The sequence below is a fragment of the Cohnella sp. AR92 genome, assembly GCF_003990975.1.
GTDB lineage: Bacteria > Bacillota > Bacilli > Paenibacillales > Paenibacillaceae > Cohnella.
Genome location: NZ_RZJR01000010.1, coordinates 173015 through 230685 on the forward strand (window position 1 = coordinate 173015; position 57671 = coordinate 230685).

Here is a 57671-nt window from a genome sequence, read left to right on the forward strand (position 1 = left end):
ATCACTGGGGAGCCATTATCGCCGCTCCCGGGTTTACCGATCAATCGGTCTACACGGCGGGAGGCAACCCGTACGGGACAAGCGTCACCCAGAAGCAGGACGGAACGATGGCGGAGGACGTCCAAGCCGCGGTCAAGCATCAAGCGAAGCGCACCGTCACGGTGGCGGGCTGGGTCAAAGCCGGCCTAGGCGGCTGACCGCATCGTTCCCGCAGCCAGAGCATCATCCTCAATGGGCCTGCGCCTTTACCGGCGCGGGCTTTTCTATTTTCTCCCAGAATAGAACGATTTGATGTTTCGCCCCCGTCGGAGCCCTACATTTTTATGCAAATGGAGTCATTCGGCTTCGAGGCAGGACCGGGATGCTATAATGGTAGCATCCTAGAGCAGAGGAGGCGCGCGCGATGCGGAGCCTGCTGTCCCGCCTGGTCCCCCACTCGCTGAAGTACAGGATCTTCGCCGTGTTCGCCCTGATCATCCTGTTGCCCTTCAGCTTGTTGAACCTGTATAACTACCAGAAGATCGAATCGCTCGTGCAGAAGAAGATCAGCGAGCAGAGCCACGAACAGCTGGACAACCTGCATCGTTCCCTGGACGACCAGTTAAGCATCGCGTTCAAAACGCTGATCTTCCTCGAGCAGGACTCGGATGTCCGGACCATCCTGCAGTTCCCGGCCCGCGACAACGTTCTTGCCAACAAGGAGCTCATCGAAGACAAGTTCAAAGGGCTGAACAACAGCTTTTTCCTCTATAATCCGTCCGTCTACTATACGCTTCTGGACCTGAACGGGAATGTCTACTCTTCCTACCCGCCCAGGTATCCGCTCGATTACGATCAGATCCTGGCCAACCCTCATTTCTCCGAGATGAAGGAGACGAACTCTCCTTATCTATGGGTGACGGACGACGAGAACTACGTATCCCGGGATATCACGAGGAGCCCGACCCTGCTCTCTCTCTATTCGGAGCTGCGCGACAACCGCAACCGGACCTACGGCTACGCCAGAGTCAGCATCGACTTCTCGTTCTGGTTCCAATCGACCCAGCAGAATTCCGCCAGCGACCAGGCTTATTTCATTCTGACCCATAAGGGAGAGCTGATCGCCCGGTCGGAGCCGGCATCCGAGCTGACCGCCGGGGCCATCGAGAAAGTGTCGCTTGCGCCGGAGAATGGCTATTGGATCGACAAGGAACAGGATTCCCTGGTGAACTACAGCTATGTGTCGTCGCTAGACTGGTATCTGGTGAACCGCATTCCTCTCAACATTCTTTTTAACGAGATCGAGACGCTTAAGAAGCAATACTTCGTCACCTTCTACGGCATAACGGCCGCCTTCATCGCGGTTGCGTTCATGATCGCCCATGCGTTCACCCGCCCGCTCGCCCATCTGATGAAGAAGATGAGAGACGCCGTTCGCAAGGATCTCCGGACCCGCCTGCCCGAGAAGAATTACAAGGGAGAGATCCTGGAGCTGACGCGAACGTTCAACGCGATGATGGTGGACATGAACGGGTTGATCGGGCGTCTCAAGGCGGAGGAGAGGCAGAAGGACGCGGTTCACTTCCAGATGCTTCTCGCCCAGATGAATCCCCATTTTCTGCTCAATACGCTGAACACGATGAAGTGGATCGGGATGAGGAACAAGAACGAAGAGATCGTGGAGATCTGCCTGTCCCTGGGCAAGCTGCTCGAGACCAGCCTCAATTCGGAAGTCGACCTGATCCACCTGCAAGACGAGATCGACCTGACGAAGGCGTTCATCTATATCCAGCAGATCCGCTACAGCAACCGGTTCGAGGTGGAATTCAGCTGCGAGGAGGGCATTCTGTACGCGCTCGTCCCGAAGCTCAGCCTTCAGCCGCTCGTCGACAACGCGATCCGCCACGGCATCGGCAACATGGCCGAAGGGGGCCGAATTCGCATCCGGGTCGGACTCGGAGGAGAGAACGGCGATCTCTTGGTGCTGGAGGTCGAGGACAACGGCGTCGGCATCGAGAAGTCGAAGCTGGCCCAAGAGGGCCGCAAGCGTCCGGGGATCGGCCTGTCGAACGTGCGGGAGAGGCTTCGCCTGCTGTTCAAGGACAAGGGAGAGCTCGAGACGATTCCGCTTGAGCAAGGAACGCTGTTCCGCATGAATCTGCCGCTGCTGCTGTCCGAGCCGTACGGGGGCAACCGTCAGATTATCTCGTAAGGATTGTTGGATTCTTGGAAAAAGGGGAGAGAGCGATGTGGAAAGTCCTGCTGGTGGAGGATGAGACGTTCGTTCGGGAATCGGTGCGGGAGAGCATTCGTTGGGAGGACATGGGCTTCACCCTGGCGGGAGAGGCGAGCAACGGGGAAGAAGCGCTGCGGATGATCAAGAACGAGCCGCCCGATCTCGTGCTCTGCGACATCGTCATGCCGCAGATGGACGGCCTGGCCCTCCTGAAGGAGACGAGAAAAGCCGGCATCTCCTCGAAGTTCGTCATGCTTACATGCATCGGCGATTTCGAATCGATGCGGCAGGCGATGGAATACGGAGCTTCTAACTATATCCTGAAGCTGTCGATGAGCGTGAAGGACCTGAGAGAGACGCTCGGCAAGATCGATGCGGAGCTGAAGAGCGCCTCGGCCGCCGCTTCCTCTCCTTCGACTGGAGCAGGCGGCTCGCTGCAAGACAAAATTACGCATCCCGAAGTGAACAAAATCATTCGATATATAGAACAAAACTACGACCAGGACATCACGCTGAAGTCGTTATCCCAATACGTCATGATGGGAGAGAACTACGTCAGCGCCCTGTTCAAGAAGAAAACAGGAGAGACGCTCATCCACTACCTGCATCGGGTGCGGGTCGGGAAGGCAATCGAGCAGTTAAAGAACACGGAGCTCCCCGTGAACCGGATCGGACAGAACGTGGGGTTCATGAACGACAACTATTTTATCAAGATTTTTAAGCGGATGACGGGCACGACTCCGAGCCAATATCGCCTGACCCGATAGAACGATTATGCAGGCCGCGAAGCCGGAAGAGGCTGCGGAATTGCATGGTTCTGTTCCATGGACATCATGATTCTGTTCCTTCCGGCGCTCCCTCCCGTCTTGCTATCCTTAGTTTGCAGCAATCAAATCGAGATCGCACAGGGAGGTCAACGCTTGTGAGAAAGAAAAGCTGGTTAGCGGGAACGGCATCGCTCGTACTCGTATCGGGCTTGTTAGCCGGATGCGGCGGCAATAACGGCAACGCGAAAGTGGAAGCGCCTTCATCCGCGGGGGCATCGGCTCCGGCATCGGCATCGGCTTCGGGCAAACCGGGAGACGTCGTCAAGCTGAAGATGTGGGGAGGCGTTCCTCCGGAATCCGGACCTCAGGCGGTCGTGGACAATTGGAACAAAGAGCATCCGGAGATTCAGGTGGAGTACGTGCGTTACGTCAACGACGACGAAGGCAACTTGAAGCTGGATACGGCTCTGATGACGGGGCAAGACGTCGACATCTACGTCAACTACACGATGAGCCAGGCGCAGAAGCGCGTGGAATCCGGCTTCTCGATGGATCTGGGCACGTTCACGGACTATAACATCGATGAGAAAATGGGTGCGGACGCGGCCAACTGGAAGATCGACGGCAAGTACTACGGCATGCCGACGACGATGAGCTCGTACTTCGTCGCGCTGAACAAGGACGCCTTGGACGCAGCCGGCCTGGCGGTTCCGACGGAGTGGACGTGGGATGATCTTCGCGAATACGCGAAGAAGCTGAAGAAGGGCGACGGGTACGGCTTCATCCAGAACACCGAGCCTTATGCGGATCCGCTCGATTCGGCGCTCTCAAAGGACGGCTATACGAAGGCCGACGGCACGTCGAACCTGGACGACCCGCTCGTCAAGAAATGGCTGGAGACGCTGAACGGCATGATGTACGACGACAAGACGACGCCTCCGCTCGGCGAGCAGCTGACGAGCAAGATGCCGGTCGAGCAGATGTTCCTCAGCGGCGAAGTTCCGATGCTCAACATCGGCGCCTGGCTGCTCCGCAGCTCCAACAACTTCACGGACTATCCGCGCGACTTCAAGATCGCTTTCGCTCCGGTGCCGAGGCTGATGGACAACCAAGCGGATTACATCACGCGCGGCGGCCAGGGCGACTTTATCTCCATCAACTCGAAAGGCAAGAACACGGCTGCCGCATGGGAATTCCTGAAGTGGTACGCGGACGGAGGCATGGCTCCGATGGCGGCCGGCGGACGCGTTCCGGCTTCGAAGGACGCCGACCGCGACGCCGCTCTGAAGAGCATGCTCGGCGACAAGCCGGAGACATATGACGAGGCTTCCCTGATGTACGTGACCTTCGAGGACGCAACGCCGAAGTTCGTTCGCTCCGTGCCGCAAGAGGTCGTGGACCTGCGCTCGCAGGAGTACGAGAAGTACTTCCTCGGCTCGCAGTCGCTGGAAGATACGCTTAAGGCCATGGTTTCCCGTCATAACGACTATTTGAAGCAGAACGCGAAGTAAGGAAATTAGAGGGAATGGAGAGGGATTGCCGCCAGCGCGGCGATCCCTTTTTTTGTTGCTATGGCTCCTCTCCCATTCGCTCAGTAATGAGCTTCGCTATGGCTCCTCTCCCATTCGCTCAGTATCGCGGTCCACTATACCGCCTCTCCCGTTCGCTCAGTAGTCACTTCGCTAAAATCGACTAACGGAGGCACAAAGCGCCGGGTAGCAGAGAGATAGTCGAAAAAATCGACTAACGGAGGCATAAAGCGCTGGGATGCGAGAGAGATAGTCGAAAAAATCGACTAACGGAGTCACGGAGCGCCGGGTTGCGAGGGAGATAGTCGAGAAAATCGACTAACGGAGGCACGAAGCGCCCGATTGCGAGGGAGATAGTCGAGAAAATCGACTAACGGAGGCATAATGGATGTAGTCTAGAAAGTAGACACGCTGTAACAGCGACCTGCTACAATAAAATCACTAAAAAGGTCGAGGTGTGTCATGGGCGATATCCGTCAGCATTTTGATGATGAGTTTAAGCGTCAAACGATTAAACACATGCAAGAGAACGGTAAAACACCAGCTGAAGTTTCTAAAGAGCTGGACATTCCCGTAAGCAGCATTCGTGCATGGAGAAAAAAGTTTKCTAATGCCGGAGAAAAATCGCAGGTGTTTGTTGATTATGAAAAGCTGAAAAAGCTTGAAGAACAAAACCGCGAGTTGCAGGAGGAACTCGAGATCTTAAAAAAGGCGATGCACTTCTTCACCAAAAGCCGAAACTGATTTACGCGTTCATTCGCAAATACCGCTTCCAGTTTCGTGTCGAGAAGATGTGCGCTGTCATGGGTGTTTCCCGAAGCGGCTACTATAAGTGGGYAAATCGTAAACCAAGCGATCAAGAGAAGCTTCGCAAGAAGCGTATGAAGCGAATTCAGCATCACTTCTACGCCTTTAAAAGACGATATGGCAGCGATAAAATCGCGGCTAAATTGCGTGAAGAGGGCGATGTTGTTGCGCCAAAGACCGTCGCCAACCTGATGAAGGAAATGGGACTACGTTCCTGCACGGTSAAGAAATACAAAGCAACCACGAACTCCAACCATAAYCAACCGGTTTATGAGAACGTGCTGAACCGTGGCTTTAAGGTKCAGGCGCCGAACAAAGTATGGGTAACGGATATTACCTACATTGCCACTCTTCAAGGTTGGGTCTATCTTGCCAGCGTAATGGATCTTTACTCTCGAAAGATCGTGGGCTGGGCGCTTGGAGAGCGGATGACCAAGGAACTTGTACTTGARGCTTTCGATAAGGCCTGTGAGCGTCAAAAGCCAGCTGCAGGCCTTATCCACCATTCGGATCGCGGCTCTCAGTATGCCTCAGCAGAGTACCGGGAACGGTTAACGAAAAACAACATGATAGGCAGCATGAGCCGAAAAGGGAATTGCTATGACAATGCCTGTATTGAGGCATTTCATAGTGTGATAAAGAAAGAGCTCATTTACCAAACCAAATTTAGAACTCGTAAACAGGCCTATGATGCCATTTACGAGTACATCGAGTTGGAGTACAACCGCATTCGCATCCACTCGACCATTAGCTACTTAACTCCTCATGCTTGCGAGAAAAAGTACTACGAGCAACTCCAGGGAGCGTAAAGTTGTGTCCACTTTCTTGACAGAGGTACACGATTGAGCTTCCGTCGGGACGATAGTCGACTACTTCGACTATCGGTGCTCTCGATCGAGCTACCGGCGGGAAGTTAGTCGATTTTCTCGACTATCGGCGCTCCCGATCGAGCTTCCGGCGGGACGTTAGTCGACTATTTCGACTATCGGCGCTCTCGATCAGGTTTTCGGCAGGGCATTCGGTAAGCAGAATCGCCTTCGGCGGGTCAAGGTAAGCAGCAGCGGCCAGCTAGGGAGGAATTTATCCTTTCTGTTACTCAAACCAAAAAACCACCCCAAGCCTTCGCTTGGGGTGGTTCCGTTCTAAAAGCATCGCTATTAGTAAGTGGTCATGTACTGATCGCGTTCCCATTGGTGGATCTGGGTGCGGTAAATGTCCCACTCGATCTCCTTCATCTCGTAGAAGTGGCTGAGCGCGTGATCTCCCAGCGCCTCGCACACGACTTCGTCGCGGAGCAGGTCGCCCAGCGCTTCGTGAAGGTCGCCCGGCAGGCTCGGGATGCCGGCTTCTTCGCGTTCCTCTTCCGTCATCACGTAGATGTTGCGATCGACGGGAGCCGGAAGCGGAGTCTTCTTCTGAATGCCGTCCAGGCCGGCTTTCAGCATGACCGCCAACGCGAGGTAAGGGTTCGCGGCCGGGTCCGGGTTGCGGACTTCGACGCGCGTGCTGAGCCCGCGGGACGCCGGGATTCGGATCATCGGGCTGCGGTTGCTCGCCGACCAAGCCACGTATACCGGAGCTTCGTAGCCCGGAACGAGTCGCTTGTACGAGTTGATCGTCGGGTTCGTGATCGCCGCCATGCCGCGAGCGTGCTTGAGGATGCCGGCCATGAACTGGCGGGCGGTCGTGCTCAAGCCGATCTTGTCGTTCTGCTCGAAGAACGCGTTCTCGTTGCCGCGGAACAGCGACAAGTGGCAGTGCATGCCGGAACCGTTCACGCCGAACAGCGGCTTCGGCATGAACGTCGCATGCAGGCCGTGCTGTCTGGCGATCGTCTTGACGACGATCTTGAACGTCTGGATCTGGTCGGCCGCGCGAATCGCATCCGCGTACTTGAAGTCGATCTCGTGCTGCCCCGGAGCGACTTCATGGTGGGAAGCTTCCACTTCGAAGCCCATCTCTTCGAGCATAAGCACGATATCGCGGCGGCAGTTCTCGCCCAAGTCCGTCGGCGCAAGGTCGAAGTAACCGCCTTGGTCGTTCAGCTCGTTCGTCGGGTTGCCCTTCTCGTCCGTCTGGAACAGGAAGAATTCCGGCTCCGGTCCGACGTTCATCGTGCTGAAGCCCATCTCTTCCGCTTCCTGAAGCGCGCGCTTCAGAATGCCGCGAGGGTCGCCCGCGAACGGAGTTCCGTCCGGCATGTAGACGTCGCAGATCAAGCGGGCGACGCGATCTTCCGTCACCCAAGGGAAAACGACCCACGTATCCAAGTCCGGATACAGGTACATGTCGGATTCCTCGATGCGCACGTAGCCTTCGATCGAAGAGCCGTCGAACATCATCTTGTTGTCCAGCGCCTTAGGCAGCTGGCTGACCGGAATCTCCACGTTCTTGATGATGCCCATCAAGTCCGTGAACTGCAGGCGAACGAAGCGAACGTTCTGTTCCTTAGCTATTCTCATAATATCTTCGCGAGTGTAATTGCTCATGACATCCTCCTTGGATTAGGCGGAACCCGGATTATTTGTTCTTGAAGAAGCGCGAGAGCTCGCCCTGAATAAGCGATACCTGACCCGGGCGCTTGTTGCCTGCCATCAGCTGCTGCTTCAGCAGACGATGGAGCTGAGAATCCGTCATCTCGCGGCGCTTGACCTCGGATTGCTCGCTGATGATCGTTCCGTCGTCGGCGCCTTCGCCGACCGGGTTCATCACCTGCTTGATCCCCGCGATATTGACGCCCTTCTCGATGAGCGCCTTGATCTCCAACAGCCGTTCTACATCATTGAAAGAGAACATCCGTTGGTTCCCTGCCGTCCGGGCGGGCTGGATTAACTCGTGCTGTTCATAATAACGAATTTGCCGGGCTGTCAGGTCCGTCAGCTTCATGACGATACCAATTGGGAATAACGCCATATTCCTTCTTATCTCATCGCCAGCCATACGTATCAACCTTCCATTAAGACACTTTGTTTTGTAACCTCTTCCATTGTAACTTCATTCCACAAACGTGTCAATGAATGTAAGGTTTAATTACGGAATTCAATGCCGATTTTCGTCGATCCGACGCCCATTTTCATCAAAGCAGATTTTTGCCCTGCATGTCCTCTATCACCTGACGTACCGCTAATTTAACATGAGCGTACGTTAGCCCGCCTTGCATGAAGGCTATGTAAGGTTCGCGAATCGGAGCGTCGGCGGACAGCTCCAAGCTCCCTCCTTGAATGAAGGTTCCGGCAGCCATGATGACAGGGTTCTCGTACCCCGGCATGTCCCACGGCTCGGGAACGACGTGAGAATCCACGGCAGCGGCGCGTTGGACGGCTTGGACGAATGTTATCAAATGTTCCGCCGAACGGAAGCGGATCGCCTGAATCAGGTCGGTGCGCGGATCGTTCCAACGCGGATGGGTCTCGAACCCGAGCCGTTCGAACGCGCTTGCGGCGAACACGCTGCCCTTGACCGCCTGCGAGACGAGCAGCGGAGCGAGGAACAAGCCCTGGAAAATCGATCGGGTCGTGCCGAGCATCGCGCCAACCTCGGCACCGATCCCCGGAGCTGTCAGGCGGTAAGCGGCCAATTCGACGAGATCCCTGCGCCCGGCAATATAGCCGCCGCTGGATGCGATCCCGCCTCCCGGGTTCTTGATCAGAGAGCCGGCGATCAGGTCGACTCCGACCTCCGTCGGCTCCCGCTCCTCGGTGAACTCTCCATAACAGTTGTCGGCGAAAATAATCGCATCGTTCTTGAGCATCCGGAGCTTCTTAACCATCTCGTCAATCTTCTCGATCGTAAACGATGGTCTCCAATCGTAGCCCCGGGAGCGCTGTATCGCGAATACCTTCGTGCGCGGAGTGGCCGCCGCCGCGACGGCATCCCAATCGACTTCCCCGTCCGGCATCAGCGGCACGAAGGTAAAGCCGACTCCCCAGTCGGCAAGCGAGCCTGTCCCGTCGCCCGGAGACCCAAGCACTTTGTGCAGCGTATCGTAAGGCTTGCCCGTCACGAACACGATCTCGTCCCCCGGACGGAGAACGCCGAACAGCGCGATGCCGATCGTATGCGTCCCCGAGACGAGATGCGGACGGACGATGGCCGCTTCCGCGCCGAACACGTCCGCATACACTTCGTCCAGCACCTCGCGGCCGCGGTCATTGTATCCGTAGCCGGTCGATGGATTAAAGTGGAAGTCGCTTACCTTGTGTTTCTGGAAAGCCTTGATGACCTTCCATTGATTGCGCTCGGCAATCTCGTCGACCTCGTTCAATCTAGCTCTCGCCGCATTCTCCGCATCTCTCGCGAAGCTTTCCCAATTTCCATTCCAGTTACTCATCTAGGCCAATCCCCGTTTCTCCCTATTCAGCGCCGGAGCTATCGCCCTCAATAAAATAAGGCTCCAGCGGTCTCCCCCACTTCGCCATGTCGCTTTCGTTCAAGCGAACCGTCAACAGCAGCCAATCGTCTTCGGTCTCTTGGGCTTCTACGTCTCCTACCCGATAAGCAAGCGAAGCCAGGTCCCCGCGCGATGCGGGGATTCTCAGCGTCGTGACGCGGCCGAGAAGCTTGTCCTCGATGCGCCCGAGAAGCATGTCCATATCGGCTTCGTTAAAAGCGCTCACCCGAAGAGCATCCGAGCCGCCCGAGAGCAGCTCCGATTCCGACGGCGGGCAAATATCGATCTTGTTATAGACGAGAAGCGTCGGCTTGCCCGACGCACCCAGCTCGCCAAGTACCTCCTCCACGACTTCGCGTTGACGATCGCGCATCGGGGAGGAGGCATCCATGACATGCAGAAGCAGATCGGCTTCATTCGCTTCCTCGAGCGTTGCCCGGAAAGCGGCAACCAGATCGTGAGGAAGGTTCTGAATGAACCCGACCGTGTCGGTAAGCAGCACTTCCTTGCCGCTCGGCAGCTTCAATTGGCGGGAGGTCGGATCCAGCGTGGCGAAGAGCTTGTTCTCCGCCAATACGTCCGCTTTGGTCAGCTGGCGAAGCAGCGTGGACTTCCCCGCGTTCGTGTAGCCGACAAGCGCGACTTGAACCGCCCCCGTCTTGCGCCTGCGCTCCCGGTGCAGGCTGCGGTGCGCCAGGACGCCTTCGAGCTGCCTCTTCAATTCGGAGATCCGGTTGCGAATATGCCGGCGATCGGTCTCGAGCTTCGTCTCCCCGGGTCCTCTCGTACCGATCCCGCCGCCGAGCCTCGAGAGATTCTTCCCTTGGCCGGAGAGGCGAGGCAGCAGATAGGTGAGCTGCGCGAGCTCGACCTGCAGAATCCCTTCGCGCGTCTTCGCCCTGCCGGCGAAAATATCGAGAATAAGCTGCGTACGGTCGATGATCTTCGCATCGAGCGATTCTTCCAGGTTGCGCACTTGCGCGCCGGACAGCTCCTGGTCGAAGATCACGGTCGAGATGCCGTCCCGCTCGACAAGCTCCTTGAGCTCCAATGCCTTGCCCTTCCCGACGAACCATTTCGAATCGGGAACGTCGCGGTTCTGCATGACGGTTCCCGCCACTTCGACGCCTGCCGTCTCGGCGAGCTGAACGAGCTCTTCCAGGGAATGTTGCGGATCGACGCCCGAACGGCGGCTCTCGTCCGTCACCAGACTGACGAGCAGCGCCCTTTCCTGTTGTTCCGCGCCGGTATCATATGTGTAGCCTCTCATCGCTCGCGTGTATTCCTCCATTATCGTCTATGAACTTATTTTCCCCTCATGCTAAACGCGCTTCTCTTCCGTCAGGTCTTCCGGCTTCAGCGTCATGAGCTCCTGCCTGCCGGGAGACGCTTCCGGGTATTGCATCAGGAGCCGCACCGCCTGATTGCGGATCGCCCTCTCCAGCATGTTGCGCACGAATCTCGCGTTACTGAAGTGAAAGGGGGAATCCTCGCGCTCCTGCAGGATCAACTGCCGAATGCGCTGCAGCGATTGCGGAAGCCAGATATATTCCCGATCCTTCGCCATGCCCTCCGCGATCTGGATCAGCTGGTCGGGCGTGTAATCCGGGAACTCCATCTGAATCGGGAACCGGGAAGGCAGCCCGGGGTTCGTCATGAGGAAAAAATCGATCTCCATCGTATACCCGGCCAGGATCAAAACAAATTGATTCTTGTAATCCTCCATCGCCTTCACGAGCGTATCGATCGCTTCCTTGCCGAAGTCCTTCTCCCCGCCGCGGGCAAGGCTGTACGCCTCATCCACGAAGAGCACCCCTCCGAGAGCTTTCTTGACGAGATCCCGGGTCTTCTGGGCGGTGTGTCCGATGTATTCCCCGACGAGGTCCGCCCTCTCTACCTCGACAAGATGCCCCTTGGTTAGCAGTCCCATCCCTTGGAACAGTCTCGCGAGCAGCCTCGCCACCGTCGTTTTGCCCGTGCCCGGATTCCCTTTGAAGATCATATGGTAGACATGAGCCTGGCTGGACAGCCCGGCATCGCTGCGGAAATGAGCGATCTGCAGCAAGGCGTAAATCTCGTACACAAGGGCCTTTACATTGTCCAGCCCCGTCATCTTATCGAGCTCTCTCTGCCACTCCAGCCAAGGGCCGGAGGCCGGGATCGATCGGGCCATGGCGTCAGAAGAAGCCGCCGCCGAAGCGCCGACTCCATCATTGGATCTAAGAACGACGTTAATCTGCCTGGAGGGACGGGACTGAGCCCGATTCCCGCTATCGGAATATCTCGCGCCGATGTTCAACGCCATCACCCCGCAAGAGCTGAAGTCGGCCGATGCTTGCTTCATGCCGCTACCTCAATCTATTCCGGGACTTCAGCCTCCATGCAATAACCACTTCTCGCCCAGCCATTTGGTATAGGCCAATACTTCTCTTGTCCGATGATACGCCATGTTCAGCACCTTGCTGTCCGTAACGCTCACCTGTACGTCTTGGTAACCCAGATACTCCGCGATATCCTGCGACCTTGAGCCATGATATTGATGCGTCACGATGACCGCCCGGCTCCAGCCCTCTTCCTTCATGATCCGCTGGCTGAAGAGCAGGTTGTCGTAGGTGCTGTGGGAGTTCGATTCGAGCACGATCGCCTCCGCCGGGACGCCTTGGCCCAACAGATAATCGCGCATGCCCTCCGCCTCCGTCAGTTTCCCGCCTTCCGCATCCATTCCCCCGGACAGCAGAAAATGCTCGAACGTGCCGGAACGATACAGCGACAGAGCCTGATCGAGACGTTCTTCGAGCGCGGGACTCGGCTTGTCCTGCCACAATCTCGCTCCCAGCACGATGCCGACATCCGCCTTCTTCGGCGTTCCTTGCGCCGGCAAGCCTTCGTAACGATTAATGATCCACCATAAAGAGCCGCACCAGATGACGAGAGCGGCGGCGCCCAGCGCGACAAGGCGGATCGCCCACTTCAGGTAACTCCTTGACCGGGAACGCACCGCCGCTTGATCCGTGCCGACGGTCGCCATCATCGCGCGCCCTGCTCCCAGCCAAGCTGTTCAAGCAGAACCTTGCGGTGATGAAGGCTCATATCGAAGTAAGGGAAACGCTTCTGCCGGATCAAGGAGAGCAGCCTTCCGGCCGTCTTCTGCGCCATCGCGGAATCCCGGGCCGTAATATGCCCTTCGTCCAGCGCTTCCTCCAGCTCGTCCTCGTCGAGCAGCAAGGTCTCTCCCGTCGGAAGCACGACGATATCCAGGTACAGGTCGTCGAACCACGGCACCTGCTGATCGGTCAAGCCTTGCGTTTTGCAGATGTCAATGTACCATTGCACGACCCTTCCTTTGTCATCGAACATGGTCGTGACCACGAAGTGCTCGCCTCGGGGAAAATGCTGCATCCACAAGTATCCTTTGTCCGCGAGACACATTCTACGCCCGTTGTATTCTTTCCATAAGGGGTCGCGCAGCTCATGGATTCTGTACAGCGTCACGAATCCCCGAAAGCTCGGGTCGTCGTACGGAATACAGGCATAGCTCTTCTTGAGAATTCGGCGCCAATTCGCCCTATCTGAAAATTTACGTTTCATGACTGATTTCGTCTCCGGAAAATGATTTACACAAAGCTTACCACAAGTTCACTATTCTCACCAGTGAACGACAGGCTAATCTGTCAGAAGCCAGTGAAAACGGACGTTACTCCTCCCATTTCTTGCCCATTCGGACATGCGGGATACCCGCATCCATAAAGATGTCGGGCGACAAGGTCTTGTAGCCAAGCTTATGATAGAACGCTTCCGCCGAGCATTGGGCATCCAGGATCGCGCCCTTGAAGCCCTCCTGCCGCGCTCCTTCCTCCATCGTCTCCACGAGCAGCCTTCCGATCGAGCGGCCGCGATGAGGCTTCAGCACGGCGATCCGCTGCAGCTTGGCGATCCCCGGTTCATACTCCTTCCATCGGGATGCCCCGATCGGCGTCCCGTCGTCATCGATGGCCAGATAGTGTCGGCATGCTTCCGGCGAGACGTCGTATTCGTCCCATTCCAGCTCCGGAGAGACGTTCTGCTCCTTGACGAACACCTCGCCCCGTACGTACTGCGCTTGCTTCAGCTGCTCTTCTGTCGTGATTCGCTTGCAGATCATGGGTGGTTCCTCCTTGTGTTATCCGTGAAAAGTTATGTAGAGAGGGGGAGAGGGACAAGCCGTATCTCGCTTGTCCCTCTCCTTTGTTACGGAGTCGCCGCGCTTATGGCGACCCCTTTGGCGGAATTATCGCCCGTGCTTGCCGTAGTGCCGTTTCCATTCCCGTTACCGCCGCCATTCCCGTTCCCATTGCCGGTGCCGGGATTTTCTCCCCCGTTGGCCGGTACGGACGGAGTCGAGCTAGGCGACGGAGGCGGCGATTCGCTCGGCGGATTGGAGCCGCCAGGGGTTCCGGAATTGCCGCCTCCTCCTTCGCCGGGCGGTAGGCTCGGGGATTCGGACGGCTGCTCGGAAGGACCCTCGGAAGGAACGTCGATCGGAGGAGACTCTTCGCCCGGGCTTGGAGTCGGCTCCAGATCGGTCGTGATCGTCACGGATACGGACTGCGACGGTTCTCCTTCCTGCTTCGTCTCGGCATCGTATGCCGTTACGTAGTAGGTGTAGGTCACCTCCGGCAGAATGGAATTATCGATCCAAGACGTCTCCGCCGTCTCGCCGATGTTGACGAAGCCAGCGCCGGAATTATCTTTCCGGTAGACCTTATAGGTATAGCCGTCTCCCGCGCTCGTCCAGTTCAGCTCGACCGCCACGTCTTCGGTGTTGTAGGTGCCGACCAGGCCCGTGATCGCGCCGGGAGCCGTCGGCTTCTCTTCCTCAAGCGAGGACGGCGTCGGGAACGACTGCTTCTTCACGTTCTTGAGGCCGGCGGACATCACCTTCGAGAACAGCGCGGCGGCTTGGCCGCTGCTCTTCTTCACGTAGTGATCCTTATCGGTCTTGTCGTAGCCCATCCAGACGGCGGCGGTCCATTCCGGCGTATACCCGACGAACCAGACGTCGCGGTTGCCGCTCGACTTCACTCCGCTCAGGCCAAGCTGGGTCGTGCCGGTCTTGCCGGCGACCGTGCGGCCGCTGACCTTCGCCTTGGTGCCGGTTCCTCCCGCGACGACGCCCTTCATGATATCGGTGACGTAATACGCCGTCGTCTCCTTCATGACCTGCTTCGCCTTGGACTTGAATTCATATACCGTATCGCCGGCGGAGTCCGTAATCTTCGAGATGCTGTGCGCCGTCTCCAGCGTTCCGCCGTTCGCGAAAGCGCCGTAGGCGGTCACCATCTGCAGCGGCGATACGCCGTTCGTCAAGCCGCCGAGCGCGATCGCGAGGTTGCGGTCATCCGATCCGAGCTCGATGCCGAGCTTGCCCGCGAAGTTCACGCCCGTCTTCACGCCGATCTCGTTGAGCAGCCAGACGGCCGGCTGGTTGCGCGATTCCCGGATCGCATCCGCCATCGAGACCGCTCCGATGTACTTCTTGGAGTTCGAATCGGTCGGGCAGTACTTGCCGTTGTTATAGCAGATCTTATCGTCCCGCAGAATCGACCAAGGGAAGTAGTCTCCCGACTCGATCGCCGGTCCGTAGGAGACGATCGGCTTGAACGAAGACCCCGGCTGGCGCGCTTTCGTGACGCGGTTCCAGCCCTTCTGCTCGTAATCCCGTCCGCCGACCATGGCGACGAGAGAGCCGTCGTGCTGGTCCATGATGACCATGGCGCCCTGGATCTGCGTCTCGTCTTCGCTTTTCTCGAAGTTCGCGTCGTTCGCGAATTCCTTCTCCATCGCTTTCTGGGCGTCCGTGTTGATCGTCGTGACGATCGTGTAGCCGCCGGTCAACAGTTTCTCCTCATCCCAACCGGTTACGTCTTGGGCTTCCTGCACGACGTAATCGATATAAGTGGTGAACTCGGAGTTGCTCTTGGCCGATGCCGGCTTCTTGTATTCCACCGCCATCGCCTCTTGCTTCTCGGCCTCGGTGATCAGTCCTTGATCCTCCATCAGGGAGAGAATGACGCCGCGGCGATCCATCGACTTCTCCGGATTATTGATCGGATTGTAGATGTTCGGTCCCTTAGGGATACCGGCTAGAGTCGCAATCTGCCATAGCTTGAGGTCCTCGAGATTATCGACGTCGAAGTAGTACTTCGCGGCCGTCTTGATGCCCCACTGCCCCTTGCCGAAGTAGATCCGGTTCAGGTAAAGCTCCAGAATCTCGTCCTTCGACTTGTGATTCTCCAGCGCAAGGGCGATGGAAGCTTCCGTGCCCTTCCGGAAAATCGTCTTGTCCGCGTTAAGGAAAATGTTCCTCGCGACCTGCTGCGTGATCGTGCTCGCGCCTTCGACCGCGCTGCGGGCGATCACGTCCTTCACGAGCGCCCGTCCGATGCCCCAGAGGTCGACGCCGCTGTGCTCGTAGAAGCGCTTGTCTTCGGTTGCCACGAACGCCTGCTGGACTTCCTTCGGAATATCCTTGATCATGACGTACTCTCTATTGCCTCCGCTGACGTACAGCTTCGAGAGCTCGTTCCCGGAGGCATCCACGATTCTGGAGGCTTGCTCCATATCGTTCAGCTTATCGATATTCTTGCTGAGGATTCTCTCCCCGTTCAGAATGATGAGCAAATACCCGACGACGGCGCATACGACCGCAAGGAGCGCGACGAAGAACATCCACAGCCAAACCTTGCCTCGCTTTTTCTTCTTTTTGCCGCTGCCTTTCTTAGGCGAGTTCGACGGTTGTCCAGTCTTGGGTGTCTGTTCTGAAGATCTCATGGAATCTCCCCTTTGTTACAGGATGTCTCTCTTGTCCTTTTTTCTCTCTACCCCGCCACAAAGAAGAACAACCCACCAACGGGTTGTTCGAGTGGCCGGTCTATTCTGTTAGACGCTGACTAGGGGTGAAAAGTTTCAAAAATCGGTTGCGAGCAGAAGCGTGCTTAGGCGTCCGAACCGGAATCCTGCTGCTGCAGAGAGATGCTGCGCTGAGGCATAAACGTGCTGATCGCATGCTTATAGATCATCTGCTGACGGCCTTCGCTATCGACTACGATAGTAAAATTATCGAAGGCGCGCAGGATTCCGCGAATTTGAAACCCGTTCGTAAGATACACGGTGACAGGGACACTGTCTTTGCGCAGCTGATTCAGGAACGTATCCTGGATGTTTATGGACTTATTCATTACCCGTAACCCCCATCGCCATATGGTTTATGAACAAATATATTCAATATCGAAAGGAAACTTTCCTGCTATTATACCACAGATCTCTTTGAAAAGATCGCTGTTTTTTGGAAGAGAGTCGAGGTCGACCCACTCCAGCTCCCTCATATGCCGGAACCAGGACAATTGTCGTTTCGCAAAGTGCCTGGTGTCCCTCTTTAGCAGTGCGACCGCCGAATCGTAATCGAGCTCGCCGGTCAGGTACGGGACGATCTCCTTGTAGCCCAGCGCTTGAAGAGCGGCGGAGGATAGCGGGACTCCCTTATCCATCAGCCCTTTTACCTCATCCACCAAGCCTTGCTCCAACATGAGATCGACGCGCTCGTTGATTCGTTCGTACAGCCGGTCGCGATCCATCGTCAAGCCGATCAGGCAGAGCTTGTACGGAGACCGCTTGGCGTCTCCCCGGCTCTGGCTCTGAAGCTCGGACAAAGGCTTGCCCGTCGTCTCGTAGACCTCCAGCGCGCGAATGACTCTCCGTTCGTCGTTCGGGTGAAGCCTGCCTGCGGTCTCCGGATCGACCGCGGCCAATCGCGCATGGAGCGCTTCGGCCCCGAATTCTCTCGCGTAATCGCTCATCCGCTTGCGGAACGTCTCGTCGCTTCCGTAATCCTGGAACTGATAGCCGTAACACACTGCTTCCACGTATAAGCCCGTGCCGCCGACGATCATGGGAAGCTTGCCCCGCGAATGGATGTCGCGGATCGCATCCGTGCATCTTGCTTGAAAATCCGCCGCGGAGAACGTCTCCGACGGCTCGCATATGTCAATCAGGTGATGGGGAATGCCCTCGCGCTCTTCCAGAGGAAGCTTCGCGGTGCCGATATCCATCCCGCGGTACACCTGCATCGAATCCCCGCTTATGATCTCGGCTCCAAGCGCTTTCGCCAACTGGAGGCTCAGCGCGGTCTTGCCGACGGCAGTCGGGCCGACGAGAACGAGGAGCGGCGGCCGAGAATCCGCTTCTTCCATGGATGCATCCAGCTGAATGCTTGTTGATCTTGCGTTATTTAACGTCATTAACTTCTATCACTCCATAAGCGACCGAGGATGCCGTCCGCCGGCTCCTCGCGAAGCCCAATCTGCCGAATTCCTTGCTGTCTCTATGCTCTTTGAGTACCACTCTCTTACGCGCGACTCTTCTTGCCTCCGCCACGGCTTCTTCCGTTAACCGTTCATCGTGCGCGACCGAACGCAGCGGCAAGAGCGAAGCCGATTCCATCACGGGCTTCGAGAACATCGGATCGAAGAAGACGATGTCGACGCTGCGGTCCGGCAGCGATCTTAAATAGGACAGATGCTCGCCGTGCACGGGTTCGATCCGGCGCATCGCTTCATTGACCTCCGGAATGCCGGAGTCATATTGCCGCAAGCCTTCCCGCACGACCGTGTGAAGCACGCGGGACGCCTCCAGCGCCAGAACCCGGCCGCTCGCTCCGACAGCGTAAGAGAGCACGAGAGCATCGGACGCGAGCCCGGCCGTGCAATCGAGAACGACGTCGCCCGGAACCGCCTGAGCCGCCCGAAGGAGAGAATCCGTATCCCCTTCCAGCAGCCTCTTCAACCGGACAAGCGCCATGCTGGGATGGAAGAAGAGCGGCGGCGACTCTCCGCTCACGAATCTCAGCTCGTTCGGTCCGACGACGAGCACGCCGTCGGCCGCTTCCGGCTTCGCCCGCTCCAATCCGCGAATCGTCTCACGCCTTCGGCCGACGTACCGGCTGCCCAGCTCTTCGGCCAGCCGCTTGGCCCGGACGATCGTCTCCGCGGATGGCTTCTCTATCGTCGTTACGATCATTACATCACCCGCTTAAACATCTTCTCCAGCTCGTAGGTGCTGAAGCTGATGACGATCGGACGCCCGTGAGGGCAAGTATAAGGCTGTCTGCAGGCGGCAAGCCGCTTCAACAGAACCTCCCCGGATTCCCGGGTCAGCGCTTGATTCGCTTTGATGGACGCTTTGCAGGAGCACAGAATGGACGCTTTCTCGCGAATCTTGAACAGATCCACTCCCCGTTCCTTGAGCACCCAGTCCGCCATCTCGCGCACGATGTCCGATTCGTCCCCGTCCGGAAGCCAATGCGGCACCGCGCGAATAATAAAGGTATTGCCTCCGAACTCTTCAAGATATACCCCGACCTGTTCGAACAGCGCCAGACGCGCGCGAATCGCCTCGGCTTCGTCCGGAGCGAAGCTTAGCGTTACCGGAAGAAGCAGCTCCTGGCTCGCTTCCTGAGGGCGTCCGAACTTATCGTAATAAAATTCGTAATGAATGCGCTCGTGGGCCGCGTGCTGATCGATCAGATAGAGCCCGGTCTCGTTCTGGGCGACGATATAGGTTCCGTGCGCTTGTCCGACCCAATACAGCTCGGGGAACTCCGCCGGCTTCGCTTCCTTCTCGGGAGCGGCGAAGGCGGCCTGCCAGACGTTCTCTGGGATCCTCGCGTCCGCATTCATCCGTTCGGAAGATGTCCGATAGGTGGAGAAGGACGACGAAGGTTTAGAGCCGGCAGCCGTCGAACGAGACGCGTACGACGGGGCGGGAACCGACGGCCGAGCCCCTTCGCCGCTCCCTCCCGGCTTCCGCTCGGAAGGAGCGGCGGCCGGAAGCTCCCTTAATACGAGCTCCTCCAGCGAGTTCGTACTTTGATTGTACGAGTTCGGACTTTGATTGTACGAGTTCCCGCTTTGGCGGTACGGCTCCGGCGATTGCGCGGAAGACGCCTGCGGATTGGCCGCTTCAGCGGACTGGGCCGCGGCGTCGCTCGCCGGATTCACCTGGAAGCGGATCTGCTCCTGCACCCAGGTCTGGGTCTTGGGCGTCCGCACGGCCGCGCCGGACGGAATATAAGTCTGCTCGCCGAGCGCCTTGCGCACCGCTTCTTCAATGAAGGCGCGGAGCTCGTTCTCCTTGCTGAAGCGAACCTCCAGCTTGGCCGGGTGAACGTTGACGTCGACGAGCGTCGGGTGCATGCGAAGATTCAGCACGGACAAAGGGAAACGGTTGATCGGCAGCAGCGTATGATACGCCTGCAAGAGCGGCTGCACGACCGCCGGGCTGCGGACATATCTCCCGTTCACCAGCACCGTGATGGCATTGCGATTGGAACGCGTCTCCAGCGGCATCGCCGTAAGCCCGGTCAAGCTGTAATCCAGATGCTCCGCCTTCACTTCGACCATCGCCTTGGCCGCTGCCGTTCCATAGATGGCGGCGATGACCTGGCGCAGGTCCCCGTTGCCCGTCGTCCGCAGCAGGGTCGACCCGTTATGGGCGAACGTGAACGCGATATCCGGACGAGACAGCGCTTGCCGGTACATGACGTCGGATAGATGGCTCAATTCCGTCTGCACCGTCCGCATGTACTTCAACCGCGCGGGCGTATTGAAGAACAGCTCGCGCACCGACATGTCGGTGCCTCGCGTGGCGGCGGCGTCCCCCTCGTGCTTGACGGTCCCTCCTTCGATCTCGAGCGCCCTTCCCAAGCCGCTGTCGTCGGAGGCGCTCACGACTCTGACCTTCGCGACGGCCGCAATACTCGGCAAGGCTTCTCCGCGGAAGCCGAGCGTGACGATCTGGAACAGGTCCTTGCCCGTCGAGATCTTGCTCGTGGCATGGCGCTGGAAGGCGGTGCGAAGATCGTCCGGCTCGATCCCGCGGCCGTTGTCGACGATGCGAAGAAGCGACAGTCCGCCTTCCTCCGCCGTGACGTCGATCGTTGTCGCTCCGGCATCGACCGCGTTCTCGATCAATTCCTTCAGAACGGAAGCCGGTCTCTCGACGACCTCGCCCGCCGCGATCTGATTCGCCAGATGTTCGTCAAGCAGCTTGATGATCCCCATCCCGATCTCCTCCTCTCCTCGTTATCTATTTTTCAGCTGATTATAAACCTACTTTAAGCAATCCGTTCGAGTCCGAATATTGGACCGAAGGAACCCATGTCTTGAGAAGCGATGGGCTTACGTAGCTGACGCCATTGATAAGATAAAGTCCGGCTTTATTCGATTTGACCTTGATGGATTGTTGATTGCGAGTAAAGACGATCGATTGCGTCACCTTATCGTAGCCGACCGTCGCTCCCGTGAGCGCGGCGGCCAGCTTCAGATCCAGATAAGCCGTTCCGTTCTTGCGAACGACCGAATCCGCGTAAGACATGCGAACGCCGTTCAGCACGATCGAGCCCTTGCCGGCCGTCAGCGCCAACTTCGTGCCGCCGGCTTGCCGGAAGGCCGCGAGCAGCTGCTGCAGCTCTCCGTCCACCGCGAAGTCCGGAGAGAGGCCCTTCTTGTTGACTTGGACTCCCTTCGGCGTGTAATACTGCTCGCTCGTCACCTTGAGATAGCCGCCGGACGGAACCTCCATCAGCTGTTGAACGACGCCTTTGCCGTACGTTTTGGAGCCGATCAGCTTCGCCACGCCGTAATCCCGCAGCGCGCCGGACAGCAGCTCGGAGGCGCTGGCCGAATGGCCGTTGGTCAGAATGTAGACCGAATAGTTTTTCTCCGTTCCCCCTGTAATGTTGACCGGCATGTCCTCGCCCTTGCTGTTGATCAGGTGGGCAAGAACTCCTTCCTTAATGAAGTTCGCGGCAATGCCTTGCGCTTCGTTCAGATAACCTCCGCCGTTGTTGCGCAAATCGATGATAAGAGACTTCATTCCTGCCTTCTCCAGCTTGGACAGCTCCTCCTTGAACTTGTCCGCCGCTCCGGTGGAGAACTGGGTGAGCTGCAGGTATTGCACGCTCTCCCCCATCGACTGCGAAGTCGCGATCGGATATTGGAAGCCGCTTCTTGTGAGGTTGGCGGTGACGGTAGCGCCGTTGCGGTTCACGACCAGCTTCACGGCGCTGCCCTCTTGGCCGGCCAGGATATCCCCTAAGTCGCCCGCTTTCTTGCCGGTCATGGCGACGCCGTTAACGGAGACGATCGCGTCGCCCGGCTGAAGGCCCGCCTTCGAGGCCGGACTGTCCGGGATCACGTCTTCGATATAGACTTGATTCTGATCGTCCTGAAGGACGACTCCGATCCCGACGTACTGCAATTCCAGGCTGCTCGTGAAGTCGTTCCACTGTTCTTCCGTGAAATATTGCGTATAAGGGTCCTGCAGCGATTGCACCATTCCTTGAATGGCGGCGTCGTTCAGGGCTTCCTCCGAAGGCGCCGTCAAATGATACTGCTCGAGCAGCTGCTTGACGTCTTCGACTTGCTGGGTTGTCGCGGCGAGCGCGGATGGCGCGGTTCCGGCGAGCATGGCGGTAAGAGTCAAGAGCAGGATAGCGGGGCGAAGCTTCTTCGTCTTCTTCATCCTTGGGAGTCTCCGATCTCGATAAGTTGATTGCGGGCATCGTTCAACCATTCCAGCGCTTGCAGCGGCGACAGTCGCATGATGTCCAGCTTGCGCAGCTTGTCCGCCAGCTTGTCCGCCGCGGGCGACGCTTTCTTCGTTCTCTCGTGCTTCGGGGGTTCTTCGAAAATCGACAGCTGTACGATCCCGGAATCCGGAGCCGTTGGCGCGCCGGCAGCCGTCCCATCGAGCTCAGGCGAAGCTCCCGCTTCGGATTCGGACGCCGATTCGGGGCTAGCCTCCTCCGTGACGATTGCCGGTCCGGATTCCCGCACGATGGCCGGAGCCGGCGCCCGCATCCGCGGCTCGTCCGTAATCTCCGAAGCAGCCGCGCTCTCCAGCAGATTGTACGCTCTGGAGACGATCGACTGCGGCAATCCCGCCAGTTGGGCGCAATAGATGCCGTAGCTCGAATCCGCCGCGCCCGCCACCAGCTTGCGCAGGAAGGTCACGCCGTCGGCGTTCTCCTTCACCGCCATGCAGCCGTTGCGCAGCGACCGAAGCGACTCCTCCAGCCGAGCCAGCTCGTGGAAGTGGGTAGACACGAGAGCCTTGCACCCGATGACGTCGTGAACGTATTCGATGACGGCTTGCGCGATCGCCATTCCTTCGTCGGTCGAGGTGCCCCGCCCAAGTTCGTCGATGATGATGAGGCTTCGGTCCGTCGCCTGCTCGGTCATGACCTGGATGTCCTTCATCTCGACCATGAACGTGCTCTGTCCGCCGACCAGATCGTCCGCGGCGCCGATCCGCGTGAAGATCCGGTCGATCAGCGGCAACTGAGCGAGCTTCGCCGGAACGAAGCAGCCGATCTGGGCCATGATCGAGATCATCGCGACCTGGCGCATATAGGTGCTCTTCCCGGCCATGTTCGGCCCGGTAATCAGCAGAATCGATCCGTCGTCCTTCGTGAGGGACGTATCGTTATGAATGAAGGTCACGCCTTCCGAGACCGCTTCGACGACCGGATGGCGCCCTTCCTTCACCGTGAGGTCATAGCCGGATTCGAACCGGGGACGCGTGTACCGCTTCTCGGAACCGACTTCCGCGAACGATTGCAGCACGTCCAGCGAGGCGATCTGCTCCGCCAGCTTCTGCAAGCGCGGAATCTGAGCGGCAATCCGGTCGCGAAGCTCGGCGAACAGGGAATATTCGAGGTCGACCATCCGGTCCTCGGCTTCCAGGATCAGCGTCTCCTTCTCCTTCAGCTCCGGAGTGACGAACCGCTCCGCGTTGGCCAGCGTCTGCTTGCGTTCATAGCGGCCTTCCGGCAGCATCGACAGATTCGCCTTCGTCACTTCCAGATAGTAGCCGAACACTTTGTTGAAGCCGATCTTCAGCGACTTGATGCCGGTCGCTTCCCGCTCCTGCCGCTCCAGCTCGGCGATCCACGTCTTTCCGTTCTTGCTTGCGACGTGAAGCTCGTCCAGCTTCGCGTCGTAGCCCGTCCGGATCAACCCGCCTTCGCGGACCGACACGGGCGGCTCGTCGGCGATGGCTGCGCCGATCGCTTCCGCCAAGTCCGCGCAGTCGTCCAATCCGCCTGCAAGCTTCGCGAGCGGGGCGGAATCGAGCCTCTCGCAGACGGCCCGAATGGCGGGAACGCGCTGCAGCGACGCTTTAAGCGCGTTCAGATCGCGAGCGTTCGCCGTACCGTAAGCGATTCGGCCGACGAGGCGCTCAAGGTCGTACACTTCCTTGAGCTCCTCGCGCAGCTCTTCCCGTTCCATCCAGCTGCCATGAAGCGCTTCGACGGCATCGAGGCGCTCTTCGATGGAGGCCTGATCCAGCAGCGGCTGGTCGATCCAGCGCTTCAGCAGCCGGGTGCCCATCGCCGTTCTTGTCTTGTCCAGCAGCCAGAGCAGGGAGCCTTTGCGCGAGCGGTCCCGCACGGTCTCCGTCAGCTCAAGGTTGCGGCGCGTGAAGGCGTCAAGCGCCATGTATTGCTTCGGATCGTAGAACTTCACCGACTGGAGATGCCCGAGCGACCGCTTCTGCGTCTCGCCCAGGTAAGCGACGAGCCGGGCGATCGCCAGCTTGCGGATCCCCTCCGGCCTGGTCCAGTCCACCCCGGGGAACTGCGTCCTCAGCAGCGTGTCCGAGTCGCCGGGCTGGTCCCTTTCGGTTCCGAGCAGCTCTTGTCCGCTCCGGGCCGCTTCTTCCTTCAACCTTCGCAGGGCGGACGCATCGCCTACCGCTTCGGAAGGACGATAGACGTTCAGCTCGTTCAGAATCGTCTCCTTCGAGACCGGGAACGAGGTCGCGTACAGCTCGCCCGTCGTCAGGTCGCACGCAGCCAAGCCGAATCGGCCGTCATGCTCGGCGGCCGCGACGATAAAGTTGTTCGAGCCTTCGCTTAGGCTCTTCGTCTCCATGACGGTGCCGGGAGTCACGATCCGGACGATCTCGCGCCGGACGACTCCCTTGGCTGTCGCGGGATCCTCCACCTGCTCGCAGATCGCGACCTTGTAGCCTTTGTCTACCAGTCTCGCTATGTATCCTTCCGCGGAATGATAGGGAACTCCGCACATCGGAATGCGTTCCTCTTGGCCCGCTTCCCGCCCCGTTAACGTAATTTCCAGCTCTCTGGCCGCCGTAACGGCGTCCTCGAAGAACATCTCATAGAAGTCGCCTAAACGAAAAAAAAGCAGCGCATCCTGCGCATCCGCCTTGACGGAGAGATACTGCTGCATCATCGGCGTATAACCGGCCATCGTAATCCTCCTACGGTTGAACCCGTTCGCCTTCCGCTCCGATTCGGACGGTTTGGCGAAGATGATCGTTTTGGTATCCTTTGATTATAGCAAAAAAGCTCAGATTGCGCTTCGTCCAATTCCTTGAGGAGCTCCTTAGAGCGAGGAAGGAAGAAACGGTCTGAGCTTACCCGATTCGGGCGATTCTCCCCGTCGCGCGAATCGCGTCCAGGTTCGCCGCCCCGATGCCGAACATCGCCGCCTTCAGCTCGTATTCGATGACGGCGAGACGCTGATCGAGGCTCTCCGCGGAGACGACGGCCGCCGCGAGCAGGGAGCGGCCGAAGCCGACGAGATCGGCGCCGAGCGCCAAGGCCTTCGCCGCGTCGACTCCGTTCTTGATGCCTCCGCTGCCGATGAGCACGCCCGAAGGAACGGACTGCCTGGCTTCGATAAGGCATTCGGCCGTCGGGATGCCCCAATCCGCGAACGAGTCGGCCGCCTGGCGCCGGACCTCGTCGCGAAGCCGCGCCTTCTCCACCTGGCTCCAGGAAGTGCCGCCCGCGCCGGCGACGTCGATAAAGCGGACTCCGGCTTCCTGAAGCCTTCTGGCGGTATCGCCGTCGATGCCCCAGCCGACTTCCTTGACGCCGACGGGCACCTCCAGCTCGCGGCACACGCTCTCGATCCGGCCGAGCAAGCCGCGGAAGTCGGTGTCTCCTTCCGGCTGGAACACTTCCTGAAGGCCGTTCAAGTGCAGCACCAGACCGTCCGCTTCCATCAGCTCCACCAGCCTGCGGCAATGCTCCGGTCCATAGCCGAGATTCAGCTGCACCGCTCCCAGATTGGCGAGTATCGGGATGGACGGCGCCCACCGGCGCATCCGGAACGACTCGGCCGCGTCTTCCCTCTCCAGGGCGGCTCTGCCGGAACCAAGGGCAAGTCCCCACCCCCGCTTCTGCGCGACCTCCGCCAGGTGACGGTTGATCCTAGCCGCCTCCTCCGTCCCGCCCGTCATCGAGCTGATCAGCAAAGGTACGCTGAGCGGACGCCCCAGGAAGGAAGCGGCGGTGCCGATCTCCTCGAAGCGAAGCTCCGGCAGCGCCAGATGGCGGAAGCGGTATCGTTCGAAGCCCCCCGTCAAGCGGTTCTCCACATCCTCCGTCAGGCATAGCTCGATGTGCTCGTTCTTGCGTCTTTCCGTCTCCGTGGAGTCTCTCTGCAACCGCTCCGTCATGCTGTTCGTCCCGTCCGTTCCGCCTGCGATTGCCTCATTGGAAGCCTTGCTTCGCAGACCTGTTGTAAATGTCGATCCAAGCGTACCATAATCCCCGGCTTGGCACCAGAAGAAGGCTTTAGCGGTCAGGGACGGGAACGTGAGGAATGCGCCACTTGCTTCGCAGATCGGTAGCCTCGTCCCAATGCCGGCCTTCCCGGATCGCGCGGAACAGAGGGTCGACGTCCTCCCGGTATCGGGCATAAGCGGGCGTAGATTGGATAGATCGATAGATTCGCTCCGCTCCTTCCAGCAGTTTCTCGCGGTCGCCTTCATAGAAGGCGTCGCGCATGCCGTCTTCGTCCAGCGGCCGATTGCCTGCCAGCTGCCGGGAATGCTCCGCCGCCAGCTTCGCCAGCGCCAGCGTGCCGCGCGCGAGCAGAGGCGAGACCAGCCAGCTGGGCGGCGTGCGATATTCGAAGCCGCCGTGGCTCTTCGGGCGGAAATCGCCGAGCGAGCCGTAACGCGGCCGGCGGCGGTTCGCCTCCGCCGGCTCCAGAAGCCGGAGCGGCAGGGCGACCGCATTGTCGAGCGCGCGCAGGCGCTCGCCGGTCAACGCCGCGCCGCTGACGTGCAGATGGCCGCCCAGCGGCATGCCGCGCACCGGGGCGGCTCCGGCGCGAAACCTCACCGCCGCGCCGGACGTCCTCTCCGCGGCAAGCGAGAGCAGCCGCCGGATCGAGGCGGCCAGCTCGCGCGGCTCCTCCGCCGGCTGGGGGCGCAGCTCGCCGAGCGGCCAGCGGATCGTGCCGCCGACCCTCATCGAATCGCAGCCCGCCGATCCTCGCTTCGGCAGATACCTCGAAGCCGGAACGATCTTCCCTTCGGGAGACAGCAGCACGAATTCGGGATCGGCGCCAAGGCGAACCCGAACCGGCTCAAGCGCTTCTTTTCTCCATTGAAGCGCGAACGCTTCCAGCCCTTCCGCCAGCAAGAGATTCCATTCTTCCCCTTCTTCAACCAGCCAGGGGGAGAGATCCGTTATCGCGCCGAGCCTGCCGTCGCGTCCGACCCTCCACCACACCGTCCCGCTGTCCAAGCCAAGCACGTAGAGAGCCCGAGCGGAAGCCCTTGCCAGCCTACGCTCCAATTCCAGCGGACGGCGGAACTCGATGGGAGAAGGCACGACGAGGGCGGTGCCGAGACCGAAGACGGATACCCGGAAGCCGCTCTCCATGGCGTTCCGATCGGCCCCGATGCCGGCTCCCCAGACTCCGGGCAGAAGACTCCGTTCCGGGCGAAGCCTTCTGCCGCTGCGTCTTGCTCCCCCTGGGGCACCGGACTCCGCGGATTCCGGAAGGCTCGCCACGAAGCCTTCCCTTCTTAATCTTCTCTCCCATTCTTCGGCTTCAAGAGAGGCGACCTCATTCGCTTTCTCGTTCCAGACCCACGCCTCTCTCGCTTGTCCAAGGCGCGGATCGGAATCGCCGGCTCCTCTGCCCAGCCGAATGATCGCATCCCCGCCAACGCTCTCGCCGGGTCCCGGCGCCCCTTCGAGCACGCCGGAGATGCCGGACAGCCCCAGACCGTTCTCCTCCGTCAGCAGCCATACCCGTCCCGCCACGCGCAACCTCCCCCGCCCAAGCAAATACGCCTTCGGCGTCCTTTGACGCCGGAGAAGCTTTGCGATGACGATATAGGTAATGATAAGCGTGAAACTTATACAAGCGATATCGCGAAGAAATACGGGAAGGGCCGTCCCGCCGGCGTATGGACGCCGAAGCCGAATGACCCTTCCCGATTGCTGCTCCGGTGCGGCTATGTTTCCGCACCGCGAAGAATAGGCTAGTTTCGATGATACGACAGGGCACCCGCCCTCGCGCGTTCTCCCTCATCGGCATAAGCTTAAGTACCGACCACGCCATGGTCCGCTTACAGATCGTCTTCCAGCAGATCCGAATCGAGATCCTCGAAATCGCCGTCTTCCAGGCCGAAGTCGGCATCCTTGGCATCATCGTCAAATCCGGTCGGATCGACGATGACCGTTACCTTCGTCTCGGCAACCATCTCGACGGCATACTCGCGCTCAACGCGAATGAGCACGGCTCCGCCGCCGGAGCTGATGGTTGCTTCCACGCAGTTAGGTTCTTGCGTGGCTTCCGCCGACACTTCCTCCGTGGATGCGCGGTGCCTCGGATCTACATAAGACAGGGGCACTAGCTCAACGTAGGAGATCGTTTCCTTGGCTACGTCGGTTTGCGAATTCTTGTTGTAAGAGTACCAGATGTTGATATCATAAGACCCGATTACCTCGATTCCGCCCCCCGATTTTGCCGCCTCGTATTGATGATTGATGATCCATGCTCCCAGAATGCTGGAAGGATGGTGCGGCGGCGTCACGGTGTGGGTAATCGTCGAGAACTTCCGGCCTTTGCCGCAAACCGCTTTCGTGATGATCTCCCTGCGTTGCAGCCGTTTATCCGCAATAGCCATTCGGTAGACCTCCTCCATACAATCAAGTCAATTAAGTCTATGCAGGACATTCGTCTAGAGTGACTAAAATGTCTCCGTGCACAAGCTCTTCCCTTCCATTCTATGACTTGTTGCTTAGAAGATGACTAAAGATTCGTCTTCGGTTTGGCAGGATTGCGGATCTCTTGCAGCCCCCCGCAGCCTGGCTCCGCGAAGCCTATCGGTGGAAGAATATTCGGGACATTGCCTTCTTATTCCGTTATTTCAACCGATAAACGTCGTTATACTTGGTTTCCAGGTAATCGCACAGGTACTGGGAGTTCAGCGCCTCTCCGGTGATCTCTTGAATGATCTCGGAGGGCTCCTTCATCTTGCCGTGGCGATAGACGCCCTCGGTCAGCCAATCTTTAAGCGGAGCGAGCTCGCCGGCGGCGATCCGGTCTTCCAGATCCGGCTTAAGCTTCTTCGCGGCGTTCAGAATCTGCGCCGCGTACATATTGCCTAGCGAGTACGACGGGAAGTACCCGAACGAGCCGCCCGACCAGTGAACGTCCTGCAGAACGCCTTCGGCATCGCTGCCCGGCACGACGCCGAGCGCTTCCTTATACTTGGCGTTCCATACTTCGGGAAGCTCCTTCGCCGTCAAGCCTTCATTGAAGATCATCTTCTCGATCTCGTAACGGATCATGATGTGCAGGTTGTACGTCAGCTCATCGGCTTCGATGCGAATCAGCGACGGCTCCACCACGTTGATGCCGCGATAGAATTGCTCCGCGTCGATATGCTCGAACTGGCCCGGGAAATGCTTCTGCAGATCCGGGAAGTAACGCTTCCAGAAGCTCAGGCTTCGGCCCACCATGTTCTCCCAGAGTCTGGACTGGGATTCGTGAATGCCCATCGACGTTCCGGTGCAGAGCGGCGTTCCCGCCAGCTCCGGCGCGATATTTTGCTCGTACAGCGCATGTCCGCCCTCATGGATCGTGCTGAACAACGCGCTGATGAGATCGTTGGCATAATACTTCGTCGTGATGCGGACATCCCCCGGGTTCAGGCCGGACGCGAACGGATGCGCGCTTTCGTCGAGGCGTCCCGCCTCGAAGTCGAAGCCCATCTGGTTCAGAACGAATTGGCTGAGCTTCTTCTGGGCCGCGATGTCGAACGTCCCCTTCAGGAAGCCGGTATCCGGCTTGTCGCCTTGGGCGGCGATCTTCTCGGCAAGAGGCACCAGCCTTGCTCTCAGCTCGCCGAACAGCCGATCCAGCTTGGTCGTCGTCATTCCCGGCTCGTAAATATCGAGCAGCGTGTCGTACGGCGTTCCCTTCACGCCCCACAGCTCGATGAACTTGCGGTTGAATTCGATGATCTTCTCCAGATACGGCGCGAAGCCCGGAAAATCGTTGTTCTCCTTCGCGCTCTCCCAAGCCGATTCCGCCTGGGACGTCAGGACGACGTATTCGCGGTAGAGCTCCGGCGGGAGCTTGCGGTTGCGTTCATAATCCTTGCTCGTCTCTTCCACGAGCTTGCGGTCGATCGGTCCCAGCGTTCCCAGAACCTCCGGCTGCGAGAGCGCCGCGAGCAGCTCTCCCATCTCCGGCGACGTGGCGATTCGGAAGCTCTCGGCGGACAGCGTGCCGTAAGCTTCGGAGCGAAGCTCGATCCCCTTGCGCGGGGCTCCCGTTCTCATATCCCAATAGATCGTGGCTAGTATCTCTTCGTACTGTTTGATCTGCTTCATCAGCTCGCGGAAGCGTTCCAGCTTCGCGGCCGTATCGTTGGCCGTTCCGTTCATTTCGATCCGTCCTTCCCTATCAGAAAGTGCTGCGCCTCTTGATCATACCTTCCATGATATCTATAATCAACATAATGGACGAACGAGGGCATCCTGCCTGTCCAACGAGAGGATGAGCGCAATGATCATAGAATGGAGCGAAGCGGCCGTTGCTGCACTTAGAGCCAGAACAGGCGATTCGAATTCCGTATGGAAGCTCGTATCGGACAGCGAGGGCTGCGGCTGCGCGATGAACGGAGTGCCTGCTCTATGGCAGGTCGACGCGCCGGAGAAGGATGATCTTCAAGCGGTCAGCGTCCCGATCCCGCTATGGTACGAGCCGAGACACGCCATTTTCTTCGAAGAGAGAATGCGCATTACGTACGACGAGCGGCTCCGAGCCTTCGCCTTGGCGAGCGACGGGCAGATCTATACGAATCGGTTGGCCGTTCGGGATCGAAGGAATGCAACGACTTCCCTATAAGCATGATCAGGCCCGCTCATTCGATTCTAGGAGGTTATCATGAGAAGAGTAGACGAGATTCTGGCTCATAACCGAGCCTTCGTGGAGAACAAGGAATTCGAACAATATTGGCCGAAGAAGCCGCAGGACAAACGCCTCGTTGTCGTCACCTGCATGGACGCCCGCTTGACCGAGCTGCTTCCCAAAGCGTTCAATATCCATGACGGGGATGCGAAGGTCATCAAGAACGCCGGCGCGATTATCACCGCACCCTTCGGCAACATCATGCGGAGCGTCATCGTCGCCTTGTATGAGCTTAACGCGAACGAAGTCGTCATCTGCGGCCACCACGATTGCGGGATGACGGGGATCGACCCGAAGACGGTCGTCGGCCACATGGTGGAACGCGGCATCTCCACCGATACCATCAAGACTCTCCACCATTCGGGCGTCGACTTCGACAGATGGCTGACCGGCTTCGAGAACGTTCAGGCGAGCGTGGAGAAATCCGTCGACATCGTGCGCAAGCACCCGCTGCTTCCTCCCGGCACGCCGGTTCACGGCATGATTATCGATCCGAAGACGGGCGCTCTGGAATGGGTAGTCGACGGCTACGATTATCTGGAGAACGGAACCGAGGAACAATAAGACTTGGTCATAAAAGAGACCGTTCGACCGTGCGTCAAGCGCGCGTCCGAGCGGTCTTTTTTCGGCGTTTCTGCGACCCACTTATCTCTCCGTCCAAGCGTCGCGAACATAGCCGAGTCTCATCCCGACCCGTTCCATGTTCCGATGGCTCTGGGATAAGAAGGAGCATTGGCCGACGGCCAGCTCGCACCGATGCTCATAGGCAATCTCGATTCGATGGTCGAGCAGCCTCCTCTGCAGCCCGCGGTTGCGGTATTCGGGCAAGGTGGCCGCGAAGGTCAAGGAAGCCGCGCGATCCTTCATATAGAGAACGCCGACGGCGGCGGGCTCCCCTCGAACGTAAGCGGCATAGAACTTCCACCCGGGCCGTCGGTACAAGACTCGATTGTTCTCGGCCACATGCGGAATGCCGCTGTTGGGCAAGCCGGTTCCCCGGCAATGAATCGTCGCATACAGCTCGAACTGGTCTTCCTTGAGCTCGCGGATGACGATGGAATCATCCTCGTCCTTCGCCTCAAGGGAAGGTCTTGGCACGATGTATAAAGAGGAATGAAAGCCGGATTGATATAGGCCATGATCCGCCAGCCGCTTCAGCAAGCTCGGTTCGGCCAGCGAGGGCAATACTTCGAATTGAGCCTTCCTTTCCCTCGCGCGATAAAACGCTAAGATAGGCTCGATAACATCCACTTCCTGCGCGGTTAACCCTTTGACCGTATTAAACGAAGGCCACGGCATCGTCTTGCTGTAGAAGGCGACCGCCTGCCCGAAGCGCCTTATCTCCACTCCCTCCGGGTTGCCGTTTCTACCCTGTATGGCCGCCATGCGGTCGCTCATATAATCGATCTCCGAAGCTTCGATCGCTTGCGTCAGTTCATGCGAAGGCAGGAGAATAGTCGTCATCATGCACCTCTTGCAAATCTATTTTTTTTACAAATTCGACGTGGAAGCGAACATTCCTTCCCGTCCCCTCTGCTTCTGCTATACTGTTATCTATAACGAATCAGAACGGAAGGAGAATCGGATTGAACAACGCCGAATTGCATTGGAGATTGGTGAACGTTGAAGGCGGTTCCGCGACCGACGAGCGAATTCCATCATGAGCGAGAGAGTCTCCTACCTGCGCAAAGTCCCGAAGTCGATGCTGAACGCCGGAACGGGGTTCCTGTCGGGGTACAGCCATTCCTTGAATCCTTACGCCGGCTGTTCCTTCGGTTGTTCCTACTGCTATGTCAGAAGTATGCCCGTGTCGACGTTCCGCGGAGAAGAATGGGGAACTTGGGTCGATATCAAAGCGGACGCCGCGCTTGTATTCGAGAAGGATTACCGGAAAGCGCTGGGGAAGGGCAAACCCGTCACGATCTTCATGTCCTCGAGCACCGACCCTTATCAGCCGGTCGAGTATAAAGAAAGGGTGACGAGGTCCCTTCTCGAGGTCATGGCCGACCAGCCTCCCGCATTCCTCCTCGTTCAAACGCGAAGTCCTCTTGTTACCCGAGATATCGATCTTCTGCGTCGGCTTGGAGAACGCGTTCGGGTCAGCGTAACGGTCGAGACGGACCGGGAGGACATCCGCAAGGCTTTCAGTCCGTCCGCGCCGCCGATCGCCGCACGGCTGCAAGCGCTCGGCAAGCTGCGCGACGCCGGGATTCCGACCCAAGCCGCTATCGCCCCCCTCCTGCCCAGCAGCGAGATGTTCCCCGCCGTCCTGCATCCCGTTGTCGATCGGATCTGTCTCGACGATTACTTCATGGGCGACGGAAGCGGAGGCAAGCGAACCGGGCGCCTCGGCCTGTCGGAGCGGTATCGGGAGCTGGACGTCGCGGATTGGTACCGGCACGATTCCTACTTAATGCTGAAGGAACGCCTGCTGCAGGTCTATAAGGAGGAACAGATCTTGATCAGCCGGAGAGGCTTCGAACCGTAACGGATTCGAGACCGCTCCGGTTTTTTTGGGGCGCGCTTGTACGACAGAAGCGAACAAGTCTCGCGGCTTTACGATTCTTCCGGCATAAATGCGCTTGTCCTCGACATATCATGGTGTTGAGGAGAAAAGCAATCAACCGGGAGGTTATGCGGATCATGAAATCTGCGGTGAAGGGCGCATGGATGGGACTCTCGATGACCGGAGGCTGGCTTCTTGCCGACCTCTTGATGCCGGAGCCTTGGGGAGACGTTGTCCTGTTCTCGGCAATGGCGGTAGTGAATATCGGAATCGGCTGGAAGCTGGGACGGCTATTCGACCAGCAGGAAGCCAAGGACACGGTCGTTGCGTCCGAATCGAAAGGCGAACCCGAGCCGGAGCTCCAGTCCTAATATTCCGTTCATAGGAGAAGGCCCGCCCTACCGCTTCCCATCCAAAGGAAGCCGGGAGGGCGCTTTTTTTGTTCCTGCCCCCCGCTTCCACTCGTAATTAATCGTCCATCTTCATTTCCTTGACATAATTTGCGTTCGTTTGGAAATACCATAATCAGCGAAGATTGCAGGAAGCCGGATCTTCCCGAGATTCAAGCAACCGCATACCCACTTCTTGGAGGTTACGACCGTGAAAAAAACGCATGCCACAATCGGAGCAGCGTTATCCCTGGTGATGGTGCTGAGCAGCTGCTCAAGCAACAACAACAATAACAACGCTTCTCCTTCGCCGACGTCCAGCGCCTCCGCATCCGCGCCCAGCTCGCCTGCCGCAACCGGCGCGACCGGCACATCCTTTGAGAATTGGGGCTCCTATGGGTACACGCTGGCCAATAACCGACATGTCCCTTTCAAGGAGATCACCGCAGATAACGTCAAGGACCTGGGCGTCATCTGGTCCGCGGATCTGAAGACGCTCGACGCGGACGTCAAGAACGGGAATCAATCGTATCCGGTCGTCGTCGACGGGGTTATCTACGTGACAACGGCAGGCAACCAGGTATTCGCCTTCGACGCCGTTACCGGCAATACCATCTGGCATTGGAAGCCGGACGCGGAGCAGGCCGCCAACTTCTCCAAAGCCGGGATCATCGCGAATCGCGGCGTGGCGGTAGGCGAAGGCAAAGTCTTCACGTTGGCGGTAGACAATTCGCTGATCGCCCTCGATCAGAAGACCGGCCAGCTAATCAAAATGATCAAGCTCTCCGACCATATCGACGGGGTGACGCTAGAGAACGGCTACTACGAGACGACGGCTCCTCAGTACTACAAGGGGAACGTCTATATCGGAAGCAGCGGCAGCGACAACGGCGTTCGAGGCTTCGTAGCGGCGTTCAAAGCAAGCGACCTGACGCCGGCTTGGGATTCCCCGTTCTGGACCGTGCCTCCTAAGGGCGAGGATTGGCTGGCGAAGAGCAAGTTCCAAGGAGGCGGAGCGGTATGGGATCCCGTCGCGATCGACGAAGAGACGGATATCATGTACTTCGCGGTGGGCAACCCGGCTCCGGACTTCTACGGGGCTAATCGCGAAGGAGCTAATCCTTACACCGATTCTGTCGTCGCCGTCAACGCGATGACCGGCAAGCTGGTCTGGGCCAAGCAGGAAGTCAGCCATGACTTGTGGGACTACGACGCCGCGGCGTCTCCGATGATCATCAACGCTACCGTTAAAGGCGCCAAAAAGAAGCTGGTCGTCCAAGGCGGCAAGTCCGGCCTTTGGTTCGCTTGGGATGCCGCTACAGGGGACAAGGTATGGGATGGCATTCCTTTCGCGAAGATCGATCACAAAGACCCGACTCCGGAAGGGGTAGTCGGATATCCCGGAGTGCTTGGCGGGGAGAACTACGCCCCTGAAGCTTACGACCCCAACTCGAATTACGTACTGATTCCGGGAGTCGAGTCCCCTTCCCTGTTCAAGACGGCGAAGTCCGAAGCGGAAGCCGCAACTCCGGACTTGCCCGGAGCGGCTGCGTTCGGTACCGCGGCAGACGCAGTCGAAGGGGCAACGGCTTATGGAACGGTCACCGCGATCAACGTGGACACCGGTAAACAAGCCTATCAGATCAAGACGACGGACACGCAGCGCGGCGGCTTGACGAGCACGGATTCGGGACTGGCGTTCTTCGGCGAGTTGGACGGCAAGATCAACGCCCTCGATATCAAAGCGGGCAAAGTGGTCTGGACCTTCCAAACTACCGGCGATAATATTCAAGCCGCCCCTTCGATCTTCACGGTCGACGGCAAGGAATATGTCACCTTTACGACTGGCGGAACGAAGCCCAAAATCCACGTATTCGGCCTCGGCGGCGACAAGACGCAAGGCCAAGCGGGCACCGCGCAGGAAGGCAGCGCGCATTCCGGCGGTTGATCCCTTAAAGCAGAATCGACGGTCAAGACTTGGACGCCCGACGTTCGGTCTTGACCGCCTTCTTATGAAAGGAGACCCCTATTAAATGAGAATACATAACAATGCAAAGCTGCTGTTGATCCTTGCGATGACAATGGCGGTATGGCTGTCCCCCCTCGCGTATCGTTATGCGAATGCGGAGAATTCGCCTGCCCGAATCGAATTGGAAAAGACGACCTTTCATGCGATGTCCTGGCGGAGCGACGGTACCCATCTGATCGATATCCAGGGCAGGCTGACTTACGGAGATCAACCGGTCGCCAACGCCGTCGTCCAGGTCGATTCGAAAGGACGAAGCATACGGACCGGAGAAGACGGCGCTTTCCGCCTGACCGTCGACCGCAGCCTGATCGCTTACAAGCTCGTTCGCGTCGTATCGGTTCAAGAGGCGAAGCTGGGAGGCAAGCCTATCGGGAATGACGCGGCCGCTTCCCTTCTGTCGGCATCCGCGCCGATCAGCGTCTATCATCCCATCGAGATAGCCAAGGTGGAGCCTTCCGAGACGGATGCCGACAAAGTCAAGGTGCATGCCCGGATTCAGATCGGCAAGGACGACAAGATCTCCTTCTTCCGCGCCGATAAATATCGAATTGCCGGCCAAGTGAGCGACGCCGACGGCAATCCGGTTCAGAACGCGTTCGTCTGGATCGACCGGGACAGCGGAGAAGGCTTCGCCAAGTCGACTCCGACGGATCGGAACGGAAGATATGAGATGTATTATTGGCCGGAGGAAGAAGATACGAACCTTACCGTGATCGTCGGCACGAGGCAGTACACCCTGCCCAAAGGCAAGGTGCTGAGCCTCCCGCGTAGAACGAGCGTGGAAATTCGAATCCGGCTGCCCAAGGAAGGCACGGTTCTCGACGACAAACCGCCTTCGCTGGTATTCGCGACCTCGACGGGCGCAACGTACAGCGGTTTGCTCGCCGGACTGGACCTCCCGTCCGGAACTCCTTATACCGTCACGATCCCCGACCCGGAGGGACGGTTCATACTGACCTTGTCGCGGGAAGCGTGGGAGAAGCATCCTCCGTTCTTCGAGACTCGGCTGACCAAGTTCTTCGACCAAGAGAAGTTCCTGAAGGCCGGCGACGAATTGCCTATCGCTTCCCTGCAGGCGGGCAATCAGGACCCGAGAATCGTCGCTTCGGCACCTTGATCGGAGGATATGCCTCGATAGACAAAGACAGGTTCGCCGATCTTGCTCTGCTCCGTTGAATTGGCCCGCTTAGCGATAATATCGCGATGAGGGGAATGTATGCATACGGGATCCGCTGCCCGCGCGTCGCCGCTTAACAGAAACGCCTGGCAGCGGCATCCTCCGTAGTCGAGCTCGCGCCTTTCGCAGCTCCTGCAGGGCTCCATCATCCAATCGTAGCCGCGGTATGCCTGGAAAGATGGCGATTCGTGCCATATCCAGCTGAGCTCGCGGTCCTTCACGTTCTCGAACGTCAGCGACTTTATTTCCGATGCTGCCGTACAAGGAAGCACCCTTCCGTCCGGCGCAACCGTCAGGGACAGACGGCCCCATCCTCCCATGCAGGGCTTTGGATAATCTTCGAAATAATCCGGTATGATCCATACGAGTTCCATTCGATTGCCGAAGCGTTCCCGAGCCCTTACGAAGGCGGCTTCGGCTTCCAGCAGCTGCATTCGCCGCGGAAGCAATTGATTGACGTTGCGCAGAGCCCAACCGTAATATTGGGCATTTGCCAGCTCAAGCCGCTGCGCTCCCCAATCCGCGCAGAGTTCGATGATCTGTTCGATCTGGTGGAGATTGGCCCGGTGAAGGACGACATTCATATGGAGCGGAAGCCCGCTCTCGCGGATCCGTTCGGCGGCTTGCTTCTTCGTCTCGAAAGCGCGAAAGCCGGCGATCGAATCGGCGAGTTCCGCGGCCGCGGCCTGCACGCTCAGCTGAATGCTGTCGATCCCGGCTTCCGATAGCTTACTTATCCTTTCATCCGTCAATCCGACGCCGCTCGTAATGAGATTCCCATAGAGCCCCGCTTCCCGGGCCCTATGGACGAGCCGCTCTAGATCCGGGCGCAGGAGAGGTTCTCCGCCCGTAAAATGGACTTGCGCGACTCCAAGATCGCTTGCCTGCTCCAATACGTGAAGCCATTGCTCCGTCGACAGCTCGTTCTCTCTCTTCTGCAGCTCGATCGGATTCGAGCAATAAGGACAGTGAAGCGGACAACGGTGCGTGAGTTCCGCGGTCAAGGCATACGGCAAGCTTACGGACATAGCTCCAACCACCCCCTCTCTTCGGCCGAAGCGAGGAATTCGACGATATCGTTCTCGAGGCCGGTCTGGCCGAACCTCGTCTCGAGTTCCTCGATCAGCTGCGCGATCGATCTGTTCCCGTCGCAAAGCCGGAGAATCGCGCCCGCCGCCTCGTTCAACTCGACGACCCGCTCCGGGAGCAGAAGCATTTCCGATTGGCGGGCTTTGTCGTACTTCATGCGGCCCGGACGACGAAGCCTTGGCCGTTCCGACAGCGCCCGGGCGCTCATCGCTCGTTCCCTTCTTCCGGATAAGCCAGGCTTAACGCGTCCAGGAGGGCCCATAGTACATCGCATTTGAAGCGCAAAGCGGCGATCGCCTGTTCCTGTTCCCTCCGATCCCGGCATTCCCTCAAGACAAGGCTCAGCCCATGATCCGCATCGCGAGGCGCTTGGCTTAGCCTGGCTTCGAAGTAGGCTAATCCCTCCGGACGAATCCAAGGATACAGCCGCTCGAAGACGCCGATCCGCTTGGAGACGAGCGTCGGAGCGAATAACTCCGTCAAAGAGGACGCGACGGCGATCGGCCACGGCTCCAACCGGCAGAAGTTCACATAAGCGTCGACGGCGAATCGAACGGCCGGAAGAACGTGGCGTTCATCCAGCATCTCCTCTCTCGGGATGCCCGCAGCTTCTCCTAACCGGATCCATGCTTCGATGCCTCCTTCTTCTCCGGGTTCGCCTTCCCTGCCGTCATGGTCGATAACGCGTTGAATCCATACCCGGCGTTCCTCCCGGGACGGCAGTTTGGCCAGGATCAGCGCGTCTTTGACCGGGATATTCTTCTGATAGTAGAACCGGTTGACGATCCAAGCCTTAAGCTGCGTTCTCGACAGCCTCCCTTCGTGCATGGCGATATGATAGGGATGCTTGTCGTGATAGCGTTCTTCCCCTACCTGCCTTAGGCGAGCCGTAAATTGTTCGTTCGACATCAAATACGATTCCAACTTCAAACCTCCATTTCCATTCCGTCCATTCCGATTTCGATTCCCCATTCCGCCAATCTGCGCCGTTCCGGCGAATCCTCCGCCAGCATCGGATTCGTGTTGTTCACGTGGATGTAGACCTTGCGGCGCGCGGACATTCCCGCCAGCCGCTCCGCGCTTCCGCCCGGTCCGGCAACGGGAAGATGGCCCATATCGGACGCATCAAGCTCGGATACTCCCAGCTTGCGAAGCTCGTCGCCTTGCCAGAACGTCCCGTCCAGGAAGATGCAGTCGGCTGCCTTCAGATGCCTCTCGAGCGTTGGCGACCAGGCTTCGATTCCCGGCGCGTAGACGGCAACCCCGCCCGTTGTCCGATCCGTGATTCGATAACCGACAACCCACGCTTCCGGCTCCCGATTCGCTCCCATGGACGCTTCCCCATAGACGTACCTAGGAGGCTTGTCGCCCAAAAAAAACGGACATACCGATAATTTTCCCCCAAAAAGTGGAAATGATTCCTCTGGAATGGTGTCCATCCAACGAAAACTCGCGAACGGCTCGATGATTCTTCGAATGGGGAAGTCGTCTTCAAGCGCCCAAAGAACGGGAGAGGTCGCGTAAATATCCATGGACGAGTTCTGCCTTAATTGAAGCAGTCCCGTCGTATGATCCAATTCCGCATCGGTAAGCAAGACGGCTTCAATAGGGGAGCTTCTCAGATGAGGTCCCGGGTGAAGAACGACATTCTCTTCGGTCTGCAGGCAGACATCCGGACCGGCATTCAGAAGCGCCCAGCGGATACCGTCCGGGCTGACGGCAAGCGAATCGTTCCTTCGAGTCTGTACGGAAGGGTCGCCGGCTCTTAACCGCCTGCAGTTGGGGCAAGCGCAGTTCCACTGCGGGAATCCTCCTCCCGCAGCGGAGCCTAATACTCGAATGATCATGGCTTCTCCCCTTTATAGAAGAGATGCCGGAATTGTCCGGCATACAAAGGTTATTTCCGATGAGCGTAGCCCGTCACTTCGGCGCACAAGTCGATGATCTTAAAGTCCGGCTTAACCCACATGGTTACACCTCCCTCCGAGGATCGAAGCGGCATTCTGCTTCATTGTATGTCGGTATCGGAATGTCCAAGAAGCACAAAAAAACGATGCACGGGCTGCGCTCGTTGTCGAACGTCCCTTTGCATCGTCCTGTTGCTCTTTCTTAACGGTCGCGCTGCGGATTGCGGCTTCTTACCCCGAACAGCCCGAGCAAGCCAAGCAGGCCAAGCCATCCCCATCTGGAGCCGTTGCCCGTTGTCGTCGACGTCGTGCGGTACCGGCCGTCCGTCGTGCGGTTCGAGGTGCTGTAGTTCCTGTAATTGTTCATCCGGTTGCCGTCAGTAAACGTCGAATTGTTGTTCGTGCTGTAGTTCCGATAGCCGTCCGTGTTCGTCGTAGACGTATTCGTGCCAAAGCCCCGGTAGCCGTCCGTATTCGTCGTGGACGTATTCGCGCTGTAGCCTCGGTAGCCGCCCATGTTCGTCCCCGTCGCATTCGTGCCGTACCCGCGGTAACCGTCCGTATTCGTCGTCGCATTCATTCCGTATCCGGTGTATCCGCTGTTGGGATACGTCGTCGTACCGTAGCTTTGGAATTGATTCGTCGTTGTCGTTCCAGGCGCATTCGGGTTCAAGAACTGGGTTCCCGTTCCTGTTCCATAGACGCTGACTTCTTTGGTTCGGGTCATGCCGTTCGGCGCAAGGCCATGCGACTTGCCTTTGACGCTGTAAGTGGAGACTCCCGCGTGCGCTTTCGTTTCCATTCCGTTGCCCAACCCGCCGTTGCCGCCATCCGCGGATCCGGTATAAGCATAAGCCGGAACCGCAAGCATCAAGGTTACCGCCGAGACCGCTAAACCGCTGACGATTTTTCTTCTCATGAGTTTGACCTGCCTTCGAGGAGGATTAATTTCTTTGGCTTATGGTCTCAACTTTGCGGCGATCCTATACAAGGCTTGTACTACCGGTATATCCTGTGCATATGGTTACAAATAAGAAGCGGTGAAGGAGCTCGTTATGGAGACGTTGTTCGCATGGATTCTAACCCTGTCCCTAGGCTTGGATACGTTGATCGTATCCGCTTCGATCGGTCTAAGGGATAACTGGAAGGAAAAAAAGAAAATCGCGCTCGTGTTCGCCGCGGCCGAATCCCTGATGCCGATTGCCGGCATCATTATCGGAAGCGCTTTTGGGCGATTTTTTAACGAGGCGATTTCCATTATCGGCGCGCTTTTGTTGATTGGGGTGGCGATTTATTTTCTAATCTGGGACAAAGACGACGAAGAGAGTCGGGTTCTCTCGCAGCCTCTATCCGGTTGGCCATTGGCAGTAGCGGCGATCGGCATCAGCCTGGATGAACTGGCGGTCGGTTTCTCGGCCGGGTTGCTGGAGATGCCGATCGCTCTCACGGTTCTGTTTATCGCCGTCCAATCGTTCGCGTTCGCCATGATCGGCGTCACGTTCGGGGCGAAGCTCAAGCCATTCCTTGGCGAATGGGCGGAGAAAGCATCCGGGATTATCCTAGGATTGATGGGCGTTTGGATGCTTCTCGAGAGTTTGGGCCTTGGGTGAAAGGAAGAAGCTTGCCTAACTGGCCCCTTCTTTCTTGAATTGGCACTGCTCTTCAGGCAAATGTGCGATCGCCCACAGATACAGGGACGCAACCGTTCCGTATGGCGCATAAAGCCCGGTTAACTCGTCGAATTGTTCCCTGGTCAACGAATCGAGCCCATGAAGCTTCATAACGCCTCGCCTAATGGCCACATCTCCCCAGCTGACGACGTTCGGCCGCGCAAGAGAGAAGATGAGGACCATCTCCGCCGTCCACCTTCCGACGCCTTTTAATGCCATTAAATAAGTGACGACTTCCTCATCGCTCATCGTTTGAAGCTGATCGATCCGAAGCTCCCCCGCCACGATCTTCCGGGCGATCTCGACGATCGCCTCCGCCTTCTTCGTCGTCGTCCCGCAAGCGCGAAGCTGCTCGGGCGACGCCGCGGCCAGCGTCTCGGGCGTTAGCTCGCCGAAATGAGCGATCAGCCGTTTCCATATCGCTTCCGCGGCTTTGTTCGAGATCAACTGCGATACGATCGAATCCACCAAGGATACGAAGACGTCCGGGATGACTTCCCTCTCCACGGGACCAATCTGACGAATGGCGGCCCCCAGTGCCGGATCCGCCGCGGTCAGATGATCGATCTCTGTCTGGCCGTATTCAAATCGTTGCTTCATAACCCTTCCTCCTCCATTCGCTCCTTCTTGCTTCTCGCGGAGCGTTCTCTTTCCTCGATGACTTCGGTGCGGTCTCTCAGCAGGTGACGATCGATGATCGATCGGCCCAGCTCTTCAACAGGCGTCCCCCACTTCCATCCTTGTGAGAAACAGCGTTCCTGGGCAAGCTTATATAAGGCCAGGCTCCGAATGGGAAGATCGAGTTCTTCGTATTCGACGCGGTCTGCATCGCTCCATCGCTCCCGCAGCGACTCGAGCATGGCCTGAAGCTTATACCCGTCCAAGCCGAGCTCATCCATCTTGGCCGGGTCGATCTCCTGAACCGCCTTTTGCAGCAGCTTATAAGCGCCTTCCCGATTGTTTCTTCTTGAGTGGTATTGCATGACGGCAATTCGAATCAGCACGAGCCAGCTCGTCTCGTACGGGGAGCCTTTCTGATCCTTCCAATACTGTTCCATGATCTCATGGCATTCGAAGAAATCCCGGGATCCGTAATATTCCGCCAGATAGTCGACTAAAGCGTCGGGGTATTGGGACCTGATCAAGGTTATCGTGCTCCTCCGTCGATCTGCGCCTCTTAAGGACGTTATTATCAGGATAACCTATTGCGAAGGAATAGGCATCTTATTTTCCTGAAACCGACCGCCTGTCCGCCCGTATATAAAACCGTAGACAAATAAAACTTATCTACTATCAGGAGGAGCAATTCAACATGTGGAAAAAAGCGTTTCTTATCTTCAGCCTCTTCGCGCTGTTCGTCGCGGTGAGCGTTCCTGCCGACTCGGCGGACGCCGCGCGCAAGTCGTTCAGCTCGGGCAAGAAATCCTACAGCCAGACGCCTTCCAAGGCTAAAGAAAACGTCTCGAACAGCTCGAGCGGCACCGGCTCCAAGACGGGCAGCACCGCCGGCTCGACGACGAATACGAATCGCGGCTTCTTCAGCGGCGGCAGCTTGATGAAAGGCTTGATGATCGGCGGCTTCGCGGGTCTGCTCTTCGGAAGCATGTTCAGCGGAATGGGCTTCATGGGAGACTTCCTGGGCCTCATTATTAACCTGATCGTTATCGTGGCTCTGATCTCGATCATTCGGGCCGTCTTCGTCTCCTTCCGCCGCAAGCGCGATCAACAGCGTCCTGACGACGCGCGCCGCTGGTAATCGCCATGAAGATCACGATGGACGAGATCGTCAACTCCGTGATCCTCCATCTGTCGGAGAGACACGAGGTTCCCTTATCCGAAGTCCAGGTCGAACTGCTCTGGGACGAGGAACAAGGCTTCTCGGCCGAAGCTTGGGTGCAAGGCCGCAGCCGCTTCCTCGTGGAAGCGAACCTGAAGGAATCGATCATGAGATACGCGTTGAATGAATATCAGATTCGCGTTTATCCGTCGCAGATTACTTTGGAGTTGAACGAAGAGCTGGAAGAGATCCAGGCGAATATCGAGCAGTAAAAGCATAGAACAAAATCGGCTGCCCGCTTCCATTGACGGAAGGGCAGCCGATTTTTTCTATATTCCTCTGAAGTCGCTTTCGCTTAATCCAAGGAACTTCATAAGATCCCCGATAAAGGTATTGCCCTCCGGTCTTAGTGCCCATAGGACTTCATTGTTAAGATCGTCGATCCTTCGCTTAATCTCTCCAGACTTGGAGTTATGGAGCGGATCATGGCTTTCGACGAGCAGATACGGCGTTGTGTCGGCGGAATCCTGCGGTGCCGTCTTTTTGATCGCTTGCCGGGCTTCGCAGGCTGATAATAGCAGAACAACGAGCAATAGAATGGAGATTCGCATAGATTCCTCCGTTCGAGATCAAGATTAGACGTCATCGCCATCAAGAGAGGCTGACGCCTTCAGGAAGGGCTGGTACATCATCAAAGCATGATTTTCCGTGATCCACTCGTCGCCGACCATTTCGCCGTCTAGGTTATATTTTCTGCGATAGATCGCATTATGCCTCGTGTACCCTCCCCAAGGCTCGGACGTCATTCGATGGTCCTTCTCATAGATTTCGTAGCGGTAGAGAGGCGCTTTCTCGGCCCTCCACTCCCCCATGAGGGAATCCGCATCCATGGACGCCATGAACTGATAGGGCACATCGGTCGGATTATAGATTCTTAGGTCGAGGTAATTGTACGCGCAAGTAGCTCCGCTGCCGAAGGGCTGCGTTCGATTCGCGTCCGGAAACACGTCATAGCTATGGCGGTGCCTCTCTGTTACCTGTAGCGGCGTGTGCAGAGCAGTCCAGTATATCAGGTTGGAGAGTTGGCACAGGCCCCCGCCGACACCTGGTTTGAAGCCTCCATAATAGAGCACCATCCCTTCTACGTAGCCTTTTCTTCTCGTCGGATTCCCGATGAGCTTCCAATAGGAGAACGTTTCTCCGGGATGAATGACCACCTGGTTGATTCTGTCGATCGCCAGTCTCAGGTTCTGAATCTTGTTGTATTGCAGCCACATCTCCACGTCTTTTAATCTTCTTAGCAGGGGAGTTTGATGCTTAAAAACGGGGTGCGGCAGGGAAACGGATAGCTCCGGTTTGGCGAAACGATAGCCCCCTAGCAGCCATTCCAGATACCTCTTATTCCTGTAATAAATAGTGCCGATCTTCACTCTAAGTTTTGACCGCATAATGGGTCTCATCGGATCCCCCCCCCGGAACAGAGTCAGGCATAAATGCGCCATCTTTTCTATTTGACGTTACAGGAGTGGAAAAAGGTGCTAATGTGGCGCGTTGATTGGGGACTATATCGGCATACCGCCGGTCGTGCTCCGTTGTTGAACAACGTTCAATAACTCGCGTCCGCATACCGCCGCCAGTGCTCCGTTATTGAACAACGTTCAATAACTCGCGTCCGCATACCGCCGCCAGTGCTCCGTTATTGAACAACGTTCAATAACTCGCGTCCGCATACCGCCGCCAGTGCTCCGTTATTGAACAACGTTCAATAACTCGGGCCCGCATACCGCCGCCAGCGCTCCGTTATTGAACAACGTTCAATAACTCGCGTCCGCATATCGCCGCCAGAGCTCCGTTATTGAACAACGTTTAATAACTCAAGTCCGCATACCGTCGCTAATGCACCGTTATTGAACAACGTTCAATAACTCCCCTTCACTCCGCAGTCACCGCGCCTCACGTCCTCTGCCTCTCTATCGCTCCAACCAATCGGCAGCATACGACGCCAAAAAGCCGCTCTCCGGTCGCGAAGGACCGGCGGAGCGGCTGTCGGCAGTTTTATTTTCCTATTAGCTATTAAGCCAAAATGGCCCCCCTGATCCACCCGCCTTCCTTCCTAAGCTTTGCTTATATCCCCTCTTATACCGGTGCGGTCCGGCCTACCCCCCATGACCGGAAGCGGCATCGGAGGAATCGGTCTCTTCCCCGCCAGCGGACTTGCGGTAATCGGTAGGCGTCAGGCCGAAGTGCCTCTTGAACATTCGATAGAAATACGACGGGTTGGTGAAGCCCGCTCTCTCCGCGATCTCGGCGACGGAATAGTGCGTCTGCTGCAGGAGCACCAAGGATTGCTCCATCCGGACCGTATTGATCACATCCACGATGGCTTTGAAGGTGATCTGCTTGTAGATCCTTCCGATATAGCTTGGCGACATATCCAGCTCTTCCGCGATCCAATGGAGCGACAAATTCGGATTGGAATAATTCCTCGCGATGGATTCGTTGATTCGTTTGATGAGATCGTCGTGACGCATGCTGCGCTTCTCGACCAGCTTCTCCTGAATCTCGTCGAACACGCTTCCGAAGAAGTCGTCTACTTCCTGCAGCGTCTCGAATCGCTCCATCGCCGGAGCCGCCCATTCGGGGCTATGCTCGAATTCGAACGAGTGGTTCTTCTGCATGATGCGCATGATGCTGACGATCTTCAGAGCAAGATGGGTAATGACGGACTGCAGAACGGGAATCGGGTAACGGGACGCTTCGCCGATAATATGCGCATACTGGTCGCGGGCTTCCTCCAGCTTGCCGGACATCATCGCGTCGACCAGCTTCTTCTCCTTGTCCTCCGGGTACGCGTATTCCTTGATCGGAGGAGCAGGCGTATCTTGCGCTTTGATCACCGACCGATGGCCCAACAGCATGCGATATTGCGCCGCTTCCTTGACCTTCTTGTACAGCGAATGCAAGTGAAGCACTTGGTTGTCCGGCTCGGTGAACGCCGCGGTAACGCTGATTCCCAGATGCTCCCCGACCGCCCTCTGAATTTGCACGAGAAGGGATTGAAGGTAGATCTCGTCCGCCTGTTCCGTCGACTTCGCCGCGCCAAGCAGGAGCAGCACGCTGTCTCCTTCCAGGTCGACGGTCTCCACCGGGTAGGCTTGGGAGCTCAGCTCGGATGCGATGTTCAGGATCGCGTACTTGTATACTCTCAAGTCGCTCTCTCTCGTCTCGGCGAATGTCTTGAACCGATCGATTTTGAAGAGAACGAGCCGATATTCGCTATTAAAATCAAACCCTACGCCTAACGTCGCCAGACGATTGCGCAGCGTCTTCGGATTGATCGCTTCGCGGCCGAGCACCAGGTTGCGCAGGAAGTCCTGACGGATCGTATAGAGGCTGTTCCTCTTCTCGACCTCCAGCATCTTCATGCGGTTCGCCATCCGGTCGATCGGAACATAGAGCTTGCGGGACAGGAACCAGGACAGCAGCAAGCCGACCACCAGAAGCAGCGCGGCGATGCCGATCGTGGTCCTCACGATTCCTCGCACCTCGTGCGTAACGAGCTTATAAGGAGTGCTGCGCACATAGCGCCACTCGAGCGAGTCGGGAGCCGTATAGGAGATGAGGGATTTCTCTCCGTTCACGGTGTCCACGAAGTAGCCGGAATCCGCGTCGGACAAGATTCTGCGGATAATCGGCTGGCCTTCCTCCTTCGAGGTTCCCGGGATCAACTCATCGCCGGAGAGCAGTCTCCCCCTGTTATCGATAATGAACGATTTGCCGATGCTGCCGTCCTCATGGTTGCCGATGTCCTTGTTGATCCACTGCGATTTGATATTGACGATAACGGCGGAATTGACCACCTTCGGAGAACCGATGGCATCGTAGCAGAGATAAGAATAGACCGCCTCTCTCTGCCCGGTATCCCCATCGACGAGCACCGTTCTCGGAATCGGCGTAAACGGCTTGTAATCCTTATAATTATTGAGAAGCTGAAGAATCTCTTTATCGAGAAGAGCGTCGGTCTCTATCATGCCGTTCTGCCCTTTGTTCGCGGAGATGTACAGGTATTCGGACTTCGGGTTGTATACGTAGATCGATTCGATATAGGTCATCGAGAGCAGGTAATTCTGCAGCTCCGCCATGGCCGCAACCGTATCGTAAATATTCGGCTCCTCATAGAACATGAGCTTGGAGACGTTGAGGTTCCGATAGATCTGAAAAGAAAGGGATTGGGCGCTGTCCGTCATCCCGACGACCTCTCGGCTAGTCTGGGTGAGAGTGCCCAGGTCGGAACGATACACCTGCCCCAAGGCGATTCGATTGAAGAAGACAAACAGGATGGTAGACGTAAGCGTAAGCGTCACTACCGTACACAGCACGATACCGAGGAAAAGCTTATTATAAAGGCTGCGATTCTCCTCCGACTTCACGAGCCGCACTCGAGCTCCCCCCTCCATCCAACAGATCCTGAGACATTGAATATATGGTTGAAAGCGTTTTCTGTCAATGGCATTGTCGGCAAAAAGCCGGGTACCCCCGTAAAAATCGAAGGATACCCGGTGGTCGCCGCACGCAGTCGGTTACTTGATTCCCTTCTCGGCCGTATAGGCGAGCCATTGCGTCTTATACGCGTCCTGTACCTTCTGCAGCCCTGCCTTGTTCGCCTTGTCCATCGCGGTCTTCACGCCTTCTTCGACGTTCTTGACCAGTCCGGCATAGAGAGGATAGAAGTACTGCTTCTCGACCTGCTCCAGCGCGGCGCGTTCCGCTTGATACGACGAATAGTCCTCCGCGAAGCCCGTGAACAAGTCCGGCTTGGCGACTTTGTCGAGCTCGGCGAAGATCGCCTTGACCCCGTCGAAACTCTTGTCGAAGAGCATGAATTCCGGATTGCGCCAAGCCCATCCTTGCATGCCTTCGCGCGCGAAGCCGTTGGACGTCGAGTCGCCGATCATCTTGTAATAGCCGTCTTCCACGGTGTAGTTGACTCCTTCGATGCCATACTCCGTCAATTGGTTGTAGCGCTTGTCGGTCACCATTTTCTCATAGAAGGCAAGCGCGCGTTCGGCGTTCTTGCTGCTCTTCGGAATGGCGAAGCCGTTGTGGATCGGATGCACCGGAGTCGCGAACCCTCTCGTCACGGCGAACGGCGTGTACCCGAGATCCCAATCCGGATGGGTCGACTGCATCTTCATCTTCGTGTCGTTGAAGCGGTTCGGATTGTCTCCCAGCTGCGCGGCTGCCTTGCCGGTGACGATGCCGTCCTGCATCGTATCTTGAACGTTTAGCACGTTCTTCGGGAAGAAGCCCTTCTCCTGCCAGCGTTGGATCACTTTCAGGTCGGCGATCTGCTCGTCGGAGCCCCAGTAGGAGTACACGTCGTTCGGGCTGTGATACTTGATGCCGATCCCGTACGGCAGCGGACCGCCGACCGTATCGTCGTTGATCTCGCGGAAGACGTCCATCATGTTGCCTTTGACGTCCGCATTCAACGAGAGCGGCTGAATGCTAGGCTCGTTCTTCTTGATGCCGTCGAGGTATTCCTCGAACGAAGCGATATCCTTCGGAACCGGCAGGTTGTACTTCTTGCGCAGATCCTCGCGATAGACGAAGCCGTTGTTGACGTATTCCTTGAAGGTGGCCGGCACGGTGTAGATATGCCCGTCGATCTTGACCGCATCCCACATATCCTGCGGAACGAATTGCTGAAGCGTCGGAGCCGCCTTCGGCAGCAAATCCTCCAGAGGCAGGAAGGCTCCGCTCTTGGCATAGGATTGATACTGCGTCCAGTCGGCCGTGAAGATCAAGTCGACATCCTGCCCCGAGGAGAGCAGCAGCTTGTACTTCTGATCCCAGTTCGTCCAAGTGGTGAAGTTGAACTTGACGGTCGCGTTCAGTTCCTTCTCGGACATCTCGTTGACCTTCTTCTCGATGACGGACAGGTCCTTCGGCGCGTCGCCAAGCATATAGAACTGAAGCGTCACATGCTTCGACGTATCGATCCCCGCCGGATTCTCGGATGGGGAAGCGCTTGCAGATTCGCTTGCCGAAGCGCTTGCGGACGGGCTGGCCGAGGACTTGCTGGGGCTCGGACTTGCCGAGTTCCCGTTATTGTTGCTGCTGCAAGCCGATAATGCCGATGCCAGGATAAAGCTCGATAAGATGACCGCTGACGCCCTTCTTTTGGTAATCATTCGAATCCTCCCTTATACCTTATCTTAAATGTATGTTAGCCGCCTCGAAGCCGCAAGTGCGAGCTCCGCGCCCGGTTCTAACCTTTGACCGCGCCGATCGTCAGCCCTTTGACGAAGTACCGCTGAGCGAACGGATAGAGCAGCAGAATCGGCCCGGTTACGATAAGCGACATCGCCATCTTCGTCGTCTCGGTCGGAATGTCTCCTCCGAGCGAGACCCCGGAGCCCGCCCCCATCTGCGTGATGAAAGCGATCGTGTTGATGATGTTATAAAGATAGAATTGCAGCTGATAACGGTGCGGATCGTTGATGAAGAGCGATGACAGGAACCAATCGTTCCAGTAGGCCAAGGCGAGGAACAAGCCTACCGTCGCAATGCCGGGCATCGAGAGCTGGAGCACGATGCGGTAATAGATCTTGAAGTCGTTCGCCCCGTCGATCTTGGCCGATTCCGTCACTTCGTCCGGAACCGCCGATCGGATAAAGTTCTTCATCAGAATGATCAGGAACGGCGTCATAAGCCCTGGGAAAATAAGCACCGTATACGTATCGACGAGGTTCAAGTACTTGGTCAGCAGCATATACCAAGGAACCAAGCCTCCTCCGAACAGCGTGGTGAAGTAGATGACGAAGGAGAAGAAATTCCGGTACTTGAAATCCCTGCGTTGAAGGACGTAACCCGCCATCGTGATGAAGAACAGGCCGAGGAACGTTCCGATTACCGTCGTGGTTACCGTTACTCCATAAGCTCTCAGCACGGGCTCTGGAGCTTTGAAGATAAGGTTGTACCCGTCCAAAGAGAACTTCTTCGGAATGAGATGGAAGCCGTCCGTTATGATCGATGCATTGTCCGTGAAGGAAGCCGAGATGATGAGCAGGAACGGAAACAGGCAAACGATCGAAGCGAGGAGGATGACGGCATAGGCGATGAACTTGAACAGGCCGGTATATTTATCGTCTTTGATCTTCATGCGATCCCTCCGTCAGAACAAGGCGTAATCCTCGTTGATTTTGCGAATGATCGCGTTGACGACCATCACGAGCACGAAGCCGAACAGCGATTGATACAGTCCTGCCGCGGAAGCCATCCCCATGTCGAACGTCACTTTAAGCGATCGATAGACGTAAGTATCCAGAATGTCGGTCGTGTCGTAGAGAACCCCATTGTTCCCGATCAGCTGGTAGAACAAGTCGAACTGCCCTTTCATGATGCTTCCCAGCGCGAACAGCAGCAGGATGATGAAGGTGGACTTGAGCATGGGAACGGTGATATAGCGTGCCCGCTGGAAGATGTTCGCGCCGTCGATCTTGGCCGCCTCGTAGTATTCGTCGCTGATCCCGGTTATGGATGCGAGATAGATCACCATGCTGTAGCCGATGTTTTTCCATAAGTAGAAGAACGGGATCAGCAGGTACCACAGCTTCGGCGAGTTGTAGACGTCGACCTCGTCGATTCCGAGGCCCTTGAACGTCGTATTGAGGAAGCCGTGCTCGTAATTGAAGACGTTATAAACGATAGCGCTCAAGATTACGAAGGAAACGAAGTAGGGCAGGAACAGGATCGATTGCGTTAGCTTCTTGAACCACTTCAATTTGATTTCGCTTAGCAGAACGGCGCACGCGATAGCGAAGACATTGCTGCTCAGGATGAAGACCGCGTTGTAGCCGAGCGTGTTGACGGTCAGCTTGCTAAGGATGCCGGATTGCCATAGGAACCGGAAATTCTCGAGTCCGATGAATTCGCTGTTGAACAAGCTGCGGTTAAAATCGAAACGTACGAAAGCGTAGTAAATGCCGACCATTGGCGTGTAATTATTAATTAGAAAAAAAAGCAGTGTCGGCAGCAGCATCAGGAACAGGATGCGATTCTTGATGAGCTCGTACCAGAACCCTCGCTTGCGGATTGGCATGCCGTTGGAATTCCTCCTTCTCTTTGGATTTTCTCTTTGGATTTTCGCTATTCTTGGATTGATTCGGAGCGAACAGCGGCGTCTCCCCTCTCGACTGCCGAGTTCCGCTCTTCTCAACGACTTCAGTCTATCTGCACTCCCATCGGCCGAATAGAGCAAGATCGCGTCAATCTGTGAACTATCGCGCTCGGAGAGGAATGAACGATTCCGCTTTTTGTGCACTTTGACGCGAATATCCCGAGTTCACACTGCACAAATGCTTCCCGTATACAACAAAGAAGCCATTCTCCCCCTTCCGTTAACGGATGGAAAAAATGACTTCTTCGCACTTTAAGCTAATTTATTGAGGCTATCGAATCACAGCTTAAACCGGTTGACCAGCGACTCCAAATCCCCGGCTACGCCCGAGAGCTCTCCGGACGATACGCGCATGTCCTCGCTGGCCGCGAGCTGCTCCTCCGTGGCGGCGGTGACCTGCTGCGCCATCCCGGCCGTCTGAACGGCAAGGCTGCTCATGCTCTCGATCGAGGCGGCCACTTCCTCGGAGCTGGCGGACAGCTGCTGAGCGGCGGCCGCCGTCTCTTGGATTCTTGTCGTTACGAGCTCCGTGGAGCCCACGATCGATACGAACGATCTCTCGGCGATCTTCACGCTCTCCGAGCTGTCCCTTACTTCGGTCAAGCTGATGCCCATCGTACGGACGACTTTCTCCGTATCCGCCTGGATCTCTCGAATAAGCTCGATAATATCCTTGCTGGATCCGTCCGTCTGGGACGCCAGCTTGCGAACCTCCTCCGCGACGACGGCGAAGCCCTTGCCGTGCTGACCCGCATGCGCCGCTTCGATCGCCGCATTCAGGGACAGCAGGTTCGTCTGGGTGGCGATGTCGCCGATCAGCGTGGAGATCGAGCCGATCTTCACGGTGTGGCTCTCCAGCTTCCGAATCGTCTCTTCCGCCTGCTCCAGCGTTCGGCAGAGCTCGTCCATCCGGCGCGAGACCAATTGGATCTTCTCGGCTCCGTCGATGGCCGCGGTCGCCGATTCCTTCGACAGATCCGCCACTTCGCTCGTGTTCTCGGCGATCCGTTGGACGCCGGTCGCCATCTCGTCGATGACCTTGCTGCACTCCCCGGCAACCTGGACCTGATGATCGGAGCCGCTGGATACCTGCTCGATGGCCTCCGTCACTTTCTTCGCCGAGCCCGCGTTCCACTCGGCCCGCTCGCTAAGCTGCTTGGACGAGTCCGCCAGGTAGACGGAGGAATCCTGCATCTTCCTCACGGACTGCTGCAGCTGTTCCATCGTCGAGTTGACCGCTTTGATCATCAGGCCGAATTCGTCCTTGCGCTTCGTCTTCAACTGCTGCACCGTCAGATCGCCGGAAGCGATGCGATTCAGCGTCTGGGTCGAAGCCTTCAGCGGCGTGATGATATTGCGGACGAGCAGAAGCGCGAACAGCAGGTTCACGACTAGCGCCAGTCCTCCGACAATGGAGAAGTTCGTTAGCGAATCCTTATAGAGAGCTTTGGCTTCCTTCGTGCTCTCCACCGCTCCGTTATGGTCGAACATGACCATCATCTTCAGGAGGCTGCGCATGTTGTTGAAGTATTGAACGGCGTTCTGCGTCGCCTTCGTCTCTTGCTCCGAGCCCGCCGCGGTTGAAGAGATCTGCTCGTAAGCTTTCTTGAACATGTCCCAGTTGTTCTGAAGGCTGGCGAAGTTATTGCTTCGATCCTCGTCGGCCGTAAGCGTAGTCTCGTAAGTCTTCATGCTCTGCTCGATATTGGCGATAATGGTGTCGCGAGTCGCGGTCAGGCTTTTCTTCTCGTCCGGCTTGTCCGTCAATTGAAGCTGGTAGTTGTTCGTCAGATATTGCTCGACGAATTGGCCGATCGTGTTGATCGTTTCAATGCCGAGCAGCCATTTGCCGGTTACTTCCTCGGAGTTGTGTTGAATCTGGCGAATATTCGCGATTCCATTCCAACCGATAAAACCTGTAAAAAGAAGAATCACGATGAACGAACCCAATAGCTTATTGCGGACGGACCACATAACGATTCCTCCTCGCTCAATCTGAAGTGTATTTCCACATTTTGTCGTAGGATTAACCAAGTATAATCTCATTTACCGATTGTTTTCAATCGTTTTTCATTAAATATTGTCAATTATTATAACATCAAGTTGCCCTATTGGGCCTAAGTTACGACAGAATTCGCTCATTTTGGATGTAAGCGTTGTCATATTAGTTGACAATAAAATAGCACCGGTACAATCACCGGTGCCATTCTCAAGATTCTTATTACCAAGCGTATGCTTTCGGAGCGGCTCCGCCGGGACCCGGGAAAATCTCGTCCAAGCGATCCAGAACTTCCTGCTCCAGGACGATATCCACCGTTCGCAGCGAATTCTCGAACTGTTCGAGCGTGCGAGGACCGATAATGGGCGCCACCATCGCCGGACGCGTCAAGGTCCAGGCCAGCGCGACGTTCGCCTCGCTCTCGCCAAGCTCGCGGCACAGGCGCTCGAACGCTTCGAGCTGCGGCCGATGCTTCTCCGCCCTCTCCGCATTGTTCGCGCGCTTCGAGCCGGCCGCCGGCTTGAGCGCATTGCCGCCCAGCAGGCCGCCGTCGAGCGGGCTCCAGGCAATAACGCCGATTCCTTGGTCTTCCGCGGCCGGAAGCACCTCCAATTCGGGCAAGCGGCAGGTCAAGCTGAATTTGTGCTGCTCGGAGACGAGGCCCAGCATCCGGTGATGGCGTGCCTCGTACTGAGCTTTGACCAGATCGTGTCCGGCGAAGTTGCTCGATCCGACATACCCGATTTTCCCTTGCGTAAGGGCGACTTTGAATCCTTCCCACAGCTCGTCCCAGGAGACGCTGCGGTCTACGTGATGCATCTGGTAAAGCTCGATGTGATCGGTCTGAAGCCTCTTCAGAGACCCTTCCAGATGGCGGCGAAGCTTATAGGAGGACAGGCCGCTCGGGCTGTTCGGCCCATCGGCGCGGTCGCTCATATCCCCGTGGAACTTGGTTGCCAGAACGACCTTCTCGCGGCGGCCGCCTCCCTGGGCGAACCAGCGTCCGATAATCTCCTCGGTTCGGCCGGCATTCTCGCCCCATCCATAGATATTGGCGGTATCGAAGAAGTTGATGCCCGCGTCGATCGCGGCGTCCATGATGCGGAACGCTTCCCGCTCGTCGGTATCGACTCCGAAATTCATCGTTCCCAGGCACAGCCTGCTGACATTCAAGCCGGAACGCCCTAGCTTCGCATACTTCATCTTCTCGATCTCTCCTTTAGGGTTTGACGGATAATTGCGATATCGAGCGTCGAACCGAAGCCCGAATCCCACCTTAATATGCCAGCAGCCGTCGCCCGAGTCAAGGGGAAGGAAGGACCGGAGACGAAAGTTCCAAGCTCATCCACTCCCCCGCCGTTCGACAAACAGTCGGTCCGAATGCGCCTTAAGGAGCATTTTCGCATCGTCCAGGAACATATGTTTGCTTTTTATTCGTCCGATTGTTAAAATATAGTCGTTCCGCCAAACAATAAGAGGAGTGATCAGCCTTGCCGATTAACGCTTACCTCAACTTCGACGGCAACACGCGAGAGGTTGTCGAGTTCTATGCAGATGTGTTCAAGACCGAGCCCGCGAATCTGACAACCTTCGGTTCCATGCCGGCTCATCCGGACCATCCCCTGCCTCCCGGCACGGAGAATCTGATCATGCACGCTCTGCTTATTATCGACGGCAGCCCCCTAATGTTCTCGGACGTATTCCCAGGCATGCCTTATCATCCCGGCAACAATATCTCCTTGAGTTATATCACCCGAGAAGAAGCCGGGCTGCGCGAAGCCTTCCATCGGATGAAGGAAGGCGGCAAGATCGCCATGGAATTGCAGGAGACGCCCTGGAGCAAGTGTTATGGTCAAGTCGAAGACAAGTTCGGGATCCTGTGGCAGTTCAACCTCGAAGAGTAGCCCCTAACATCAAGAAGGCAACCCCATCGGAATGGAGCTGCCTTCTTTTTGTTTAGCATGACTCGATCAATAGTAAGGTTCCATCATGAGGAACACGACGACTCCGGTCAAGCTGACGTAGAGCCAGATCGGCATGGTCCAGCGCGCGATCCTGCGATGCTTGTGCAGCTGGTTCGTCCATCCCCATACGAGCGTGAACAGCGCCAGCGGTACGATGATCGCTGCCAGAATGCTATGGGAGATCAGAATGAAGAAGTAGACCGGCCGAACGAAGCCTTCTCCTCCGTACGTCGCCGTCTCCGTAGACAGGAAGTGGAACGTCAGGTAAGAGACCAGGAACAGCAGCGTCGACGAGAAAGCGGCGAGGATAAACGCCTTATGTACCCTCACGTTCTTTTTGAGGATAGCGATGAAGGCGGCAAGCAAGAAGATAAAGGTAAAGCTGTTCAGCAAGCCGTTCACCCTAGGGAAGATCGTCAGATCGAAGTCGATCTCTCCTTTATACCCAAGCGGCGAGAAGAACAACAGCAGGATAATGATATTCGCGACGAGCGAGATCGCAATAATGGCAGCCGTATAGTTTTTGTTGCTGGTAGGCTGCAAGCTGTCGGACTTGTTGCTCATGCGTCCGCATTCCCCTTTCCTCTGGACATGGCTCCATTATAGACGCAATTAACGTCCAACGGACGCCGGTTAAGTAACAACATTATGAACAATTCCCCGGAAAGCATCCGATCGCTCATCCTTTTTAGTATGACCCTCTCTCCCTCTCATAAACAGGGAATGACCATGGACGATTTAATATTGGAACAACAAACTCCCTATCATTCGATCATCTTTCTTCTATACGATAGATTTGCCGACCGGTACCCGTACCCTTCTATCCTGCAGCAAAGGAGGTGAACTTCGCACAAGCTAGCCGAACGTTCGCAAGATGATCCTATGGAGAGGTGGCAATGATGATGAGAAACAAGCTCAAATCCTTATTGGCGGTTATCGTTCTGCTCGTCGGCCTGATCCCTTATTCCGCCTTCGCGGAAGGTCCTTCCGACCCCGCGCCGGCGATCTCCCCGGCCGGCACCGCGAACGGCAAGTCCATTCTGTTCGATAACGCCCACGCTCAAACGGCAGGCGCCGCGGACTGGGTAATCGACGGCGGCTTCTCCGACTTCGCCAACGCATTGGCAGGGCAAGGCTATTACGTGAAGGAATTGCGCAAGTCCTCCGCGATCACGCTCGCGGATCTTCAAGGCTATGATGTCTTCGTCATTCCCGAGGCCAATATTCCCTTCAAGACCTCCGAACAAGCGGCGATGCTGCAGTACGTCCAGAACGGAGGCAGCATCTTCTTTATCGCCGACCACTACAATGCCGACCGCAACAAGAACCGTTGGGATGCATCCGAGGTGTTCAACGGCTACCGTCGCGGCGCATGGAGCAATCCGGCTCTCGGCATGAGCGCCGAAGAAGCCGCTTCCGCCGCGATGTCGGGCGTCGCCAGCTCGGACTGGCTATCCGCCAACTTCGGCATGCGCATTCGCTATAACGCGATCGGGGACGCGAATTCCGGCACGATCGTCGCTTCCTCGCAGGCGTTCGGCATTACGTCCGGCGTCTCTTCGGTGACGATGCATGCAGGCTCTACCATTGCCATCACGGACCCGACCAAAGCCAAGGGAATCGTCTATATCCAGAATTCTCCGGCCGCCTGGTCCAGCGCCGTCGATCAAGGAGTCTATAACGGCGGAGGAACCTCGGAAGGCCCCTATGTAGCGGTAGCGAAGGCGCAGCTCGGCAAGGTTGCCGTCATCGGCGATTCTTCCGCCGTCGAAGACAGCTCGCCCAAGTATTTGAAGGAAGAAACGGGCGGCACCAAGACGACCTACGACGGGTTCACGGAAGCGAGCAACGGCACGCTGCTCGTCAACCTCGTCAACTGGTTGGCCACCCCGGAGAGCTACACGAGCTTGTCTTCCGTCAGCGGATTGACCCTGGATACCGCAACGACGCTCCTGTCGATGGAGACTCCCTCCGCTTCGAC

General features: G+C 57.3%; 51 protein-coding genes and 1 pseudogene (2 of these 52 running past the window's edge). 16 read left to right on the forward strand and 36 right to left on the reverse strand.

Annotation, left to right across the window (positions count from 1 at the left end; all coding sequences use genetic code 11):
• The 5 genes and pseudogenes from wrbA to ELR57_RS18075 all read left to right on the forward strand — a co-directional run.
• On the forward strand, window positions 1-197 hold the final stretch of the coding sequence (gene wrbA, locus ELR57_RS18050; protein WP_126960477.1) for an NAD(P)H:quinone oxidoreductase. The gene continues 418 nt to the left of window position 1, outside the view; 197 of the gene's 615 nt are visible here — the last part of the coding sequence; the start codon falls outside the window, past its left edge; it ends in the stop codon at window positions 195-197.
• Between the two features lie 206 nt (window positions 198-403).
• Window positions 404-2191, forward strand: a complete 1788-nt coding sequence (locus ELR57_RS18055; RefSeq protein WP_126960478.1) for a sensor histidine kinase — start codon at window positions 404-406, stop codon at window positions 2189-2191.
• 35 nt (window positions 2192-2226) lie between these two features.
• On the forward strand, window positions 2227-2982 hold the full coding sequence (locus tag ELR57_RS18060) for a response regulator (RefSeq protein ID WP_126960479.1): 756 nt from the start codon (window positions 2227-2229) through the stop codon (window positions 2980-2982).
• A gap of 155 nt (window positions 2983-3137) precedes the next feature.
• Window positions 3138-4493, forward strand: a complete 1356-nt coding sequence (locus ELR57_RS18065; protein ID WP_238162585.1) for an ABC transporter substrate-binding protein — start codon at window positions 3138-3140, stop codon at window positions 4491-4493.
• Between the two features lie 489 nt (window positions 4494-4982).
• Window positions 4983-6127: pseudogene (locus ELR57_RS18075) on the forward strand (IS3 family transposase).
• Between the two features lie 348 nt (window positions 6128-6475).
• Here the strand turns inward: ELR57_RS18075 and glnA are convergent.
• From glnA to ELR57_RS18170, 19 genes are all read right to left on the reverse strand, one after another.
• Window positions 6476-7807 carry a type I glutamate--ammonia ligase gene (gene glnA / locus ELR57_RS18080; protein ID WP_126960483.1) on the reverse strand — a complete coding sequence of 444 codons (1332 nt, stop codon included), beginning with the start codon at window positions 7805-7807 and terminating at the stop codon, window positions 6476-6478.
• Window positions 7808-7838: 31 nt separating this feature from the next.
• Window positions 7839-8258, reverse strand: a complete 420-nt coding sequence (locus ELR57_RS18085) for a MerR family transcriptional regulator (RefSeq protein ID WP_126960484.1) — start codon at window positions 8256-8258, stop codon at window positions 7839-7841.
• Between the two features lie 136 nt (window positions 8259-8394).
• Complete coding sequence (locus ELR57_RS18090; RefSeq protein WP_126960485.1) at window positions 8395-9648, reverse strand: methionine gamma-lyase family protein; 1254 nt, start codon at window positions 9646-9648, stop codon at window positions 8395-8397.
• A gap of 22 nt (window positions 9649-9670) precedes the next feature.
• Window positions 9671-10978 (reverse strand): GTPase HflX, encoded by a 1308-nt coding sequence (hflX, locus tag ELR57_RS18095; RefSeq protein ID WP_126960486.1) that lies wholly within the window; start codon window positions 10976-10978, stop codon window positions 9671-9673.
• 51 nt (window positions 10979-11029) lie between these two features.
• The gene (locus ELR57_RS18100) at window positions 11030-12052 is read right to left on the reverse strand and encodes an AAA family ATPase (RefSeq protein ID WP_370452295.1); all 1023 of its coding nucleotides are present in this window, start codon (window positions 12050-12052) and stop codon (window positions 11030-11032) included.
• Between the two features lie 27 nt (window positions 12053-12079).
• On the reverse strand, window positions 12080-12739 hold the full coding sequence (locus tag ELR57_RS18105; protein ID WP_238162586.1) for a SanA/YdcF family protein: 660 nt from the start codon (window positions 12737-12739) through the stop codon (window positions 12080-12082).
• A complete protein-coding gene (locus ELR57_RS18110; protein ID WP_126960487.1) occupies window positions 12736-13296 on the reverse strand; it encodes a ribonuclease FAU-1 family protein in 561 nt (186 codons plus the stop codon). The genes ELR57_RS18105 and ELR57_RS18110 overlap by 4 nt, the downstream gene beginning before the upstream one ends.
• 106 nt (window positions 13297-13402) lie before the next feature.
• Window positions 13403-13849 carry a GNAT family N-acetyltransferase gene (locus ELR57_RS18115; protein WP_126960488.1) on the reverse strand — a complete coding sequence of 149 codons (447 nt, stop codon included), beginning with the start codon at window positions 13847-13849 and terminating at the stop codon, window positions 13403-13405.
• 86 nt (window positions 13850-13935) lie between these two features.
• On the reverse strand, window positions 13936-16518 hold the full coding sequence (locus ELR57_RS18120; protein ID WP_126960489.1) for a penicillin-binding protein 1A: 2583 nt from the start codon (window positions 16516-16518) through the stop codon (window positions 13936-13938).
• A 164-nt stretch (window positions 16519-16682) separates the two neighbouring features.
• Window positions 16683-16925: an RNA chaperone Hfq gene (gene hfq, locus ELR57_RS18125; RefSeq protein ID WP_126960490.1), complete on the reverse strand. Its 243-nt coding sequence runs from the start codon at window positions 16923-16925 to the stop codon at window positions 16683-16685.
• 27 nt (window positions 16926-16952) lie between these two features.
• Complete coding sequence (gene miaA / locus ELR57_RS18130; RefSeq protein ID WP_126960592.1) at window positions 16953-17936, reverse strand: tRNA (adenosine(37)-N6)-dimethylallyltransferase MiaA; 984 nt, start codon at window positions 17934-17936, stop codon at window positions 16953-16955.
• 34 nt (window positions 17937-17970) lie between these two features.
• Window positions 17971-18762 carry a class I SAM-dependent methyltransferase gene (locus tag ELR57_RS18135; protein ID WP_126960491.1) on the reverse strand — a complete coding sequence of 264 codons (792 nt, stop codon included), beginning with the start codon at window positions 18760-18762 and terminating at the stop codon, window positions 17971-17973.
• Window positions 18762-20804 carry a DNA mismatch repair endonuclease MutL gene (gene mutL / locus ELR57_RS18140; RefSeq protein ID WP_126960492.1) on the reverse strand — a complete coding sequence of 681 codons (2043 nt, stop codon included), beginning with the start codon at window positions 20802-20804 and terminating at the stop codon, window positions 18762-18764. The genes ELR57_RS18135 and mutL overlap by 1 nt, the downstream gene beginning before the upstream one ends.
• A gap of 40 nt (window positions 20805-20844) precedes the next feature.
• Window positions 20845-22266: a S41 family peptidase gene (locus ELR57_RS18145; RefSeq protein WP_158630059.1), complete on the reverse strand. Its 1422-nt coding sequence runs from the start codon at window positions 22264-22266 to the stop codon at window positions 20845-20847.
• Window positions 22263-25019: a DNA mismatch repair protein MutS gene (mutS, locus tag ELR57_RS18150; RefSeq protein WP_126960494.1), complete on the reverse strand. Its 2757-nt coding sequence runs from the start codon at window positions 25017-25019 to the stop codon at window positions 22263-22265. The genes ELR57_RS18145 and mutS overlap by 4 nt, the downstream gene beginning before the upstream one ends.
• 166 nt (window positions 25020-25185) lie before the next feature.
• A complete protein-coding gene (fni, locus tag ELR57_RS18155; RefSeq protein ID WP_126960495.1) occupies window positions 25186-26235 on the reverse strand; it encodes a type 2 isopentenyl-diphosphate Delta-isomerase in 1050 nt (349 codons plus the stop codon).
• A 118-nt stretch (window positions 26236-26353) separates the two neighbouring features.
• The gene (locus ELR57_RS18160; RefSeq protein ID WP_126960496.1) at window positions 26354-27838 is read right to left on the reverse strand and encodes a putative amidoligase domain-containing protein; all 1485 of its coding nucleotides are present in this window, start codon (window positions 27836-27838) and stop codon (window positions 26354-26356) included.
• A 308-nt stretch (window positions 27839-28146) separates the two neighbouring features.
• On the reverse strand, window positions 28147-28707 hold the full coding sequence (locus ELR57_RS18165) for an outer spore coat protein CotE (protein ID WP_126960497.1): 561 nt from the start codon (window positions 28705-28707) through the stop codon (window positions 28147-28149).
• Window positions 28708-28945: 238 nt separating this feature from the next.
• Complete coding sequence (locus ELR57_RS18170) at window positions 28946-30475, reverse strand: carboxypeptidase M32 (RefSeq protein WP_126960498.1); 1530 nt, start codon at window positions 30473-30475, stop codon at window positions 28946-28948.
• A gap of 121 nt (window positions 30476-30596) precedes the next feature.
• On the opposite strand from ELR57_RS18170, the gene ELR57_RS18175 reads away from it, so the two are divergent.
• Both ELR57_RS18175 and ELR57_RS18180 read left to right on the forward strand, forming a co-directional pair.
• Window positions 30597-30938 (forward strand): iron-sulfur cluster biosynthesis family protein, encoded by a 342-nt coding sequence (locus tag ELR57_RS18175; protein ID WP_158630060.1) that lies wholly within the window; start codon window positions 30597-30599, stop codon window positions 30936-30938.
• Window positions 30939-30977: 39 nt separating this feature from the next.
• Complete coding sequence (locus ELR57_RS18180) at window positions 30978-31565, forward strand: beta-class carbonic anhydrase (RefSeq protein WP_126960500.1); 588 nt, start codon at window positions 30978-30980, stop codon at window positions 31563-31565.
• A gap of 81 nt (window positions 31566-31646) precedes the next feature.
• On the opposite strand, the gene ELR57_RS18185 is transcribed toward ELR57_RS18180, so the two are convergent.
• Window positions 31647-32468 (reverse strand): GNAT family N-acetyltransferase, encoded by an 822-nt coding sequence (locus ELR57_RS18185; RefSeq protein WP_370452296.1) that lies wholly within the window; start codon window positions 32466-32468, stop codon window positions 31647-31649.
• A 193-nt stretch (window positions 32469-32661) separates the two neighbouring features.
• Between ELR57_RS18185 and ELR57_RS18190 the strand changes: the two genes are divergently transcribed.
• The 4 genes from ELR57_RS18190 to ELR57_RS18205 all read left to right on the forward strand — a co-directional run bounded on the left by ELR57_RS18190 (window position 32662) and on the right by ELR57_RS18205 (window position 37042).
• A complete protein-coding gene (locus ELR57_RS18190; RefSeq protein ID WP_126960502.1) occupies window positions 32662-33489 on the forward strand; it encodes an SPL family radical SAM protein in 828 nt (275 codons plus the stop codon).
• Between the two features lie 155 nt (window positions 33490-33644).
• Window positions 33645-33878 (forward strand): hypothetical protein, encoded by a 234-nt coding sequence (locus tag ELR57_RS18195; RefSeq protein WP_126960503.1) that lies wholly within the window; start codon window positions 33645-33647, stop codon window positions 33876-33878.
• A 229-nt stretch (window positions 33879-34107) separates the two neighbouring features.
• On the forward strand, window positions 34108-35844 hold the full coding sequence (locus ELR57_RS18200; protein WP_126960504.1) for a pyrroloquinoline quinone-dependent dehydrogenase: 1737 nt from the start codon (window positions 34108-34110) through the stop codon (window positions 35842-35844).
• An 85-nt stretch (window positions 35845-35929) separates the two neighbouring features.
• Complete coding sequence (locus ELR57_RS18205) at window positions 35930-37042, forward strand: carboxypeptidase-like regulatory domain-containing protein (RefSeq protein ID WP_126960505.1); 1113 nt, start codon at window positions 35930-35932, stop codon at window positions 37040-37042.
• Here the strand turns inward: ELR57_RS18205 and pqqE are convergent.
• The 6 genes from pqqE to ELR57_RS18235 all read right to left on the reverse strand — a co-directional run bounded on the left by pqqE (window position 37009) and on the right by ELR57_RS18235 (window position 41017).
• Window positions 37009-38130 (reverse strand): pyrroloquinoline quinone biosynthesis protein PqqE, encoded by a 1122-nt coding sequence (pqqE, locus tag ELR57_RS18210; protein WP_126960506.1) that lies wholly within the window; start codon window positions 38128-38130, stop codon window positions 37009-37011. The two genes, ELR57_RS18205 and pqqE, sit on opposite strands and share 34 nt — an antisense overlap.
• Window positions 38121-38399, reverse strand: a complete 279-nt coding sequence (pqqD, locus tag ELR57_RS18215; RefSeq protein WP_158630061.1) for a pyrroloquinoline quinone biosynthesis peptide chaperone PqqD — start codon at window positions 38397-38399, stop codon at window positions 38121-38123. Before pqqD ends, pqqE begins: the two co-directional genes overlap by 10 nt.
• Window positions 38396-39115 (reverse strand): pyrroloquinoline-quinone synthase PqqC, encoded by a 720-nt coding sequence (pqqC, locus tag ELR57_RS18220; RefSeq protein WP_238162587.1) that lies wholly within the window; start codon window positions 39113-39115, stop codon window positions 38396-38398. The genes pqqD and pqqC overlap by 4 nt, the downstream gene beginning before the upstream one ends.
• 2 nt (window positions 39116-39117) lie before the next feature.
• Window positions 39118-40038, reverse strand: coding sequence for a pyrroloquinoline quinone biosynthesis protein PqqB (gene pqqB / locus ELR57_RS18225; protein WP_126960508.1), 921 nt, complete (start codon window positions 40036-40038; stop codon window positions 39118-39120).
• A gap of 50 nt (window positions 40039-40088) precedes the next feature.
• A complete protein-coding gene (gene pqqA, locus ELR57_RS28650; protein WP_126960509.1) occupies window positions 40089-40193 on the reverse strand; it encodes a pyrroloquinoline quinone precursor peptide PqqA in 105 nt (34 codons plus the stop codon).
• A gap of 107 nt (window positions 40194-40300) precedes the next feature.
• Entirely contained in the window at window positions 40301-41017 is a 717-nt protein-coding gene (locus tag ELR57_RS18235; RefSeq protein ID WP_126960510.1) for a hypothetical protein, read from the reverse strand.
• Window positions 41018-41153: 136 nt separating this feature from the next.
• Here ELR57_RS18235 and ELR57_RS18240 point away from each other — a divergent pair, with 136 nt between their 5' ends.
• Window positions 41154-41708, forward strand: coding sequence for a manganese efflux pump MntP (locus ELR57_RS18240; RefSeq protein WP_126960511.1), 555 nt, complete (start codon window positions 41154-41156; stop codon window positions 41706-41708).
• 15 nt (window positions 41709-41723) lie between these two features.
• Here ELR57_RS18240 and ELR57_RS18245 read toward each other — a convergent pair whose 3' ends face one another.
• Both ELR57_RS18245 and ELR57_RS18250 read right to left on the reverse strand, forming a co-directional pair.
• Window positions 41724-42368: a DNA-3-methyladenine glycosylase family protein gene (locus tag ELR57_RS18245; RefSeq protein ID WP_126960512.1), complete on the reverse strand. Its 645-nt coding sequence runs from the start codon at window positions 42366-42368 to the stop codon at window positions 41724-41726.
• Window positions 42365-42913 carry a DUF309 domain-containing protein gene (locus ELR57_RS18250; protein ID WP_126960513.1) on the reverse strand — a complete coding sequence of 183 codons (549 nt, stop codon included), beginning with the start codon at window positions 42911-42913 and terminating at the stop codon, window positions 42365-42367. The genes ELR57_RS18245 and ELR57_RS18250 overlap by 4 nt, the downstream gene beginning before the upstream one ends.
• A 167-nt stretch (window positions 42914-43080) precedes the next feature.
• Here ELR57_RS18250 and ELR57_RS18255 point away from each other — a divergent pair, with 167 nt between their 5' ends.
• Both ELR57_RS18255 and ELR57_RS18260 read left to right on the forward strand, forming a co-directional pair.
• The gene (locus ELR57_RS18255) at window positions 43081-43524 is read left to right on the forward strand and encodes a hypothetical protein (protein WP_126960514.1); all 444 of its coding nucleotides are present in this window, start codon (window positions 43081-43083) and stop codon (window positions 43522-43524) included.
• A gap of 5 nt (window positions 43525-43529) precedes the next feature.
• A complete protein-coding gene (locus tag ELR57_RS18260) occupies window positions 43530-43817 on the forward strand; it encodes a DUF2653 family protein (RefSeq protein WP_126960515.1) in 288 nt (95 codons plus the stop codon).
• A gap of 363 nt (window positions 43818-44180) precedes the next feature.
• Here the strand turns inward: ELR57_RS18260 and ELR57_RS18265 are convergent, their stop codons facing one another.
• The 7 genes from ELR57_RS18265 to ELR57_RS18295 form a co-directional block, all read right to left on the reverse strand.
• Entirely contained in the window at window positions 44181-45005 is an 825-nt protein-coding gene (locus tag ELR57_RS18265; protein ID WP_126960516.1) for a VanW family protein, read from the reverse strand.
• 696 nt (window positions 45006-45701) lie between these two features.
• Window positions 45702-47984 (reverse strand): AraC family transcriptional regulator, encoded by a 2283-nt coding sequence (locus ELR57_RS18270; RefSeq protein WP_158630062.1) that lies wholly within the window; start codon window positions 47982-47984, stop codon window positions 45702-45704.
• A 141-nt stretch (window positions 47985-48125) separates the two neighbouring features.
• The gene (locus ELR57_RS18275) at window positions 48126-49745 is read right to left on the reverse strand and encodes an extracellular solute-binding protein (RefSeq protein WP_370452299.1); all 1620 of its coding nucleotides are present in this window, start codon (window positions 49743-49745) and stop codon (window positions 48126-48128) included.
• A 71-nt stretch (window positions 49746-49816) separates the two neighbouring features.
• Window positions 49817-50710: a carbohydrate ABC transporter permease gene (locus ELR57_RS18280; protein ID WP_126960519.1), complete on the reverse strand. Its 894-nt coding sequence runs from the start codon at window positions 50708-50710 to the stop codon at window positions 49817-49819.
• A gap of 12 nt (window positions 50711-50722) precedes the next feature.
• Window positions 50723-51649, reverse strand: coding sequence for an ABC transporter permease subunit (locus ELR57_RS18285; RefSeq protein WP_126960520.1), 927 nt, complete (start codon window positions 51647-51649; stop codon window positions 50723-50725).
• Between the two features lie 357 nt (window positions 51650-52006).
• Complete coding sequence (locus ELR57_RS18290; RefSeq protein ID WP_158630063.1) at window positions 52007-53701, reverse strand: methyl-accepting chemotaxis protein; 1695 nt, start codon at window positions 53699-53701, stop codon at window positions 52007-52009.
• 247 nt (window positions 53702-53948) lie between these two features.
• Window positions 53949-54929, reverse strand: a complete 981-nt coding sequence (locus ELR57_RS18295) for an aldo/keto reductase (protein ID WP_126960522.1) — start codon at window positions 54927-54929, stop codon at window positions 53949-53951.
• Window positions 54930-55216: 287 nt separating this feature from the next.
• On the opposite strand from ELR57_RS18295, the gene ELR57_RS18300 reads away from it, so the two are divergent.
• A complete protein-coding gene (locus ELR57_RS18300) occupies window positions 55217-55630 on the forward strand; it encodes a VOC family protein (RefSeq protein WP_126960523.1) in 414 nt (137 codons plus the stop codon).
• A gap of 66 nt (window positions 55631-55696) precedes the next feature.
• Here ELR57_RS18300 and ELR57_RS18305 read toward each other — a convergent pair whose 3' ends face one another.
• Window positions 55697-56254 carry a DUF420 domain-containing protein gene (locus tag ELR57_RS18305; RefSeq protein ID WP_126960524.1) on the reverse strand — a complete coding sequence of 186 codons (558 nt, stop codon included), beginning with the start codon at window positions 56252-56254 and terminating at the stop codon, window positions 55697-55699.
• Window positions 56255-56586: 332 nt separating this feature from the next.
• Here ELR57_RS18305 and ELR57_RS28345 point away from each other — a divergent pair, with 332 nt between their 5' ends.
• Window positions 56587-57671, forward strand: the 5' portion of a protein-coding gene (locus ELR57_RS28345) for a motility-associated ABC transporter substrate-binding family protein (RefSeq protein WP_238162588.1). The gene runs 997 nt beyond the window's last position; the window shows 1085 of its 2082 coding nt (coding positions 1-1085); it begins with the start codon at window positions 56587-56589; its stop codon lies beyond the right edge, outside the window.

Coding starts and splice junctions, on each gene's coding strand:
- ELR57_RS18180 (WP_126960500.1), top strand. CDS start 30,978: ATGAGAAGAGTAGACGAGATTCTGGCTCATAACCGAGCCTTCGTGGAG.
- pqqB (WP_126960508.1), bottom strand. CDS start 40,038: ATGATCATTCGAGTATTAGGCTCCGCTGCGGGAGGAGGATTCCCGCAG.
- ELR57_RS18170 (WP_126960498.1), bottom strand. CDS start 30,475: ATGAACGGAACGGCCAACGATACGGCCGCGAAGCTGGAACGCTTCCGC.
- ELR57_RS18240 (WP_126960511.1), top strand. CDS start 41,154: ATGGAGACGTTGTTCGCATGGATTCTAACCCTGTCCCTAGGCTTGGAT.
- ELR57_RS18165 (WP_126960497.1), bottom strand. CDS start 28,707: ATGGCTATTGCGGATAAACGGCTGCAACGCAGGGAGATCATCACGAAA.
- ELR57_RS18185 (WP_370452296.1), bottom strand. CDS start 32,468: ATGATGACGACTATTCTCCTGCCTTCGCATGAACTGACGCAAGCGATC.
- miaA (WP_126960592.1), bottom strand. CDS start 17,936: ATGGAAGAAGCGGATTCTCGGCCGCCGCTCCTCGTTCTCGTCGGCCCG.
- ELR57_RS18090 (WP_126960485.1), bottom strand. CDS start 9,648: ATGAGTAACTGGAATGGAAATTGGGAAAGCTTCGCGAGAGATGCGGAG.
- fni (WP_126960495.1), bottom strand. CDS start 26,235: ATGACGGAGCGGTTGCAGAGAGACTCCACGGAGACGGAAAGACGCAAG.
- ELR57_RS18110 (WP_126960487.1), bottom strand. CDS start 13,296: ATGAAACGTAAATTTTCAGATAGGGCGAATTGGCGCCGAATTCTCAAG.
- hfq (WP_126960490.1), bottom strand. CDS start 16,925: ATGAATAAGTCCATAAACATCCAGGATACGTTCCTGAATCAGCTGCGC.
- ELR57_RS18260 (WP_126960515.1), top strand. CDS start 43,530: ATGAAGATCACGATGGACGAGATCGTCAACTCCGTGATCCTCCATCTG.
- ELR57_RS18255 (WP_126960514.1), top strand. CDS start 43,081: ATGTGGAAAAAAGCGTTTCTTATCTTCAGCCTCTTCGCGCTGTTCGTC.
- ELR57_RS18145 (WP_158630059.1), bottom strand. CDS start 22,266: ATGAAGAAGACGAAGAAGCTTCGCCCCGCTATCCTGCTCTTGACTCTT.
- mutS (WP_126960494.1), bottom strand. CDS start 25,019: ATGGCCGGTTATACGCCGATGATGCAGCAGTATCTCTCCGTCAAGGCG.
- pqqA (WP_126960509.1), bottom strand. CDS start 40,193: ATGCCGCTTCGATCCTCGGAGGGAGGTGTAACCATGTGGGTTAAGCCG.
- ELR57_RS18105 (WP_238162586.1), bottom strand. CDS start 12,739: ATGATGGCGACCGTCGGCACGGATCAAGCGGCGGTGCGTTCCCGGTCA.
- pqqD (WP_158630061.1), bottom strand. CDS start 38,399: ATGAGCGCCCGGGCGCTGTCGGAACGGCCAAGGCTTCGTCGTCCGGGC.
- ELR57_RS18285 (WP_126960520.1), bottom strand. CDS start 51,649: ATGCCAATCCGCAAGCGAGGGTTCTGGTACGAGCTCATCAAGAATCGC.
- ELR57_RS18265 (WP_126960516.1), bottom strand. CDS start 45,005: ATGAGACCCATTATGCGGTCAAAACTTAGAGTGAAGATCGGCACTATT.
- ELR57_RS18295 (WP_126960522.1), bottom strand. CDS start 54,929: ATGAAGTATGCGAAGCTAGGGCGTTCCGGCTTGAATGTCAGCAGGCTG.
- ELR57_RS18120 (WP_126960489.1), bottom strand. CDS start 16,518: ATGAGATCTTCAGAACAGACACCCAAGACTGGACAACCGTCGAACTCG.
- ELR57_RS18135 (WP_126960491.1), bottom strand. CDS start 18,762: ATGATCGTAACGACGATAGAGAAGCCATCCGCGGAGACGATCGTCCGG.
- ELR57_RS18305 (WP_126960524.1), bottom strand. CDS start 56,254: ATGAGCAACAAGTCCGACAGCTTGCAGCCTACCAGCAACAAAAACTAT.
- ELR57_RS18195 (WP_126960503.1), top strand. CDS start 33,645: ATGAAATCTGCGGTGAAGGGCGCATGGATGGGACTCTCGATGACCGGA.
- ELR57_RS18060 (WP_126960479.1), top strand. CDS start 2,227: ATGTGGAAAGTCCTGCTGGTGGAGGATGAGACGTTCGTTCGGGAATCG.
- ELR57_RS18235 (WP_126960510.1), bottom strand. CDS start 41,017: ATGAGAAGAAAAATCGTCAGCGGTTTAGCGGTCTCGGCGGTAACCTTG.
- ELR57_RS18175 (WP_158630060.1), top strand. CDS start 30,597: ATGATCATAGAATGGAGCGAAGCGGCCGTTGCTGCACTTAGAGCCAGA.
- ELR57_RS18100 (WP_370452295.1), bottom strand. CDS start 12,052: ATGAAGCAAGCATCGGCCGACTTCAGCTCTTGCGGGGTGATGGCGTTG.
- glnA (WP_126960483.1), bottom strand. CDS start 7,807: ATGAGCAATTACACTCGCGAAGATATTATGAGAATAGCTAAGGAACAG.
- ELR57_RS18115 (WP_126960488.1), bottom strand. CDS start 13,849: ATGATCTGCAAGCGAATCACGACAGAAGAGCAGCTGAAGCAAGCGCAG.
- ELR57_RS18290 (WP_158630063.1), bottom strand. CDS start 53,701: ATGTGGTCCGTCCGCAATAAGCTATTGGGTTCGTTCATCGTGATTCTT.
- mutL (WP_126960492.1), bottom strand. CDS start 20,804: ATGGGGATCATCAAGCTGCTTGACGAACATCTGGCGAATCAGATCGCG.
- ELR57_RS18280 (WP_126960519.1), bottom strand. CDS start 50,710: ATGAAGATCAAAGACGATAAATATACCGGCCTGTTCAAGTTCATCGCC.
- ELR57_RS18205 (WP_126960505.1), top strand. CDS start 35,930: ATGAGAATACATAACAATGCAAAGCTGCTGTTGATCCTTGCGATGACA.
- ELR57_RS18190 (WP_126960502.1), top strand. CDS start 32,662: ATGAGCGAGAGAGTCTCCTACCTGCGCAAAGTCCCGAAGTCGATGCTG.
- ELR57_RS18085 (WP_126960484.1), bottom strand. CDS start 8,258: ATGGCTGGCGATGAGATAAGAAGGAATATGGCGTTATTCCCAATTGGT.
- pqqE (WP_126960506.1), bottom strand. CDS start 38,130: ATGTCCGTAAGCTTGCCGTATGCCTTGACCGCGGAACTCACGCACCGT.
- ELR57_RS18055 (WP_126960478.1), top strand. CDS start 404: ATGCGGAGCCTGCTGTCCCGCCTGGTCCCCCACTCGCTGAAGTACAGG.
- ELR57_RS18245 (WP_126960512.1), bottom strand. CDS start 42,368: ATGAAGCAACGATTTGAATACGGCCAGACAGAGATCGATCATCTGACC.
- hflX (WP_126960486.1), bottom strand. CDS start 10,978: ATGAGAGGCTACACATATGATACCGGCGCGGAACAACAGGAAAGGGCG.